The sequence below is a fragment of the Paraburkholderia ferrariae NBRC 106233 genome, assembly GCF_000685035.1.
GTDB classification, from domain to species: Bacteria; Pseudomonadota; Gammaproteobacteria; order Burkholderiales; family Burkholderiaceae; genus Paraburkholderia; species Paraburkholderia ferrariae.
Window position 1 is genome coordinate 165,492 of sequence record NZ_BAYB01000015.1, and the last position, 55,278, is coordinate 220,769.

53 protein-coding genes and 2 tRNA genes (2 of these 55 running past the window's edge) are annotated in these 55,278 nt (G+C 67.8%); 26 read left to right on the plus strand and 29 right to left on the minus strand.

Annotation, left to right across the window (positions count from 1 at the left end; translation table 11 throughout):
* The 6 genes from BFE01S_RS18880 to BFE01S_RS42350 all read right to left on the minus strand — a co-directional run.
* Positions 1-457 carry the 5' portion of a hypothetical protein gene (locus BFE01S_RS18880; protein ID WP_028226838.1) on the minus strand. 374 nt of this gene lie to the left of the window's left edge, so 457 of the gene's 831 nt are visible here — the first part of the coding sequence; the start codon lies at positions 455-457; its stop codon lies off the left edge, out of view.
* Positions 458-472: 15 nt separating this feature from the next.
* On the minus strand, positions 473-1,189 hold the full coding sequence (locus BFE01S_RS18885; RefSeq protein WP_028226839.1) for a C39 family peptidase: 717 nt from the start codon (positions 1,187-1,189) through the stop codon (positions 473-475).
* A 73-nt stretch (positions 1,190-1,262) separates the two neighbouring features.
* Complete coding sequence (locus BFE01S_RS18890; RefSeq protein ID WP_028226840.1) at positions 1,263-2,681, minus strand: hypothetical protein; 1,419 nt, start codon at positions 2,679-2,681, stop codon at positions 1,263-1,265.
* 27 nt (positions 2,682-2,708) lie between these two features.
* The gene (locus BFE01S_RS18895; RefSeq protein WP_028226841.1) at positions 2,709-3,326 is read right to left on the minus strand and encodes a hypothetical protein; all 618 of its coding nucleotides are present in this window, start codon (positions 3,324-3,326) and stop codon (positions 2,709-2,711) included.
* Positions 3,323-3,811: a hypothetical protein gene (locus BFE01S_RS18900; protein ID WP_028226842.1), complete on the minus strand. Its 489-nt coding sequence runs from the start codon at positions 3,809-3,811 to the stop codon at positions 3,323-3,325. Before BFE01S_RS18900 ends, BFE01S_RS18895 begins: the two co-directional genes overlap by 4 nt.
* Positions 3,812-3,899: 88 nt before the next feature.
* Positions 3,900-4,415: a hypothetical protein gene (locus BFE01S_RS42350; protein WP_042337934.1), complete on the minus strand. Its 516-nt coding sequence runs from the start codon at positions 4,413-4,415 to the stop codon at positions 3,900-3,902.
* 567 nt (positions 4,416-4,982) lie between these two features.
* On the opposite strand from BFE01S_RS42350, the gene BFE01S_RS18910 reads away from it, so the two are divergent.
* The gene (locus tag BFE01S_RS18910; protein WP_028226844.1) at positions 4,983-6,374 is read left to right on the plus strand and encodes a sigma-54 dependent transcriptional regulator; all 1,392 of its coding nucleotides are present in this window, start codon (positions 4,983-4,985) and stop codon (positions 6,372-6,374) included.
* 222 nt (positions 6,375-6,596) lie between these two features.
* Positions 6,597-7,568, plus strand: a complete 972-nt coding sequence (locus tag BFE01S_RS18915) for a thymidylate synthase (protein ID WP_028226845.1) — start codon at positions 6,597-6,599, stop codon at positions 7,566-7,568.
* 137 nt (positions 7,569-7,705) lie between these two features.
* On the opposite strand, the gene BFE01S_RS18920 is transcribed toward BFE01S_RS18915, so the two are convergent.
* Positions 7,706-10,048 (minus strand): DUF6600 domain-containing protein, encoded by a 2,343-nt coding sequence (locus BFE01S_RS18920; protein ID WP_028226846.1) that lies wholly within the window; start codon positions 10,046-10,048, stop codon positions 7,706-7,708.
* A 255-nt stretch (positions 10,049-10,303) separates the two neighbouring features.
* Positions 10,304-11,017 carry an ArsR/SmtB family transcription factor gene (locus tag BFE01S_RS18925; protein WP_028226847.1) on the minus strand — a complete coding sequence of 238 codons (714 nt, stop codon included), beginning with the start codon at positions 11,015-11,017 and terminating at the stop codon, positions 10,304-10,306.
* Positions 11,018-11,215: 198 nt separating this feature from the next.
* On the opposite strand from BFE01S_RS18925, the gene BFE01S_RS45080 reads away from it, so the two are divergent.
* The 3 genes from BFE01S_RS45080 (at position 11,216) to BFE01S_RS18940 (ending at position 13,186) form a co-directional block, all read left to right on the plus strand.
* Positions 11,216-11,362: a hypothetical protein gene (locus tag BFE01S_RS45080; protein ID WP_169742647.1), complete on the plus strand. Its 147-nt coding sequence runs from the start codon at positions 11,216-11,218 to the stop codon at positions 11,360-11,362.
* Positions 11,363-11,491: 129 nt separating this feature from the next.
* Entirely contained in the window at positions 11,492-12,532 is a 1,041-nt protein-coding gene (locus BFE01S_RS18935) for a GlxA family transcriptional regulator (protein WP_028226848.1), read from the plus strand.
* A gap of 150 nt (positions 12,533-12,682) precedes the next feature.
* Positions 12,683-13,186, plus strand: coding sequence for an acyl-CoA thioesterase (locus BFE01S_RS18940; protein ID WP_042337936.1), 504 nt, complete (start codon positions 12,683-12,685; stop codon positions 13,184-13,186).
* Between the two features lie 97 nt (positions 13,187-13,283).
* Here the strand turns inward: BFE01S_RS18940 and fumC are convergent, their stop codons facing one another.
* From fumC to BFE01S_RS18970, 5 genes are all read right to left on the minus strand, one after another.
* Entirely contained in the window at positions 13,284-14,684 is a 1,401-nt protein-coding gene (gene fumC, locus BFE01S_RS18945) for a class II fumarate hydratase (RefSeq protein WP_028226850.1), read from the minus strand.
* A gap of 195 nt (positions 14,685-14,879) precedes the next feature.
* Positions 14,880-16,490 (minus strand): phospholipase D family protein, encoded by a 1,611-nt coding sequence (locus BFE01S_RS18955; protein WP_028226851.1) that lies wholly within the window; start codon positions 16,488-16,490, stop codon positions 14,880-14,882.
* A 281-nt stretch (positions 16,491-16,771) separates the two neighbouring features.
* A complete protein-coding gene (gene panS, locus BFE01S_RS18960; protein ID WP_028226852.1) occupies positions 16,772-17,740 on the minus strand; it encodes a ketopantoate/pantoate/pantothenate transporter PanS in 969 nt (322 codons plus the stop codon).
* A 347-nt stretch (positions 17,741-18,087) separates the two neighbouring features.
* Entirely contained in the window at positions 18,088-19,494 is a 1,407-nt protein-coding gene (locus BFE01S_RS18965; RefSeq protein WP_028226853.1) for an MATE family efflux transporter, read from the minus strand.
* Positions 19,495-19,651: 157 nt separating this feature from the next.
* Positions 19,652-19,873 carry an RNA-binding S4 domain-containing protein gene (locus tag BFE01S_RS18970; RefSeq protein ID WP_028226854.1) on the minus strand — a complete coding sequence of 74 codons (222 nt, stop codon included), beginning with the start codon at positions 19,871-19,873 and terminating at the stop codon, positions 19,652-19,654.
* Positions 19,874-20,181: 308 nt separating this feature from the next.
* On the opposite strand from BFE01S_RS18970, the gene BFE01S_RS18975 reads away from it, so the two are divergent.
* Positions 20,182-20,571 carry a hypothetical protein gene (locus tag BFE01S_RS18975; protein WP_028226855.1) on the plus strand — a complete coding sequence of 130 codons (390 nt, stop codon included), beginning with the start codon at positions 20,182-20,184 and terminating at the stop codon, positions 20,569-20,571.
* A gap of 169 nt (positions 20,572-20,740) precedes the next feature.
* Positions 20,741-22,915 (plus strand): ATP-dependent helicase, encoded by a 2,175-nt coding sequence (locus tag BFE01S_RS18980; protein ID WP_084170042.1) that lies wholly within the window; start codon positions 20,741-20,743, stop codon positions 22,913-22,915.
* 73 nt (positions 22,916-22,988) lie between these two features.
* Here BFE01S_RS18980 and BFE01S_RS18985 read toward each other — a convergent pair whose 3' ends face one another.
* The 8 genes from BFE01S_RS18985 to fdxA all read right to left on the minus strand — a co-directional run bounded on the left by BFE01S_RS18985 (position 22,989) and on the right by fdxA (position 27,497).
* Positions 22,989-23,750 carry a DUF4088 family protein gene (locus BFE01S_RS18985; RefSeq protein WP_028226857.1) on the minus strand — a complete coding sequence of 254 codons (762 nt, stop codon included), beginning with the start codon at positions 23,748-23,750 and terminating at the stop codon, positions 22,989-22,991.
* Positions 23,751-24,007: 257 nt separating this feature from the next.
* Positions 24,008-24,331, minus strand: coding sequence for an AzlD domain-containing protein (locus BFE01S_RS18990; protein ID WP_028226858.1), 324 nt, complete (start codon positions 24,329-24,331; stop codon positions 24,008-24,010).
* Complete coding sequence (locus BFE01S_RS39295) at positions 24,328-25,089, minus strand: AzlC family ABC transporter permease (RefSeq protein ID WP_084170048.1); 762 nt, start codon at positions 25,087-25,089, stop codon at positions 24,328-24,330. The genes BFE01S_RS18990 and BFE01S_RS39295 overlap by 4 nt, the downstream gene beginning before the upstream one ends.
* Positions 25,090-25,231: 142 nt before the next feature.
* The gene (locus BFE01S_RS19000; RefSeq protein WP_028226859.1) at positions 25,232-26,143 is read right to left on the minus strand and encodes an AraC family transcriptional regulator; all 912 of its coding nucleotides are present in this window, start codon (positions 26,141-26,143) and stop codon (positions 25,232-25,234) included.
* A gap of 90 nt (positions 26,144-26,233) precedes the next feature.
* Entirely contained in the window at positions 26,234-26,707 is a 474-nt protein-coding gene (locus BFE01S_RS19005) for a CreA family protein (RefSeq protein ID WP_028226860.1), read from the minus strand.
* Positions 26,708-26,845: 138 nt separating this feature from the next.
* Positions 26,846-26,921: transfer RNA gene (locus BFE01S_RS19010), tRNA-Asn, on the minus strand.
* 67 nt (positions 26,922-26,988) lie between these two features.
* A tRNA-Asn gene (locus tag BFE01S_RS19015) sits at positions 26,989-27,064 on the minus strand.
* A 109-nt stretch (positions 27,065-27,173) separates the two neighbouring features.
* Entirely contained in the window at positions 27,174-27,497 is a 324-nt protein-coding gene (gene fdxA / locus BFE01S_RS19020) for a ferredoxin FdxA (RefSeq protein ID WP_028226861.1), read from the minus strand.
* A gap of 332 nt (positions 27,498-27,829) precedes the next feature.
* Between fdxA and pncB the strand changes: the two genes are divergently transcribed.
* The 5 genes from pncB to BFE01S_RS19045 all read left to right on the plus strand — a co-directional run bounded on the left by pncB (position 27,830) and on the right by BFE01S_RS19045 (position 33,870).
* Positions 27,830-29,032, plus strand: a complete 1,203-nt coding sequence (pncB, locus tag BFE01S_RS19025) for a nicotinate phosphoribosyltransferase (RefSeq protein WP_028226862.1) — start codon at positions 27,830-27,832, stop codon at positions 29,030-29,032.
* Positions 29,033-29,204: 172 nt separating this feature from the next.
* A complete protein-coding gene (locus tag BFE01S_RS19030; RefSeq protein ID WP_028226863.1) occupies positions 29,205-29,867 on the plus strand; it encodes a LutC/YkgG family protein in 663 nt (220 codons plus the stop codon).
* A gap of 34 nt (positions 29,868-29,901) precedes the next feature.
* Positions 29,902-31,338 (plus strand): sodium:proton antiporter, encoded by a 1,437-nt coding sequence (locus BFE01S_RS19035; RefSeq protein WP_042337939.1) that lies wholly within the window; start codon positions 29,902-29,904, stop codon positions 31,336-31,338.
* A gap of 34 nt (positions 31,339-31,372) precedes the next feature.
* Positions 31,373-32,362 carry a 2-hydroxyacid dehydrogenase gene (locus BFE01S_RS19040; protein ID WP_028226865.1) on the plus strand — a complete coding sequence of 330 codons (990 nt, stop codon included), beginning with the start codon at positions 31,373-31,375 and terminating at the stop codon, positions 32,360-32,362.
* Complete coding sequence (locus BFE01S_RS19045; protein ID WP_028226866.1) at positions 32,359-33,870, plus strand: DNA recombination protein RmuC; 1,512 nt, start codon at positions 32,359-32,361, stop codon at positions 33,868-33,870. The genes BFE01S_RS19040 and BFE01S_RS19045 overlap by 4 nt, the downstream gene beginning before the upstream one ends.
* Before the next feature lie 144 nt (positions 33,871-34,014).
* Here BFE01S_RS19045 and BFE01S_RS19050 read toward each other — a convergent pair whose 3' ends face one another.
* From BFE01S_RS19050 to BFE01S_RS19075, 6 genes are all read right to left on the minus strand, one after another.
* On the minus strand, positions 34,015-34,509 hold the full coding sequence (locus BFE01S_RS19050; protein ID WP_028226867.1) for a GNAT family N-acetyltransferase: 495 nt from the start codon (positions 34,507-34,509) through the stop codon (positions 34,015-34,017).
* A complete protein-coding gene (locus BFE01S_RS19055) occupies positions 34,509-34,784 on the minus strand; it encodes a hypothetical protein (RefSeq protein ID WP_028212919.1) in 276 nt (91 codons plus the stop codon). The genes BFE01S_RS19050 and BFE01S_RS19055 overlap by 1 nt, the downstream gene beginning before the upstream one ends.
* 67 nt (positions 34,785-34,851) lie before the next feature.
* Positions 34,852-36,207 carry a molybdopterin molybdotransferase MoeA gene (gene moeA, locus BFE01S_RS19060; RefSeq protein ID WP_028226868.1) on the minus strand — a complete coding sequence of 452 codons (1,356 nt, stop codon included), beginning with the start codon at positions 36,205-36,207 and terminating at the stop codon, positions 34,852-34,854.
* 102 nt (positions 36,208-36,309) lie between these two features.
* On the minus strand, positions 36,310-36,930 hold the full coding sequence (gene mobA, locus BFE01S_RS19065; protein WP_028226869.1) for a molybdenum cofactor guanylyltransferase MobA: 621 nt from the start codon (positions 36,928-36,930) through the stop codon (positions 36,310-36,312).
* A gap of 41 nt (positions 36,931-36,971) precedes the next feature.
* Positions 36,972-38,093, minus strand: a complete 1,122-nt coding sequence (gene moaA / locus BFE01S_RS19070) for a GTP 3',8-cyclase MoaA (RefSeq protein WP_028226870.1) — start codon at positions 38,091-38,093, stop codon at positions 36,972-36,974.
* 179 nt (positions 38,094-38,272) lie between these two features.
* The gene (locus BFE01S_RS19075) at positions 38,273-41,455 is read right to left on the minus strand and encodes an Rne/Rng family ribonuclease (protein WP_028226871.1); all 3,183 of its coding nucleotides are present in this window, start codon (positions 41,453-41,455) and stop codon (positions 38,273-38,275) included.
* Between the two features lie 855 nt (positions 41,456-42,310).
* Here BFE01S_RS19075 and BFE01S_RS39300 point away from each other — a divergent pair.
* The 4 genes from BFE01S_RS39300 to BFE01S_RS19095 are packed head-to-tail and all read left to right on the plus strand — an operon-like array spanning position 42,311 to position 45,483.
* Complete coding sequence (locus BFE01S_RS39300; protein ID WP_084170044.1) at positions 42,311-43,381, plus strand: RluA family pseudouridine synthase; 1,071 nt, start codon at positions 42,311-42,313, stop codon at positions 43,379-43,381.
* 39 nt (positions 43,382-43,420) lie between these two features.
* Positions 43,421-44,080 (plus strand): HAD-IIIA family hydrolase, encoded by a 660-nt coding sequence (locus tag BFE01S_RS19085; RefSeq protein ID WP_028226872.1) that lies wholly within the window; start codon positions 43,421-43,423, stop codon positions 44,078-44,080.
* The gene (locus BFE01S_RS19090) at positions 44,077-44,469 is read left to right on the plus strand and encodes a Rieske (2Fe-2S) protein (protein WP_028226873.1); all 393 of its coding nucleotides are present in this window, start codon (positions 44,077-44,079) and stop codon (positions 44,467-44,469) included. The genes BFE01S_RS19085 and BFE01S_RS19090 overlap by 4 nt, the downstream gene beginning before the upstream one ends.
* A 15-nt stretch (positions 44,470-44,484) precedes the next feature.
* Positions 44,485-45,483 carry a S49 family peptidase gene (locus tag BFE01S_RS19095; protein ID WP_028226874.1) on the plus strand — a complete coding sequence of 333 codons (999 nt, stop codon included), beginning with the start codon at positions 44,485-44,487 and terminating at the stop codon, positions 45,481-45,483.
* A 106-nt stretch (positions 45,484-45,589) separates the two neighbouring features.
* Here the strand turns inward: BFE01S_RS19095 and BFE01S_RS19100 are convergent, their stop codons facing one another.
* Positions 45,590-46,309: an SAM-dependent methyltransferase gene (locus tag BFE01S_RS19100; protein ID WP_028226875.1), complete on the minus strand. Its 720-nt coding sequence runs from the start codon at positions 46,307-46,309 to the stop codon at positions 45,590-45,592.
* Positions 46,306-46,941 (minus strand): Maf-like protein, encoded by a 636-nt coding sequence (locus BFE01S_RS19105; protein ID WP_028226876.1) that lies wholly within the window; start codon positions 46,939-46,941, stop codon positions 46,306-46,308. Before BFE01S_RS19105 ends, BFE01S_RS19100 begins: the two co-directional genes overlap by 4 nt.
* 430 nt (positions 46,942-47,371) lie before the next feature.
* Between BFE01S_RS19105 and BFE01S_RS19110 the strand changes: the two genes are divergently transcribed.
* From BFE01S_RS19110 to rpoE, 10 genes are all read left to right on the plus strand, one after another.
* Positions 47,372-48,019, plus strand: coding sequence for a DUF177 domain-containing protein (locus BFE01S_RS19110; protein ID WP_028226877.1), 648 nt, complete (start codon positions 47,372-47,374; stop codon positions 48,017-48,019).
* Between the two features lie 124 nt (positions 48,020-48,143).
* A complete protein-coding gene (gene rpmF / locus BFE01S_RS19115; protein ID WP_018441573.1) occupies positions 48,144-48,323 on the plus strand; it encodes a 50S ribosomal protein L32 in 180 nt (59 codons plus the stop codon).
* Positions 48,324-48,462: 139 nt separating this feature from the next.
* On the plus strand, positions 48,463-49,575 hold the full coding sequence (plsX, locus tag BFE01S_RS19120; protein ID WP_028226878.1) for a phosphate acyltransferase PlsX: 1,113 nt from the start codon (positions 48,463-48,465) through the stop codon (positions 49,573-49,575).
* Positions 49,575-50,564 (plus strand): beta-ketoacyl-ACP synthase III, encoded by a 990-nt coding sequence (locus BFE01S_RS19125; protein ID WP_028226879.1) that lies wholly within the window; start codon positions 49,575-49,577, stop codon positions 50,562-50,564. Before plsX ends, BFE01S_RS19125 begins: the two co-directional genes overlap by 1 nt.
* A 123-nt stretch (positions 50,565-50,687) precedes the next feature.
* Positions 50,688-51,629 carry an ACP S-malonyltransferase gene (fabD, locus tag BFE01S_RS19130; RefSeq protein ID WP_028226880.1) on the plus strand — a complete coding sequence of 314 codons (942 nt, stop codon included), beginning with the start codon at positions 50,688-50,690 and terminating at the stop codon, positions 51,627-51,629.
* Between the two features lie 60 nt (positions 51,630-51,689).
* Entirely contained in the window at positions 51,690-52,439 is a 750-nt protein-coding gene (gene fabG, locus BFE01S_RS19135; protein ID WP_028226881.1) for a 3-oxoacyl-ACP reductase FabG, read from the plus strand.
* A 157-nt stretch (positions 52,440-52,596) separates the two neighbouring features.
* Positions 52,597-52,836, plus strand: coding sequence for an acyl carrier protein (gene acpP, locus BFE01S_RS19140; protein WP_004197638.1), 240 nt, complete (start codon positions 52,597-52,599; stop codon positions 52,834-52,836).
* 183 nt (positions 52,837-53,019) lie between these two features.
* Positions 53,020-54,261, plus strand: a complete 1,242-nt coding sequence (gene fabF / locus BFE01S_RS19145; RefSeq protein WP_028226882.1) for a beta-ketoacyl-ACP synthase II — start codon at positions 53,020-53,022, stop codon at positions 54,259-54,261.
* Positions 54,258-54,752 carry a protein YgfX gene (locus BFE01S_RS19150; protein WP_052420931.1) on the plus strand — a complete coding sequence of 165 codons (495 nt, stop codon included), beginning with the start codon at positions 54,258-54,260 and terminating at the stop codon, positions 54,750-54,752. The genes fabF and BFE01S_RS19150 overlap by 4 nt, the downstream gene beginning before the upstream one ends.
* Before the next feature lie 156 nt (positions 54,753-54,908).
* Positions 54,909-55,278, plus strand: the 5' portion of a protein-coding gene (gene rpoE / locus BFE01S_RS19155; protein WP_028226884.1) for an RNA polymerase sigma factor RpoE. 230 nt of this gene lie beyond the right edge of the window; only the first 370 of its 600 coding nucleotides appear in the window; the start codon lies at positions 54,909-54,911; the stop codon falls past the right edge of the window.

Sequence of the window (55,278 nt, forward strand, 5' to 3'; positions counted from 1 at the left end):
CGACCTGCGTGATTTGCGAAATGCCGTTGACGGCCACGTTCTGGCCGCCCGTTGCGCTCGCGTTGGGATTGGCGCCGCTGTTATGCGGGTTGTTGCCGCCCACCACGTTGGCGTAGGTCTGGACCTGGGCGCTCAGCTGGTTGCTGGTGTTTTGTGCGACGCTGAGAGCGCCTTGCGCGACAGCCGTCGCGCCGTTGGGCAATTGCCACTCGGAAAGCAGGCTCAGGACGAACCCGGAAATCATGTTGCTGCCGGCGTACTTGCCGGTCTGGTGAGAGAGCACGTCGTCATCGACGGGCTGGCACTGAATGCCCTGTTGCGCGGCGACGCCGGCCGACAGGAAGGGCGGCAACGTCTGGGCTTCGATGCTTCCGGCGACAGGCGCACCGCTCGCATGGCTGCAGGCGAGCGCAAGGAGCGCTGCCGTGACGCCATACTTTGAGAGGTTGCGGTTCATGGCTGGACTGTGACATCAGAACCATACGGCTTTTTCAAGGCCGTAATCGACAAAGGGGGTCGCCGCGGTGCCGTTTGTCAATGCACTGGCACGCAGCTTGAGCGCGAGCGACTCGTTGTTCTGCAGCAAAGGCGAATCCTCCCTGAAGGGCTTGCCGAGCACGGCGAAGACGAGACCATTCCAGGTCTTTGCGAAGTCGTCCTCGGTCACGATGCGATTGCCCAGTGCGGGGTCGGCGAGGAACACGCGCCCGTTCTCGGCATGCTTCACGATCACGAAATGCTCGTAGCCGTCGATGTTCATGAGGACGAGCACGGGAATCTGCAGGTGGTAGAGCGCGTCGGTGTTGACGCGAAAGCCGCGTCCGCGCAGGCCGATCGTTTCGACGAACTTCTTCATGTCGAGCATCGAGAAGCCATTCTTCACCACAACCTCCGGCGTCGAGTACACCATCATGCGGCGGATCAGCTCCACCTCGGGGATGTCGATGCCGTAGCCGTCCTTGAGGAGCGTCGCGAGTGCCGCCGCACCGCAGCTATAGTCGAACTGCTGGGTGACTATGCCGGCGTAGCGGATCTCCTTCATCGAGCGTATCGGCAGCTTCACCGGCACGCCAATGAGGTTAGTCGCATCGAGCACGGATTGTGCGTGGGCTGGCGCACACAATACGCAAGCTGTTGCGAACGCAATGACACACGCTTTCGACGCCGGGAAGCGGTCGAGCCCGGGCATGATGGTCTCCTGCTTGAGGTTGCGCCGGCCGCTGCAGTGGCGGCCGGCGCGGGTGGTGCCTTTCAAACGTTGCTTACTTGCCGACCGTCAGAGCTGCGATGGCGAGGCCGTTGTGCTGCACGTTGCCAGCGCCGCCGGCGATATTCACGCCGATGTTGCCGCTGGCCCCGGCAAGCGCGCTGCCGGCCATCGAAGCGGTACCGCCGAACGAACCGTTGAAGTTCAGGCTGGCTTGCTGGCTGTTCTGGTCGGTGGCGACCATCGCAGCGCCGGACGGAGCCGTCTTGTCGGTGCTGCTGGCGGCGGCGAGGCTGTTGTTCTGCACGTTGCCCACGCCCGCTGCGACGTTCACCCCGATGTTGCCGCTTGCGCCGGCGAGCACGTTGCTGCCGATCGAAGCATTGACGTTGAAGTTCTTGATCGACGCGTTGCCCGAGGACGACTGGCTGTTGAAGATCTGGGCGTTGCCGAACACATTGCCCGCATCGATCATGGCCAGCGAAGCGTCGTTGCTCTGCGCGTTGTCGACACCTTGCGTGATGTTGATGCCGACGTTGCCCGAGACGGCCGACGCACCCGACGAGGCGCCGCCGATGTTCGCGTCGAGCGAACCGGTCGGGATGCCGTTGTAGTGCGTCGTGACCGAGCCGGTCGTCGTTTCGTTGACCGTGTTGTCATGCGCGTTGAGGTTCCACTTGGCGTTGACCGAGGCCGAGTTGACGGCGCCGTACATCTTATAGCCGCTCGACTGTTCGCCGAAGGCTTGATAGCCCGAGCCTTCGTCGGCCTTGTAGCCCCACACCGAGCCCTGGCCCGAACCTTCCGTGGCTTCGAAGTAGCCGCCAACACCCGAACCCTTGGAATAGCTGGACTCGTTGTAGCCGGCGGAGAGGCCGCCCTGGATGTAGCCGCCGCCGCCGCTGGCGCTGTTCTTGCCCTTGCCATAGCCGTAGCTATAGGTGCCATACGAGCCGCCGGCATGGCCGCCTGCGGAGATATGGCCGCCCTGGCTCTGGTTCTGGTCGTAGAAGTAGCCGCCGATGCCCGCGCTTTGCTGGCTATGTTCGTAGCCGCCGCCGGCGACGGACGCCGACTGGTTGCCATAGCTATAGCCCGACGATTCCTGGAAGCCCTGTGCGCCGGCCGAAGCGCTGAACACCTTCGTCGTGATCGAGCCGGAGGCGCTGCCGCCCGCGTTGATCGACTGCTTCGTGTTGTCGTACCTGGTCGTCACGGCCCCGGTGGTGTAGGTGCCGGTCGGCAGGTTCGGCGTGAGCGTCACGCCGTCCAGGTTGGCGCTTTGCGTGTTGTTGACGACGGCGCCGGTGGTGCTCGACACGCCGACACAACCATACAGCAGGACACCGCCCCACACGTCGACGCCTTCGTTGACGATCGTCGAGTTGAAGATGAACGGATCCTTCCAGCCGTGGGCGAAGACGCTGCCCGACGAGACCGCAAGAACTGCCGCAGCAATGAGAGTGCGCTTCATGATGTCGCTCCGATACTGATTGGTCAGTTAGAAAAGAGTGCCCGCCGGGGGACGGAGCACAAAACTGTTCGCCGTAGCATTACCGGCTCCGACGGTCTGGTTCACCTGCACGAGACCAGTCGCATTCCTGAACGCGGTACTGCCGATACTCGCTTCACGAATGCCACTGGCCTGGGCCGATCGACCCGGACCCCCGTTCGTTGCCGCCGCCGCAGACAGATCCCCGTCTGAGACAGTTTCAACACCGATCACACCAGCGCCGATCCTGGCGCTGTTGCTCTGGGTATTTCCCACGCCGGCAGTCTGGTTGACCATGACTGCGCCGGACGCGTTGGCGAAGGCGCCTGCACCGATGCTCGCGCTCGCATAGGGGAGGCGGGCTTTGGCGCCGGCGGCCTGTGCGCTGCTGGTGCCGTTGACCATCAGCGGCGCGCCGCTCGTGATCGTCAACTGATTGGCCTGGGCGTTGTTCAGACCGGCCGCCTCGTTGACGGTGACCGCCCCGACCGTGCTGTTCGCCGCGCCCGCGCCGATATCCGCCACGGCGCCCACTACGGCCTGGGCGTGGGCCGTGCCCGCGGCGAATGCGGCGAACACGACGGCGGCGGCCAGCGGCCAGCGCGAGAGAAGAGGGCGCGCGCTCATTTCACGGCTCCGAGTGCTGCCGAAATCGGCGAGAGTGCGCCTGTCACGGCGCCGGCGATCGAGCCGCCCATGCTGCCGGCCTGGACGCCCGAGCCCATGCCCATGGCGTTGCCGTTCTCGCGGCCGGCCAGCAGGCCCGTGAGCATCTGCATGCTGGCGGCCGTGGCGCCGGCGGTGGTGCTCGGCGAGACGCCCGAATTGCCGTGCGCGCTCGTGAGCTCGGCGTCGGAGACGACGGCGGCCATGGTCGGGTTGAAGCTGTTGGCCGGGAAGGTGGTGGCGCGCACGAGCACCGGGTCCTGGCTCTTCGGCACGCTGTCGAAGGCGCTGCGCGGCGTGATATTGCGCTCGACGATGATGTCGCCGGGATTCACGGCTTGCGCCCTCGCCCCTGCTGCTGCCCCCGCCGCAAGGAGCGCGCAGACGGCTGCGGCGAGCCTTGCTGAACGCCGGCCAGAGGCTGGCGTCGTAGTACGTCCTGTCATGTCGGTCTCCTGCCGGTTCGGCGCGTCTTGCGTTGCGCGCCGTGCCGGACGCCGTGCCGCGCGAGCGGCCCGGCCTGATTGCTCTGGCTTATCTTCTCGTGTAGCTGGCAACGTTTCCTTGCGCGGCCTGCGAACTGTCGACCGGGATCGGCAGCGGGGCGGGCGGTGCGATTTCATCCCACAGGGTGACGCTGTTGGCGCCGTGCATGAGCTGCGGCGTGGCGGCCACCATCAACATGCCGACGGCGCCGCCGCGCTGGTGCGAAAGCGTCTGGTCGTCCAGCGCGCCGATGCCTGCCACCACGCTGTCGTCGGCGGCCGGAGACGGATCGGCAGCGACGGGGCCGCTGTCGGCACCCAGGTTGTCGGCGGGCGCCGCGCCCCGTTCGAACGTCGCGGAGATGGGCTTCGCGTCGCCGAACGTGCTGCTGCGCGTTGCAGGAATGACATCGGCCATCACATTCGCCGCGGCCGAGGCGACCTGCGCGCCGGCGTCGAACGACTGCGCCTGTGCCGGCGCCGCGAGTGCAAGAAGCGCGGCGGCCGCGAGGGCGGCGGCGCTGCCGGCAAACTGGCGTTTGACATTTCGGTGATCGAGTCGCATGGCGTATCTCCTGATGCGGGAGATTTAGCGAAACGTGTGCCATGCGCCGCAATCCGTTGATGCGCTTCGGTGTAGGGTATTTTCTGCGGAATTTGAACGGCTGATTTTCACCAAAACGTTTCAGTGCTGAAACGCTGAAACGTCAAATCGCGGTTGGGCGCGGTTGCGCATTGCGCGCAAGTAACATCCGGTAAGGCGGTTTTTAATCCGGGAAGCAATAGTCGAAAGAAAACATCGGGATTAATTTGTTCCGACTATTCGAGGGGTTTGCGCGGGATTGCGCGTATGGAAGCCTTTCCATCCGGCCCGTTTTGATCCGCCGGGCATATTTCCTATCCATCCGGCCTGAGCATATAGTAAGCTTCAGAAAACGCTGTAAAGCTCAAAACAAAAAGCCCACAGAGGCCACTGACACACGCCGCAGATCGGGGTTATGCCCTCAGCAAAAAGCATGTCCGTTCGCCACCATTCGAGGGGGCGGTGAAATGGCGCTTGATTGCTGCGTATCTGCCATTCAGGTGCGTGCCGTCATTCTCCAACACTGTGTTTGGCGAGAGGATCTGAATAATGGAACCCGCAACGCGGCAATTGATATACGTGACGCGAGATCCCAATGCGGCGCTGCACGAGCGTTTCCACGAGCGGGGCTGGCACGTGGAAATCGTCGGCAACGCACGGGATGCACGCCGGGCGCTGCGCGCCGGCAACCCCGCGGGTGGTCTGCTCGACCTGTCCAGTCATTTTCATCTGCACGAAATCGGTTCGTTCGAGCCGTGTCTCACGTTGCCTCACGTCGGCTGGGTGGCGGCCACCACCACGGGCCAGTTGAAGGACGCCGCACTGCGCCGTCTCGTGCGCGACTACTGTTTCGATTACGTAACGGTGCCCTGGAACGGCGAGCGCATTGTCGATTCCGTCGGTCATGCTTATGGCATGGTTTCGCTCGGCGAATCGGCTTCGAACGACACCTCGGGCGGCGCCGAGGGCGAAATGGTCGGCTCGTGCGAGGCGATGCTTGCGCTCTTTCGCTCGATCCGCAAGGTGGCGATGACCGACGCGCCGGTGTTCATCTCGGGCGAGTCGGGCACGGGCAAGGAGCTGACCGCCGTCGCCATTCACGAGCGTTCGGCGCGCCGCAATGCGCCGTTCGTGCCGATCAACTGCGGCGCGATCCCGCCGCACCTGTTGCAGTCGGAACTCTTCGGCTACGAGCGCGGCGCCTTCACGGGCGCGAACCAGCGCAAGATGGGGCGTGTGGAAGCGGCCAACGGCGGCACGCTCTTTCTCGACGAGATCGGCGACCTGCCGATGGAGAGCCAGGCGAGCCTCTTGCGCTTCCTGCAGGAAGGCAAGATCGAGCGGCTGGGCGGCCATCAGTCGATGCCGGTGGACGTGCGCATCATCTCGGCCACCCACGTCGATATGCGCGCGGCCATGCACGAAGGACGCTTCCGCCAGGATCTGTATCACCGCCTGTGCGTGCTGCAGATCGACGAGCCGCCGCTGCGCGCGCGCGGCAAGGACATCGAGCTGCTCGCGCGCCACATGCTCGAGCGTTTTCGCAAGGACGGCAGCCGTCGGCTGCGCGGCTTCTCGCCCGACGCGATCGCCGCGCTTCACAACTACAGTTGGCCGGGCAACGTGCGCGAGCTCATCAACCGCGTGCGGCGGGCGATCGTGATGTCGGAGGGGCGGGCCATCACGGCGCGCGACCTCGAACTCGGCGACTATGTCGAGGTGGTGCCGGTGTCGCTCGCGCAGGCGCGCGAAGCTGCCGAGCGCCAGGCGATCGAGCTTGCGCTGCTGCGCCATCGCGGGCGCCTTGGCGACGCGGCCCAGGAACTGGGCATCTCGCGCGTGACGCTCTACCGGCTCCTGTGCGCGCACGGCATGCGCCACATGGAAAGCGAACCGCTCGCGCCGCATCCGGGCGGGCTGGCTTCGGGCGGCGGGGCATAAGGCGGGCAAAGGCGGCGGGTACACGCGACTGGTACAAGCGGCGGCTACAAGCGACTGGCTCAAGCGCGCCCCACGGCCGGCGCCGCGCTTTGTGCATGCCGCCGGCCTCGCCTTCTGCGCCCTCTGGGTTTTCCCGCGACTTGCTAGAATCGGGGTTTGGCCATCCTGACCGGGCCAGCCAGGCCAATCGCGCACTGGGCCCGGCCGCCGAGGGAACCCCGCATGAAACAGTATCTCGAGCTCGTCCGCTCGATTCTCGACACCGGTACGTGGCAGGAAAACCGCACGGGCATCCGCACGATCAGCCAGCCCGGCGCGATGCTGCGCTTCGACCTCCAGCAGGGCTTCCCCGCCGTCACGACCAGGAAGCTGGCGTTCAAGTCCGCCGTGGGCGAGCTGATAGGCTTCATGCGCGCCTCGCGCAGCGCGGCCGACTTCCGCGCGCTCGGCTGCAAGGTCTGGGACGCCAACGCGAACGACAACGCGCAGTGGCTCGCCAACCCCTACCGCGAAGGCCTGGACGACCTCGGCGACGTCTATGGCGTGCAATGGCGCCAGTGGCCCGCCTACAAGGTGCTCGATGCCGACGCCACGGCTCGCCTCGCCGATGCCGAATCGCGGGGCTACGCGCGCGTGACGCAGTTCACCGAGGACGGCCGCCCGAAAGTGCTGCTCTACAAGGCGATCGACCAGCTGCGCCAGTGCCTCGACACGATCATGAACAATCCCACCGACCGGCGCATTTTGTTTCATGCCTGGAATCCGGCGGTGCTGGAAGAGATCGCGCTGCCCGCGTGCCATCTGCTGTACCAGTTCCTGCCGAATCCCGCGAAGCGCGAGATTTCGCTGTGTCTCTACATCCGCAGCAACGACGTCGGCCTCGGCACGCCGTTCAATCTGACGGAGGGCGCGGTGCTGCTGCACCTGGTCGGACGGCTGACGGGCTATACGCCGCGCTGGTTCAGCTATTTCATTGGCGACGCGCACATCTACGAGAACCAGCTCGACATGCTCAACGAGCAGTTGCGCCGCGAGCCGTTCGACAGCCCGCAACTGGCGATTTCGGAGCGGGTGCCCGAATACGCGAAAACAGGCGTGTACGAGCCGGAATGGCTGGAAAAGGTGGAGCCGGCTGATTTTTCGCTGGTGGGCTACCGGCATCACGAGCCGCTCACGGCGCCGATGGCGGTCTGAAGCCCCGCGCGCGTCCGTGTCCCGATAGGGCCGGGCGCGCAGAAGAGAAAAAAGGCCCGCGAACTTCGAAGTTCGCGGGCCTTTTCGTTTCATGCCTTTCATGCCTTCAGGGGATGGCCCCCGAAAGACGGTCGGCATCAGCCGCGCTTGTGGTCCTCGTGGCCGCCGCTCGCGTGCTCATCCGGATGTTGTGCCGGGTGTGGCTCGGGATGCGGCTGAGGCTGCGGGCGCGGTTCGGCGTGCGCCTGGGGCTGCGGGCGGGGCTCGGCGTGCGCTTGAGGCTGCGGACGCGGCTCCGCATGCTGCTCGGGATGCGGCTGCGGATGGTATTCCGCGCGCGGCTGGGCTTCCTCGTGGCGCTGCTCGGCCTGGGGCTGCGGGTGAGATTCCTCGCGTGCCGGCTCAGGCGAGCGCTGCGGGGCCTGCTGCGCCGGCGGACGTGCCTCGGCCTGCGGCTCGGCGTTGCGCTGCGGCTGGGCCTGTGGCTCATGCTGTGCCGCAGACTCGCCCGGTCGCGCTTCGTTGCCGGGTTCCCCGTGCGAGCCCATCGGCGCATGCGGTTGCGTCCAGGACGGCTGATGCGCTTCGGCCTCGCGAGGCGTATTCGGCGCGCCGCCTTCCGGACGACCTGCCGCCTCGGGCCGGCCTGCGTCGGCTTGCGGCGGATGCGGTACGCCGCGCTCCTGCTGCGCCGGTTCGTGCGCGCTCGCCATCGCGGGCGGCGTACCCGGCTGGCCGTGTCCGGGCGCCGGCACGCCGCCCGGACGGGCCGCCGGCTGCGGCGCCGCGCCCGCGGGCCGAGCGGCTTCGCGGATCACAGGCGAATGCGGCGGCACCACGCGCACATTCTGCGGCGCCCAGCCGCCATGCGCCGCCTGGAGCGGCGCATGTTCCGGCGCGGACACGCGGACCACGGGCGCCCCGGCACCCGGCACGGCGCCGCCCTCGTGGGCAAAGCGCTGGGCGAGCGTGTCGTGGAAGGCGGGCGGCGTGACGGCGGCGCGCGTCGCCACGACCTGGCGCTGCGCGAGTGCTGCGGGCGGCCGGTAGTTGGCCGGCCGCAGGCTGCCGCCAAAGCTGCCCTGTACCGGCGCGATGCCCGGCGTGCCCGGCTCGATGCGCGCATTGCGCCACTGCTGCGGATTGACATGCTGCGCGAAGCGCGCCACCGGCTGGCCGTGGACGAATGCCGTCGCGGGCACCGCCGTCACGGCGCCAGGCACGCGATAGTTGACGTAGGTGTTGTGCACGTTGATGTTCGTGATGTTGGTCACGTGCACGTTGTTGACCACGACCGTCTGGTTCACGCGCTGGTAGTAGTGCGGGCTCCAGCCACCCCAGCCCGGATGCCAGGCTTCGCCCGGCCCGAGCGCGAACCAGGCCACGCCCGCCGCGGCCACGCCGCCCACGGTCAGGCCCACGCTCCAGTCCACGCCTCCGCCCCCGCCGCCCACGAAGGCGACGAGCGCAGGCGCATAGACGGGCGGCGCGCTCACGACGAGCGGACCGGGCACCCACGCCCAGCTGCTGCCCACGTAGGCCCAGCGGCCGTAGTGGTAGGGCGCGAAGCCCCACGCTGCGTCGTCCACCCAGGTCCAGCCCCACGGGGCCTGCCAGACCCAGTGGCCGTCGTGGTAGGGCGCCCAGCCGGCGGGCTGGGCGGTCGGCACCCAGACTTCGCCGTACTGCGGGTCTTCGCGCCAGGTGCCGTTGGCGTCGAGGTCTTCGTAGCCGGGCATGTCGCGCGAAACGTAGCGCGCCGACACCGAGCGGTCTTCGGCTTCGTCGCGCGAGAGCGCCCATTGGTCGAAGGCGTCGAGCTGCGGCAAGCCGTTGCTGGCCGTTTCCTGCAGGTTGGTGCCGGAGAACACGATCTGCTGGCCTGCCGAAATCGGGATCTGGCCGTTCTCGCCGTACACCGTGGCGCTGCCGCTGCGCACCGTCACCGTGGTCGAGCTGCCGTCCGGCGCGACGTCCACGCGGTAGTCGCCGGGGCCGTTCAGGCCGAGTGCGAGGTTCGGCGTATCGATTTCGTACGAGCTGCCGGGCGCCAGTTCGCGCACGCGGGTGGACAGCGTGCCTTGCGTGACCTTCAACTGGGCGTTCGTATCGTCGAGATTGAGGATGTCGAGGCTCGTCTGCGCGCTCATGCGAACGGCCGTCGAGCCGATGTGCAGCTCCGAGCGTGCGTTCGCGTCGTTCCACAACTGGTCGCCGGTCGTGAGCGGGCGGTTGATCTGGGCGTAGGACCAGTCGGTCGCGCCGGCCGGTTCGGTCGTGACGGCGCCTGCCATGTAGTCGAGCCGCGCGATACGTCCCGGCGGATCGACGTTCGTCCCCTGCTGTGCTCCGGGAGGAGGCGCCGATTGGGCATAGGCCGGGGCCGCGGCAAGGTTCAGGGCTGCCATTGCGGCGCAGGCTATCAGCGTGTGGCCGGCGAGCCGGCGGAATGTGATGAGGTTTGGTGTGCGCTCTGTCATGTTTTTTCTCCGTGGCGCGCCGTTTTTCGGAGCGTCCTGTGAGGCACTGTAACGGGCGTGCCTGTTTCCATGCGCGCAGAATTGTAAAACCTTATGCGCCAGGTGTAACAGAACGTGTTGATTGCGTAAGGATTGCAAGGTTGGCGGATGCGCCGAATTCGCGGCGGGGGATGGGACGAGACGGCGCGCGCCGCAGCGGCGGCGCGCCCGGTACGAAAGGGGAAGGAAGGTATTCGATCAGCGCGTAAAGCGGCGCTAAACCGCCGTGAGCGCATCGAATTCGCGCTGCCCGGTGGGCGTGATGCGCAGTACCCGCGGGCGGCTGGCGCGCTCGACCCAGCCGCCCGCGATCCACGAATCCAGCAGCGCGGCGCCCAGCGCGCCGCCGAGATGCGGCCGGCGCTCGCTCCAGTCGAGGCAGGTGCAGGCAAAACGCCGCCGGCGCGCGCGCAGCGCGCCGAGATCGACGCCCCAGTCGCGCAGACGCGCGGCGCCATCGGGCGTCGCGTCGAGGCTGTCGCCTTCGATCACGAGCAGGCCGTCGTCCACGAAGCGCTCGAACACGCGCACCGCCACTTCGCCCGCCATGTGGTCGTAGCAGGTGCGGGCGTGGCGCATCTCCAGCGGCACGGTGCGGGCCGGCTTTGTCACCGGGCGCTGCGGTGCGGCCGCCTCGGCGATGTTCATGAGCGCCTCGATGGCCGCCGCGATGTCGGGCGTCGCGATCCGGTAGTAGCGGTGGCGCCCCTGCACGGTGAGCGCAAGCAGGCCGCCATCGGTCAGACGGGCGAGGTGCGCGCTCGCCGCCGACGGCGAAAGCCCGGCGACCAGCGTGAGTTCGCCGGCAGGGCGGGCGCTGCCGTCCATCAGGGCGAACAGCATCGCGGCGCGGCCGGGGTCGGCGAGCAGCGCGCCGATGCGCGAAAGGCCGGGGAAATGGCTAGCTTCGTCGGTGAACGGGGCGGGCATGGCGGCTCCTGAAGTGCTCTGGGCGATTCCTTGGGGGCGGCACCTGCGTGCCATGTCCTGACTCTACCCGCGTGCGGCATTCGACGTTTCACGATGGACTGAAATGTCGGATGCCGACGGATGCCTGCCCGCTCCCTTTTCTGCGGGCTCAGAGTGCGCTGCGCTAGAATCGGAACCTCTTTCCCCCGGCATGCAGAGATGAAACGCCTTCTGGCCCTCGCGGCCGTCTGCTCCCTCGCGCTCTTATGCGCGGCCTGCGCCCAGAGCGGCCACGTGCCGTCCAGCGACGCGAACGGCATCGAGATGTACGGCACTATCGACGAAGGCATTGCCATTCGCCATTGAGCACGGCTTGTCCCTGGCCTGCGCCCGGTTTGCGCCTGAACCTGGCAGAAATTGATGTCGTATTGACGTGACTGCCACTCGGCGCGGTGCGATGATGGCGGCATCGTGTCCTTGCCCGCCCGCTGCGTCATGTCTGCCCAGCCCGCCCCGCGCCATATCGTTTTCGCCGTTGCCCCGGACCTCGTCCTGCTCGACGCCTGCGGGCCGATCGAGGCTTTCTGGCGCGCCGAGCTTGCCGCCCGCGCCGCCGCACAGGTACAGCAAGCCGCCCAGGCAACGAGCACGACTGCCGGCGAGCCCTGCGCCTACCGCATCACGGTGGCGTCGCTGGAAGGCGGCGTGCTGCCCACTTTCGTCGGCCTGCCCATCGTCACCGAGCGGCTCGATACGCTCGCTGCCGACGCCATCGATACCCTGATCGTCCCCGGCACCCCGATCGACGACACCACGCCCCTGCAAGCCGGACTCGTGGACTGGATCGCGGCGAACGCGCCGCGCGCGCGCCGCGTCGCCTCGGTGTGCACGGGCGCGTTCTATCTCGCCGCCGCCGGGCTGCTGGACGGGCGCCGCGCCACGACGCACTGGCGTAACGCGGCGGCGCTCGGGCGGCGCTTTCCGAAGGTCGATATCGATCCCGATCCGATCTTCATTCGCGATGAACGCGCGGGCCGCGTGGTCTGGACGTCGGCGGGCGTGACGGCGGGCATCGACCTCTCGCTCGCGCTGATCGAGGAGGATTGCGGCCACGACGTGGCCATGCATGCGGCGCGGCGGCTCGTGGTGTTCATGAAGCGGCCCGGCGGCCAGGCGCAGTTCAGCGAGGCGCTGGCGGCGCAGACTTCGGCGGGGGGCACCTTCGACGCCCTGCACGGCTGGATGGCCGCGAACCTGCACACGGAGCTGAGCGTGGAGCGGCTCGCCGAGGCGGCCAACATGAGCCCGCGCACCTTCGCACGCCGCTACGCCGACGAGGTGGGGCGCACGCCGGCGCGCACGGTGTCGGCCATGCGCGTGGAAGCGGCGGCGCATGCGCTCGTGCAGTCGCGCCAGCCGCTCAAGCGGATTGCGGCCGACTGCGGTTTCGGCAGCGAGCAGAATCTGCGGCGCGCCTTCGAGCGCCGCTATGGGGTGCTGCCGCTGGAGTACCGCACGCGCTTCGCGGCGGCTTAGTCGGCGGGGGGCTGGCGCGGCCGCGGCCCATCGCCGCCGGGACGAGCGCCTGCCCGGCCCCCCGCTGCGCCTGCCTTATTGCGACCGTATAATCGACGCCTTCCCACAAATATGCCGCGCAAGCGGCAGCGCCCACGAGCGGAGCCCATCATGAGTACGCCTTCCCAGCCGCTGGACCGTTCGGAGACGACGTTTCGCTTCCTCGCCGAGCCGACCTCGGTGAATTTCGGCGGCAAAGTGCACGGCGGTGCGCTGATGAAATGGATCGACGAAACGGCCTACGCGTGCGCGGCCGTCTGGTCGGGCCGCTACTGCGTGACGGTGAGCGTGGGCAACATCCGCTTTCGCCGGCCGATTCTCGTGGGCAACATGGTCGAGCTGCGCGCGCGCGTGGTGGCCACGGGCCGCACCTCCATGCACATCCACATCACGGTGCATGCGGGCGACCCGAAGAGCGGCCAGCTGCGTCTCACGACCGATTGCCTGATCGTGTTCGTGGCCGTGGACGAGAACGGCAATCCGATTCCGGTGCCGCCGTTCGAGCCGCAGACGGAGGAGCAAAAGCGTCTGGCCAAATACGCGCTCGACGTGAGGGACGCGCTCGATGCGATCATTGAACTGAAGCCCGAAGAGGTGGCGAAGGGCGTGGTGTGAGCGAGGTTCGGCGCGCCTTCATGTGCGCGCCCCGAACACAAAACGGGCGGTGGGATTTAGTCCCCCCGCCCGTTCTCTTTGTGCAGCGCCGCTGCCGTTAGGGCTTGAGGTTGCCGACCATCCCGGCGGGCTTCACCCACTCGTCGAACTGGGCCTCGGTCACGTGGCCGAGCGCGAGCGCGGCGGCCTTCAGCGTGGTGCCTTCCTTGTGTGCCTTCTTGGCGATCTGCGCGGCCTTGTCGTAGCCGATGTGCGGATTGAGCGCCGTCACGAGCATGAGCGACTCGTTGAGCAGCGTGTCGATACGCGTGCGGTTCGGCTCGATACCCACCGCGCAGTGATCGTTGAACGAGAGCGCACCGTCGGCGAGCAGGCGGACCGACTGCAGCACGTTATGCGCGATCATCGGGCGGAATACGTTCAGTTCGAAGTTGCCGCTCGCGCCGCCGAAGTTCACCGCCACGTCGTTGCCGAACACCTGGCAGCAGAGCATCGTGACTGCTTCGGACTGCGTAGGATTCACCTTCCCGGGCATGATCGAGCTGCCCGGTTCGTTCTCGGGAATCGAAAGTTCGCCGAGGCCGCAGCGCGGGCCGCTGGCGAGCCAGCGGATGTCGTTGGCGATTTTCATGAGGCTCGCCGCCACGGTCTTGAGCGCCCCATGCGCGAATACGAGCGCGTCGGCGGCGGCCATCACCTCGAACTTGTTGGATGCGGTGACGAAGGGCACGCCGGTGAGCCTGGCGATGGTTTCGGCCACCTTCTGCGCGAACTGCGGATGCGCGTTCAGGCCCGTGCCCACGGCCGTGCCGCCCTGCGCGAGTTCGTAGAGATGCGGCAGCGACGATTCGACGTGCTTGATGCCCTGATCCAGTTGCGCCACGTAGCCCGAGAACTCCTGGCCGAGCGTGAGGGGCGTGGCGTCCTGCAGGTGCGTGCGGCCGATCTTGACGATGCCGGCGAATGCCCTGGCCTTGGCGTCGAGCGTGTCGCGCAGCGTCTTCAGCGCGGGCAGCAGATGCTTGACGATGGCGTAGGCGGCGGCGACGTGCATGGCCGTGGGGAACACGTCGTTGGACGACTGGCCGCGGTTCACGTCGTCGTTCGGATGCACGAGGCGCGACTCGCCGCGCTCGCCGCCCAGAATCTCGCTCGCGCGATTGGCGATCACCTCGTTGAGGTTCATGTTGGTCTGCGTGCCGGAGCCCGTTTGCCACACGGCGAGCGGGAATTCGCCGGGATGCTTGCCTTCGATGATCTCGTCGGCGGCGGCGATGATCGCGCGGGCCTTCTTTTCGTCGAGCACGCCGAGGCCCTGGTTCACCTCGGCCGCCGCGCGCTTGATCGTGGCGAGCGCGGTGATGAGTTCGGGCGACTGCTTCTCGGTCGAGATGCGGAAATTCTGCAGGGAACGCTGCGTTTGCGCGCCCCAGAGGCGCGCGGCAGGAACGGCGATTTCGCCGAACGTGTCGCGTTCGAGTCGTACGTCTTCGGTCATGGTGCACTCCGGTGGAGGGGGCGGCGCCGGCCGGGCGGGAGCGCCGTCTTCGGGGCCGCTTCGGGTTCGATTGTGGCCGAAAACGGGCGCCGGCATCGCCGAAGCGGGCAGGGCGGATGCCATCGCCGCAGGCGTCGTCCCGCGGCTCGCCGGCCGGCTGGCGGTGGGGGGCCGGCAGGCTGGCGGTGGGCGCCGCTAAAGCTGGTCGTTGACCGGCAGCAGCAAGAATAGCCCGGTCAGGAGATTTCGGTAGAAACCCGCGTTCGGGTCGACGTTGTAGGTGCGGGTCCTGCCGTTCTCGTCGACGTCGGTCCAGACGAGCGGCGAAGTGGCGGCCGTGCCGGCGAGCGCGGCGCGCTGGGCCGGTGTGGCGAGCGTCACGCGGTAGCTCACCTTGGGCGAGGTCGCGAGCGCGAAATAGCCGGCCACCTCGTGCGCGAGCGCGGGGCTGTCGATGGTGAGCGCGAGTTCGGTGTTGAGGTTGGCCGAACGCGGGTCGAGGTTGAGCGAGCCGATCACGAGCGTGGCGTCGTCGATCACGTAGGCCTTGGCGTGCAGGCTCGCGCGCGAGCGCGAGCCGACGAGCCCCAGCGGCTGGCGTTCGTTGCGCCCGGGCTGACGCGGCTTGAACTCGTAGAGCTCGGCGCCCGCGCGCAGGAGCGGCACGCGGTACGGGCTGTAGCCGGCCTGCACGGCAACGGCGTCGGTGGCGGCGAGCGAGTTGGTCAGGAACGCCACGCGCACGCCCTGCGCGGTGAGCTTGCGGACTTCCGCCACGCCCGCGTCGTGCGGCACGAAATACGGCGTGAAGGCCAGCACGCTGCTGCGCGCGGCATGGATCCGGTCGAGCAGCGAGCGCATGGCGGCGCCCATCCCGGCGTTTTGCGTGGCTTGCGCGTCGGCGATCTTCTCGGGCGAATCGGCCACGAACGCGCAATTCGCCCACACGAGGCCCAACTGGCGCTGGGTGATCTGCGCGTCGAGCGGGGTGGCGTTCAGTGGCCGGGCGTTGTAGGGATCGGCGTTCTCGTGCCAGTGCTTGCGCAACTCGTCGCGTGCGGTGTCGAGGTCGTGCGGGTCGAAGTGCTGGCGGTTCAGCACGCTCAGCGGGTAGGCGACGCTGCTGTTCCAGTAGGCGTCGAAGCTCGCCGAAATCTGCGCGGTCACCGGGCCGGCGGCCAGCACGTCGAGATCGCTGAACTGCAGCGTCGGGCTGGCGCTGAAGTACTCGTCGCCGAGGTTGCGCCCGCCCACGATGGCCAGCTGGTTATCGACGATCATCGCCTTGTTGTGCATGCGGCGCGTGAACTGGTCGATGTTCGTGAAGAGGTTCGTCGTGCGCTCGAGCATGCCCGCGTTGGCGCTGCCGTACGGATTGAACACGCGGATCTGGATTTGCGGATGCGTGTTGAGCGCCGCCATCAGGCGGCCGATGTCGCGGAAGTTCAGGTCGTCCACGAGCATGCGCACGCGCACGCCGCGATCGGCCGCGTAGAGGGCCGCGCCCAGGAGCAGCTTGCCGGTCGTGTCCTCGTTCGCGATGTAGTACTGCATGTCGAGCGTCTTCGTCGCCGCGCGGGCGAGCGCGATGCGCATCTGCAGCGCGTCGGTGCCCGTGGCGAGCAGGCGGAAGCCGGACTGGCCCGGGTGCGCGGCCTCGGGGGCGGCAAGCGCGGCGGCGAGCGGCGTGGCCTCGGTGGGCGGCAGCGCGTGCGTGACGTCGCGCGGGTAGGCCGTGGCGGGCGGGCGCGTGGCGCATGCCGCGAGAAGTGCGAGGAGCGCGAGCAGCGCCGTGGAGATGAGCACGCGTGCCGCGTAGCGGCACGACGAGAATGCGGTCGAGGCGGGTGGCGCGGTCAAGCAGGGTCTCCCGTGCGGTTCCGGCGCGTGCTGCGCGCGGCCAGGCGATGTCGTGCGGTCTTCGGGGATGGCGCGAAGCCTTGCGGCCGGCTTCCGGCATGTGTCCGGCTTATACCCGGCTTGCACCCTATGTGTACCCGATATGTGCCCGATATGTGCCCGATTTTACGAGAGCGGCGCGCCCCGTGCTTTCACCCCGTACAGGGCAGGGGCGCGCCGGCTGGCTCTCAGCGTCGTGCGGCCGGCGTGCCCGCCTGCGGCGCCTCTTCCGCGTCGCGCGTGCTGCCGCGCGCCGGCCTGCCGGCCCAGTAGCCCGCAAGCAGCGATCCCGAAAGGTTGTGCCAGACCGAGAACAGGGCGCCGGGCAACGCGGCGAGCGGCGAGAAGTAGAGCTTGCCGAGCGTGGCGGCCAGGCCCGAGTTCTGCATGCCGACCTCGATGGCGAGCGTGCGGCACACGGACTCGTCGAAGCCGAGCAGGCGGCCGCCCCAGTAGCCGCCGAGCAGGCCGATGCCGTTGTGCAGTACCACGCCGAGCGCGACCACGGGCCCGACCGTCGCGATGCTCGCGTGCGTGCCGCCCACCACCGCGGCGATGATCGCGAGGATGGCGACCATCGAGACGAGCGGCAGCACCGGCTCCACGCGGCGCACGAGCTGTCCGGCGAAGCGGTTGACGACGAGGCCGATCACGATGGGCAGGCCCACGATCTGCAGGATGCTCAGGAGCATGCCGCGCACATCGACCACGATCGAGGCATCGACATAGAGGCGCGTGAGGAGCGGCGTCGCGAACACGCCGACGAGCGTGGAAAGCGCGCTGATCGTCACCGAAAGCGCGACGTCGCCGCGCGCGAGATAGATCATCACGTTCGATGCGGTGCCGCTCGCCACGCTGCCGACGAGCACCATGCCCGCGGTGAGGTCGGGCGGCATGTGCAGCGCCTTCGCGATGGCCCAGGCCGCGAGCGGCATCACGAGATAGTGCAGGAAGATGCCGGCCAGCACGGGCGCGGGGCGCGTGAAGACGCGCTGGAAGTCGGCGAAGGACAGCGTGACGCCCATCGCGAGCATGATGATCATGAGCAGCGTGGTGACGTGCGGCGCGATCGGCGCGACCGAGCCCGGCGCGAAGTAGGCGAGGAGCGAGACGAGCACGGCCCAGAGCGGAAACAGGCGGGTAATCGGGGCAAGCATGGAAGGGTGGTCCGGTTTTATGGTCGTGAGTGCTGCGCGAGCGGCGCAGCGGCGGCGCTCGCCCGGGCAGGCCTGCGGTGTTGCCTGAGCAGCGCGGGGCCCCTTGAAGGCGCGCGCGAACGGCTGGACGGTGCAGGCGCCGCTGCGGTGGCGGCTGTGCGCCTGCGGTTCGGAAGTCTCCTCGTGTCCGCTGCGCGCGCGTGCCTCTTGGGCGGCGAGCGCAGCCGGGCTATTTTAACCGCACGCTTAATCGTTCACGCCCAGCCCCGGGTTTGTCCCGGGATGGCCCGGTGTTCGCCCCGTGTTCGCCCCGTATTCGTTCCGTGTTAGTCCGGTGAGGCTTGTTTTCAGGCCGGCGTGGTTTGCGAAGCCGCCATGGCAATGCGGCGCCGGCTCATGCGGTGAAAGCGCAGCGTCATCAGCAGCGCGACCGTGGAGAGGCCTGCGGCGAGCCCCCACCAGAGCCCGCGGGCGCCCAGCCCGAAATGGAAGGCGAGCGCGTAGCCGATGGGAAAGCCGATGCCCCAGTAGCCGAGCGTCGCCGCCATCATCGGGATGCGCGTGTCCTTGAGGCCGCGCAGGCAGCCCGAGCCGACCGTCTGCACGCCGTCGGCGATCTGGAACAGCGCCGCGACGCCGAGCAGCGAAGCCGCGAGCGAGACGGTGGCCGCGTTGGCGGGGTCGTCGAGATGCAGGTAGAGCCCGACGATCCAGTGCGGCGCGAACACCATCACGAGCGCCGAGAGCGACATGAAGCCTCCGCCGAGCGCGAGGGCGACGAAGCCCGCATGGCGCGCCGCGCCGGGTTGGCCGGCGCCGGTCCAGTAGCCCACGCGCACGTTGGCCGCCTGGCCGATCGCGAGCGGCACCATGAACGACACCGAGGCGACGTTCAGCGCGATCTGGTGCGCCGCCAGCGGCGTTTCGCCGAGCAGGCCCATGAGGAGCCCGGTGGCGAGGAACAGCATGGCCTCGACGGCGTAGGTGATCGCCACGGGCCAGCCGATCGAGACGAGCTCGCCCATCATGGGCGCCGTGGGCCGGCGCGCGGCGACGAAATGCTGGTGCGAGGGCCGCAGGTGCAGGAGCGCCATCAGCATGATGGCGGTGAGCCAGATCGTGACGAGCGTGGCCGTGGGCGAGCCGAGGAAGCCGAGGCGCGGCAGCCCCCACACGCCGTGGATCAGCCCGTAGTTGAGGAAGCCGTTCACGAACACGCCGGCGAGCGAGACCCACAGCAGGCGTTTGGCCGCGCCGATGGCGGGCAGGAAGGAGCGCAGCAGCCCCACGCCGATCAGACTCGCGGGCGAGGCCCAGCGCAGCACGGCCGCGTATTCGCCCACGCGCTGCGCGAGCGGCGCGGGTTCGCCGAGCGCGAGCAGGATCGGACCCGCGAACGAGAGCAGCGCGAACGCGGGCAGCGAGAGCACGAGCGCGAGCGCGAGGCCGGTCCAGTAGATGTGCGGCACGTCGTCTTCGTTCTGCGCGCCGCGCGCGTGCGCGACGCTCACGCTCACCGAACTCAGCACGCCCTGCAGCACCGTCACCACGACGAAGAACAGGTTCGCGCCGAGGCCGCCCGCCGCGAGCGCGTCGGCGCCGAGCGAGCCGAGCAGCACCGTGTCGGTCACGCTCATGGCCATCTGCGAAAGCTGGGCGATGGCGAGCGGCGCGGCAAGGCGCGCGGTGTCGGCGGCGTGGCGGGAGAGCGTGGGCGGCGCGATGGCGCGCGTGGCGAGGGTCGGTCGGGTCATGAAAGACAAGCGGCGCGAAATATCGCGCCGCGCGGAACTGGGCGTTTTTATGGGCTTTCTGCGAAAGCAGACAGCTTATTGCGGGATAGCCCTATTGTCGATCAATAAGCCCATTTCTGGTGCAGTTTCTTTCAGTCCGCTTTTTCGCCCCGCATTTTCATTCCGGTTCGCGTATCGCAATGCGCGTGTCGCCGAGCAGCACGACCTGGCCCGCGCGGATCTTGCAGGTCTTGCGCAATTCCACTTCGCCATCCACCTTCACGGCGCCGGAGGCGACGATCTGCTTGGCCGATCCGCCGCTATCCGCGAGCCCTGTGATCTTCAGGAGGTTGTGCAATTCGACGAAGTCGCCGGTCAGCGTGAAATCGAGGTTGGGCATGGCGTGTGCAATCCGGGGGCGGGACAAAGTGCCGCGAAGGGAGGAATCGAAGGGTTCGCATCATACGGCATGCGGCGCCCGGGGCGGGCCGGAGGCCCCGTAGTCGAACCGTCAGAAAGTGAAACGTTCGGTAACGGCGGCCCTCTTCGGTGAACTTCATCCAAAAACGGCGTGTCCCTAAAAAGAGCCTGTCACGCGGGATTGTTCTGCCTGCGGTTCTTCACGGCGGGCTCCATCGAGCGGGGCGCGCCCGGCAGCCAGCTATACGGGCCGCAGCACCCGGAACATAACTTCAGAGAGGATACGCCATGACCCAGATTCGCAAACTGCTGACCGGAGCCGCCCTGACGGTCTTCGCTGCCGCTTTCGCCCACGGCGCGCTCGCGCAGGGCGCTGATCCAGGTGCCCAGATGCCGTCGCAGGCTCCCGCCGCCGCGGGGGTGGCGCAGCCGGCGCCGGCTCCGCAGAACCTGACCGCGCCGGGCCCCACCGATCCGCTTGTCCAGAAGCGCAACGCCGATGCGCAGGCGAACACCGAGTACCGTCAGGCGAAGAAGGAGGCGAAGTCGCAATACAAGGCGCAGGTGAAGGACGCGAAGATCAACCGCAAGGCCGACCGCCAGGCGGCCGACTACGAAATGAAGAGCCAGATGCAGGGGCAGTCCGCACAGCAGCCGGGCGGCAGCACGGAGCACTGACGCGGCATTCGGGCGGCACGGAGTCGGCACGCCTTTGCCGCGCAGTTGCCGCGCGGTTGCCATCAGTTGCCCTCAGTTGCCTCTGCCCGCGCCTGTTGTTTTCGGCATAAATGCCGCCAGATCGCGTCGGGATCGGCGCTTGCCGGGGCGAGGTGTATGGATATACAGTATGCGTCGCCCCCCGATCCTTGACGCCTGCTGCCCCGTGTCCACCGTAGTCGATACCCCCGCCGCCGCTGCCTGTCCCGATGCGGCCGCTTACCTCTCGAAGCTCAACGAGGCGCAGCGCACCGCCGTCGAGCATGGCGGCACGGCTTCGTTCGCGCCGGGCACCGCGCTGCCGGCGCCGCTGCTCGTGATCGCCGGCGCGGGGTCGGGCAAGACCAATACGCTTGCGCACCGCGTCGCGCATTTGGTGGTGAATGGCGCCGATCCCCACCGCATCCTGCTGCTCACGTTCTCGCGCCGCGCCGCGCAGGAGATGACGCGCCGGGTCGGCCGCATCGCCGCGGGCGTGCCGGGCGCGGCCGCCGTGCTGGCGCAGGGGCTGACGTGGGCCGGCACGTTTCACGGCATCGGCGCGCGCCTGTTGCGCGAGTACGCCGGGCAGATCGGCCTGGCGCCCGCGTTCACGATCAACGACCGCGAGGATTCCGCCGACCTCATGAACCTCGTGCGCCACGAACTGGGGCTTTCGGCGAAAGAGAAGCGCTTTCCTGCGAAGAACACCTGCCTCGCGATCTATTCGCGCGTGGTCAACACCGCGGATTCGCTCGCCAACGTCCTGACCCGTTCGTTCTCGTGGTGCGTCGAATGGGAGCCGCAGTTGAAGACGCTCTTTGCCGGCTACGTCGATGCAAAGCAGAAGCAGAACGTGCTCGACTACGACGACCTGCTGCTCTACTGGGCGCACATGGCGGCCGAGCCCGCCATTGCGGCCGATCTCGCGAGCCGCTTCGATCATGTGCTCGTGGACGAGTACCAGGACACCAACCGCCTGCAGGCAGCCATCCTGCTCGCGCTCAAGCCCGATGGGCGCGGCCTCGCGGTAGTCGGCGACGACGCCCAGGCGATCTACTCGTTTCGCGGTGCGACGGTGCGCAACATCCTCGACTTTCCCGCGCAGTTCGATCCGCCCGCGCGCCAGGTCACGCTGGAGCGCAACTACCGGTCCACGCAGCCCATCCTCGCGGCCTCGAATGCGGTGATCGACGCTGCCCGCGAGCGCTTCACCAAGAACCTCTGGAGCGAGCGGCCCTCGGCGCAGCGCCCGCGCCTCGTGACCGTGGCCGACGAAGCCACCCAGGCGCGCTATGTCGTCGAGCAGATCCTGGCCGCGCGCGAGGAGGGCATGAAGCTCAAGCAGCAGGCCGTGCTGTTTCGCGCGGCGCACCACAGCGCGGCGCTCGAAATCGAACTCGCGCGGCGCAACATCCCGTTCGTGAAGTTCGGCGGCCTGCGGTTTCTCGACGCCGCGCACGTCAAGGACGTGCTCGCCGTGCTGCGCTGGGCAGAGAATCCGCTCGACCGGGTGGCGGGCTTTCGCGTCGCGCAACTGCTGCCGGGCGTGGGGCCCGCAACGGCCGCGCGGCTGCTCGATCAGGTTGCCGCGTGCACGGGCGCTTATCGGGCGGCCGAAGCGCTCGCCGCCTTCGCGCCGCCGCCGCGCGCCGCCGAGGACTGGGCCGCGTTCGCCGCGCTCATCGGGAACATCGGTGCGCGCGCAACGCCGTGGCCCGCCGAGTTCGAGCGCGTGCGCCGCTGGTACGAGCCGCATCTGGAGCGCAACCACGAGGATGCGGCCGTGCGTCTCGCGGATCTGCTGCAGATGGAGAGCATCGCGAGCACCTACGCCTCGCGCGAGCGCTTTCTCACCGAGCTCACGCTCGATCCGCCCGACGCGACGAGCGCCGAATCGGCCGATCCGCTGCTCGACGAGGACTACCTGATTCTTTCGACGATCCACTCGGCGAAGGGGCAGGAGTGGCGCAACGTGTTCGTGCTCAACGGGGTGGACGGCTGCATTCCGTCCGATCTGGGCGCGGGCAGCGACGAAGAACTCGAAGAGGAGCGGCGCCTGCTCTACGTGGCGATGACGCGTGCGAAGGAGGATCTGCATATCGTCGTGCCGCAGCGCTTTTACGTGCACAACCAGACGGCGCAGGGCGACCGCCATGTGTGGGCGTCGCGTACGCGCTTTATCGCCGCGGCGGCGCTGCCGCTCTACGAGTCGCGTCCCTGGCCGCCGGCGCCTGTCGTCGCGGCGCCGGGCGCGGCGGGCCTTGCGGCCGCCGCGCAGGCAAAAATCGAGATCGGCGCGAAGCTCAGGAAGATGTGGGACTAGCGGTGGGATTGGCGCCCGCGCCCGGCAAGGTTCGCCGGGCCCACAGCGCGCAACGGGCCTGAGGCGGCCCGTCTCAGTTCGACTGGCGGCGCGGCTGGCTGCGCTGCGGCGGCACGAAGAAGTTGCGCAGCCAGGCGGCGAGGCGCGTGAACACGTCGTCGGGTTCCTCGACGAAGATTTCGGGCTTGAGCAGGCGCAGGTATTCCATGATCTGCTGCGCTTCCTGCTTCTGGAACACGCCGTGCGTGATCGCGAGCCGCAGCAGGCCGCGCAGTTCGCCCAGACGCTCGCGCGCCGTGCTGCCGGTGCTCGTCTCGCAGCCGATCTTCGCTTCGTAGATGCGCTGGCGCAGCGATTCGGAGAGGCGCCACGCGGGCGTCTGCATCTTCTCTTCGAGCGTCTGCATGTCCTCGACCGACGACTTGATCTGCGCCGCGAGCGGATCGATCAGCACCTGCTCGCCCTGCGCTTCGTTCACGATTGCCGCCGCCCATTCGCGGCACTGCTTGGCGAGTTCCTCGGGCGTCCACTCGGGGCGCGAGGCGAAGCCGAAGCCGAACTCGCCGGCCTGACGCAGCAGGATCGAGACGACTTCCGGGAACTCCTTGTCGAGCGTGCGTTTTGCCCAGGCGTACTGGCCGCCCGTCAGCATGCGCTGCACCGCGTGCTCGGTGAGCGGCGTCATGTTGTCGAGCAGCTTTGCGCGCAGAAAGTCCTCGAACGAAGGCGTAGCGAACTGCGGGTCGAGCTTGAGCGACACGCGCAGAAAGGCGTCGAAGTCCTTGCGCAGCGACGCCACCGTTTCGTCCTTCAGGTTGAGGGTGATGTGCCCCATGTAGTTGCCCCGTGTGATCCTTGCCGCACTGCGCCGTGCCGGCGGTCTCCCGGTAGCGGGGACGCCGTGCGGCGCAGTGCGCCGCGTGCACGCGCCGCCGGCCGCGAACACACGCGGGCGGCGGCGCCAAAGCAGGCCATGACGGGATTAACGGCGTTCGAAGGAGAAACTTGAGATGCGCCGCAGGATCGTGCCCTTTCTCGCGGCTTTTGGCCCTTTGACGTTGTTCCGGCGCACGCCCGGGGGCAGTGCGCACCTCAGTGCAATACCACGCCCTGCCAGAGAAAGAACACTGCCAGGCCGACCGCAATCGTCACGAGCGGGCGGCGCGTGACGAGGCACACCGCAATGGCCGCGAGCGCGCCCACCAGCTGCGGATTGCGCCAGGTGAGTTCGGCGCCCTGGCCGTGCGGCGAAACCGCCATCGGCACGATGATCGCCGTGAGCACGGTCACGGGCACGAAGCCGAGCGCGGTGCGCACGAGCGGCGGGAAGACGAGCCGCTCGCCGAGCACGAAGACGACCGTGCGGATGAGCCAGGTGATGAGCGCCATGCCGAGGATGAGGACGACATAGTTCATTGGCGGGCTCCTGCGGTCCTGTGCGGACCGGCGTGATTGCCGCCGTCGCGCGCCGGCGCGGGTGTGCCGCCGGGCGTGTCCGTGCCGGTGCCCGCGCGGGTGTCCATGCTGGACTCGCGGCGCGGCAGCGAGAGCGCCACGCCCACCGCGACACCCGCGAACACGGCGGCGAGCAGGCCGAGCTTGTACGGCCAACCCTGCCAGAAGAAGGCGAGCGCACCGGCGGTGACGGCGGCGGCCACGTAGCGCACGGCCACGAGCTGCGGCACGACGATGGCGATGAAGGTCGCGACCATCGCGAAATCGAGCCCGAGCGATTGCAGGCCCGGGAACGCGGCGCCGAACAGCAGGCCGACGGCAGTCCAGATCTGCCAGTTCACGTACATCGCGACGCCCGAGCCGAGGAAGTGCCAGGGCGAGACGTCGTCGCCGGGCGGGTGGCGGCGGAAGTGCGCCCACGCGACGGCGAAGACCTCGTCGGTGAGCAGGCCGCCCAGCACGAGGCGCCAGCGCAGCGGCAGGTGCGAGACGTAGGGCGCGAGAGTCGCGCTATAGAGCACGTGGCGCAGGTTCACGACGAGCGTGGTGGCCCAGATCACGATGAAGCTCGCGTGCGAGGCGATCAGGCCTAGCGCGATGAACTGTGCGGAGCCCGCGAAAACGGCGAGCGACATGAACTGGCCGTGCCAGAGCGCGAGCGGGCCCGACGTGACGAGCGTGCCGAAAATGACGCCGAACGGCGCCGCGCCGATCATCATGGGGATCGTGTCGCGTGCGCCGGCGACGAACTCCCGGGAGCGGTTGGGATGGGTGGTCAAGCTGTCCTCCTGATTCTGGGGGCAGCTTAGCGGGCTCTTGCTCGCGTGGCTTGTACGTTCTTGCGGCGCGGGGTGCAGAGACCTATGACGCCTGCCAGCGCCCCGGCGGCACGCCGAACATGCGCCGGAAATGGCGCGTGAAGTGGCTCTGGTCGGTGAAGCCGCTGGCGGCCGCGACGTCGGCAACCGAGGCGCCCGCGCGCAGCGGCGCGAGCGCGCGCTGCAAACGCAGTTGCGTGCGCCAGGCGTGCGGGGGCAGGCCGGTCGCCTGCGTGAAGAGCCGGGTGGCGTGAAACGGCGAGAGGCCCACGGCCTCGGCCAGATCGCCCACCCGCAGCGGCGTGGCGAGATCGGCGGCGAGCAGGGCCTTCATCGTCTCCACGCGCGGATCGTTCGGCGACGGCCGCAGGGGCGCTTCGTGCGTGCGCGCATGGCGGGTGAGGAGGGCCGAGAGCGCGTCGAGCAGGGCGCTTTCCACGAGCAGCAGGTCGCTGCCGGGGTTGTCGGGGCGGGCCGCCACCGAACCGGGCGCGCGCGGGGCGGCCGGGGTGTCGGACGCCGCGCGCCGGCGGTCGGAATCGGCTTCGAGCAGCCGGTGCGCGCGCGAGAGGCGGCGAGCGAGGTCGGGATCGCGGATCACATCGGCGCCGAACCAGGGCAGCGGTTGCGTGCGCCCGGCGATTTCGTCGGCGAGGCCGTGCAGATAGTCGATCGGCACGTACATCACGCGATAGCGCCAGCCTTCGTCCACGGCGCGCGAACCGGTGTGCAGCTCGCCCGGGTTGATGACCGGCACCGTCCCCGCTTCGGCGACATAGTGCGCGCCGCGGTAGCGATAGCACTCCGCGCCGTCCTCGATCACCGGAATCGCGTAGGCCTCGTGCCAGTGCGGCGCGAAGGCGTGCTCGTGATATTCGGCGGTGAGCAGATCCGCGCCGGGCAAGAGTGGCGTGCGCCAGTAGCGGGCGGAATCGCGGAAACGGCGGGCGGTCATGGCGGCAATGCGGTGGCCAATGCGTTAGGCGATGCGGTAGGTAGGCAATGCGATGGGCAATCGGGGCAGACGCCCAGTGTAGCGCCGCGTCTAGCGCAGCGGGATGGCCGTGCCGGCCGGCACCGGCACGGCGGTGACGCTGTTCTTCGCGCTGCCGCTCACCACCCGGTCGCTGTAGGTCAGATAGACGAGGGCGTTGCGCTTCGCGTCCACCACGCGCACGACGTGCAGCGTCTTGAAGAGGAACGACATGCGCTCGTTGAAGACGTCGTCCTGCTGCTTGAGCGGCCCGGTAAAGGAGATCGCGCCGACCTGCCGGCAGGCAATGGACGCCTCGGTAGGATCTTCGGCAATGCCGAGCGTGCCTTTCACGCCGCCCGTGCGGGCGCGCGAGACGTAGCAGGTGACGCCTTTGACCTGCGGATCGTCATAGGCTTCGACGACCACGCGGTCGGAACCGGTGAGGCGGAAGTTGGTGTTCACGCTGCCGATCTGTTCGGCGTGGGCGGTGGCGAGGGTGCCGGCGCAGGCGAGGAGGGCGGCGAGTTTGAGCGAGGATTTCATGCGGATTCCGGAAGAGAAGGTACCCGATTATCGCCACATAACCGCAATTTAAGTGCGACGTAGCTGAATGCGCCCCGGAATTCCACGATGAACCAAAGAAAAAGGCGTTGCGCGATTACGCGCAACGCCTTCGATTTTTGGCTCCCCGACCTGGGCTCGAACCAGGGACCTACGGATTAACAGTCCGGCGCTCTACCGACTGAGCTATCGGGGAACAGCAATACAGCAACTCTTCACTACATAAAAAAGCCCGTTGTGGTTAACGGGCTTTTGCGATTCTTTGGCTCCCCGACCTGGGCTCGAACCAGGGACCTACGGATTAACAGTCCGGCGCTCTACCGACTGAGCTATCGGGGATCAACAAAAGCAGAGAACGAGATTCTATGGGGCGCGGCAGGATCTGTCAACACCCCGGCGGCATCCCAAAAACAAATCCGCTTCGGGGGCGCGGCAGCGGGCGGAGGCCTTAGCGCGCGAGCAGGGCGAGCTTGTCCTTCACGTCCTTGAATTCGTCGGCTTCGGGCAGCGGCGCCTTGGTCTTGGTGATGCTCGGCCAGCCCTTCGCCAGTTCGGCGTTCAGGGCGGTGAAATGCTGCTGGTCGCCAGGCACGTCCTCTTCGGCGTAGATGGCGTTCACCGGGCACTCGGCCACGCACACGGCGCAGTCGATGCACTCGTCCGGGTCGATCGCGAGGAAGTTGGGACCTTCGCGAAAGCAGTCCACCGGGCACACATCGACGCAGTCGGTATAGCGGCACTTGATGCAGCTTTCGGTCACAACGTGGGTCATTCAGGCGGCTCCTGCAAGCTTTTGTATAGTGGGACGGCGTCTGGGCCAAAAACGTTATTGTAACTTAACGAGAATTTCCCCAGCGAGAGGCCCGCACGCGCGCTTATATCGTTTCGTGATTAGTTTATGGCGCCGCGCGGGGGCGTTCCCGATCGCTCCTGCAAGCCGCGCGGGCGTGCCCGGCGGGGCAGTGGCCGCGCGTGCATTCGGGTAACATGGGCGCACCGCCGACGCACGCCGTCCGGGGAGCCCCGCGCGCCGCAGCCAGACCGCCCGCGAGCCGGGCGCCGCCGCCGGCCCGCGTCCTCAGAATGCAGTCCGGCCGCCTCATCATGATCATTACTTCGCTGCTCGATACCGATCTGTACAAATTCACGATGATGCAGGTGGTGCTGCATCATTTCCCCGCCGCGAGCGTGGAATACCGCTTCCGCTGCCGCACGTCGGACGTCGATCTGGTGCCCTACGTCGACGAGATCAGGAGCGAGATCCAGAAGCTCTGCCGGCTGCGCTTCTCCGAAGTCGAGCTCGATTACCTGCGCCGCCTGCGCTTCGTCAAAGGCGATTTCGTCGACTTTCTCGCGCTCTTCCACCTGAACGAGAAGTACATCACCGTCGAGCCCTCGCCGAAGAACAACGGCGAGATCGACATCGAGATCAAGGGTCCGTGGCTGCACACGATCCTTTTCGAGATCCCGGTGCTCGCGATCGTCAACGAAGTCTATTTCCGCAACACGCAGCATCACCCGCAGTACGACGAGGGCCGCGAGCGCCTGCGCCGCAAGATCGAGCTGCTCGGCGCGAAGCCCGAATTCGCCGACTGCAAGATCGCCGACTACGGCACGCGCCGCCGCTTCTCGAAGCGCTGGCACGAGGAGGTGATCCTCACGCTCAAGGAGGATCTGGGCGAGCAGTTCACGGGCACGAGCAACGTGTACTACGCGATGAAGCACAATCTCACGCCGCTCGGCACCATGGCGCACGAGTACCTGCAGGCATGCCAGGCACTCGGCCCGCGCCTGCGCGACTCGCAGATCTACGGCTTCGAGATGTGGGCGAAGGAGTATCGCGGCGACCTCGGCATCGCGCTGTCGGACGTGTACGGCATGCAGGCCTTCCTGCGCGACTTCGACATGTACTTCTGCAAGCTCTTCGACGGTGCGCGCCACGATTCCGGCGATCCGTTCGAGTGGGGCGAGCGGCTCCTGAAGCACTACGAGGACAACCGCTGCGACCCGCGCACGAAGACCATGATTTTCTCGGACGCGCTCGACATCCCGAAGGTCCTGCGGCTCTACGAGCGCTTCGGCAAGCGCTGCCGGCTCGCGTTCGGCGTGGGCACCAATCTCACCAACGACCTCGGTTATCAGCCGCTGCAGATCGTGATCAAGATGGTCCGCTGCAATGACCAGCCCGTCGCCAAGCTCTCCGATTCGCCGGGCAAGAACATGTGCGACGACAAGGCCTACCTGGCCTATCTGCGCCAGGTGTTCGGCATCGAGCAGCCCACGGAAGTGGAAAGCGCGGGCAAGTAGCGCGTATTGTTCGCGAATCGCCTGCACATCGCCTGCATATCGTCCGCGAAATGCGCGGGCGATCGTGGGTGCAGCGTGGAGTGCCCCGGTATAATCGGCGCGATACCCCGCGCCCGTGCACGACCTCGTCTCGTGCACTTCGGGCTTTTCTGCCACGCAACGAGGACCGCTCATGGACACCACGGCCGCCCGCCGCAGCATACTCGCGCGCATCCGCGCGGCCCAGGGGCGCGAGGCGACGCCTGCCGCCTCCGAGCGCGAAGCGGTGGCCGACTATCTCGCGCGCCATCCGGAAGGCCCGCGGCCGCCGCTCGAAGGCGACCTCGTCGCGCGCTTCGTGCGCGAAGCGCAGAAGATGTCCACCAGCGTCGATGAAGTCGAAGGCATGGCCGCCGTGCCCGCCGCCGCGCAGCGCTATCTGGCCGAACGCGGCTTGTCGATGCAGGCCGTTGCCTGGACCACGCTCGCCTCGCTCGACTGGGCCGCGGCGGGGCTGACCGTGGCGTTTCGCAAGCCCGAAGACCGCGATCTCGTCGGCCTCACCGGCTGCTTCTGCGCGACCGCAGAAACCGGCACGCTCGTGTTGCTTTCGAGCCCGCAGACCTGGGCGTCGGGCGCGCTCCTGCCGGAAACGCACATCGCCGTCGTGCCGGCTTCGCGCATCGTCGCGGGCCACGAAGAAGCCTTCGCGCTCATTCGCGCCGAGCGCGGCGAACTGCCCCGTGCGGTCAATTTCGTTTCGGGGCCGTCGCGCACCGGCGACATCGAGCAGACCATCATTCTCGGCGCGCACGGGCCGTATCGCGTGCACGTCGTCGTCGTGCATGGCGCGTGAGCGTCCCGCTGCGCACAGCAGCAGGCAGGCGGCGATGACGGCACCCCGCGGCGTGCAGAGGCTGCGCCGCCTCGGCATCGCGGCGGCGCTCGCGCTCCTGCCCTCGTGTGCGTGGGCCGAGGGCGTGGACGGCGCTACGCTTGCCGTCACCTGGGGGCTGCCGTTCGCGGGCATGCTGCTCTCCATCGCGCTCTATCCCATGTTCGCGCCCGCGTTCTGGCACAGGCATTTCGGCAAGATCGCCGCGGCCTGGGCGCTCGCGTTCCTGCTGCCGTTCGCCGCCACCCACGGCGTGGCCGCCACCTGGCCGATGTTTCTGCACGCGCTGATCGACGAGTATGTGCCGTTCATCGTCCTGCTCGGTTCGCTCTATACGATTGCGGGCGGCATCTGCGTGTACGGCAACCTGCGCGGCTCGCCGCGCACGAATACCGCGATCCTCGCGCTCGGCACGCTGCTCGCGAGTTTCATGGGCACGACCGGCGCGGCCATGCTGCTGATCCGCCCGCTTTTGCGCGCGAACGACAACCGGCGCCACAACGTCCATGTCGTCGTGTTCTTCATCTTTCTCGTGGCGAACGCGGGCGGCATGCTCACGCCGCTCGGCGATCCGCCGCTCTTCCTCGGCTTTCTGAACGGCGTGAGTTTCTTCTGGACTACGCAGCATCTCGTGCTGCCCATGCTGTTCGTCTGCGGGGTGCTGCTCGCGATCTTCCATGCGCTCGACACGTGGTTCTTTCGCCGCGCGGACGAAACGCGCGGCGCGTTTCTCGACCCCACGCCCGATACGGGGCGCCTCGGCGTGGGCGGCAAGCTCAACTTTCTGCTGCTGGCCGGCGTGACGGGTTTCGTGCTGCTGAGCGGCATGTGGAAGCCCGGCATTGCCTTCATGATTTCGGGCGCGCGCGTCGAACTGCAGAACCTCGTGCGCGATGCGGGCCTCGTGGCGCTCGCGCTCGTCTCGCTTGCGCTCACGCCGCGCGCGGTGCGGGCCGCCAACGACTTCAACTGGGCGCCGATTGCCGAAGTCGCGAAGCTCTTCGCGGGCATCTTCGTGACGATCACGCCGGTCATCGCCATCCTGAAAGCGGGCGACGCGGGCGCGTTCGCAGGGCTCATCCGTCTCGTGAACGAGTCGCCGGGCCGGCCCGACGACGTCATGTACTTCTGGGCGACGGGACTCCTTTCGTCGTTCCTCGACAATGCGCCCACCTGGCTCGTGTTTTTCAACCTCGCGGGCGGCGACGCCCCGACGCTGATGACGACCGGCGCGAAGACGCTCGCCGCGATCTCGGCGGGCGCGGTGCTGATGGGCGCGAACACCTATATCGGCAATGCGCCGAATTTCATGGTCAAGGCGATAGCGGAGTCGCGCGGCGTGCGCATGCCGGGTTTCTTCGGCTATCTTGGCTGGTCGTGCGCGATACTCGTGCCGGTGTTTCTCGTGGCGACCTGGCTCTTTTTCGCCTGAGCCTGCGCAACCGAACCTGAAGTGGAGAGCAACGATGCAGAAGATTCTCGTGGCGCGGCCGATCTTTCCCGATGTGATCGACCGGCTCAAGCAGTATTTCGACGTGGACTGGCACACCGGCGACGCGCTCCCCGCCGATGAACTCGCGCGGCGCCTCGCCGACAAGGACGGCGCGCTCACGGCCGGCGACCCGATCACGGCGGCCACGCTCGCGGCCGCGCCGCGGCTGCGCGCCGTGGCCAACATGGCGGTGGGCTACAACAACTTCGACATGGCCGCGTTCAACGCGGCAAACGTGCTCGGCACCAATACCCCCGACGTGCTCAACGAAACCACGGCCGACTTCGGCTGGGCGCTGATGATGGCGGCCGCGCGCCGCATCGCCGAAGCGGAGCACTTCCTGCGCGCGGGCAAGTGGGGGAAGTGGTCCTACGACATGTTTCTGGGCCCGGACGTTTACGGTTCGACGCTCGGCATCGTCGGCATGGGCCGCATTGGCCAGGCCATCGCGCGGCGTGCGCAGGGTTTCAACATGCGCGTGATCTATCACAACCGCTCGCGCGTGGCGCCCGCCATCGAGGCCGAACTGAACGCCGAATACCGCACGAAGGAGGCGCTCCTGCGCGAAGCCGACCACGTGGTGCTGGTGCTGCCCTATACGGCCGAGAACCATCACACGATCGGCGCCGCCGAGCTCGCGCTGATGAAGCGAAGCGCCACGCTCACCAACATCGCGCGCGGCGGCATCGTCGACGATGCGGCGCTTGCCGGGGCGCTGCGCGAACGCCGCATTGCGGCGGCCGGCCTCGACGTGTTCGAGGGCGAGCCGAAGGTGCATCCGGCGCTGTTGACGGTGCCCAACGTCGTGCTCACGCCGCACATCGCGAGCGCGAGCGAAGCGACCCGCCGCGCCATGGCGAACCTCGCCGCCGACAATCTCATCGCCGCGCTCGGCGAGGGGCCGCGCGCGGGCCGGCCGCCCAATCCGATCAATCCTGACGTCATGGGGAAAGCCCGTTCATGAGTCCGCTGCTGTTGATGTCGATCGCCACGCTGCTGGTCGCGATCGCTCTCGTCGTCGCTCTGGTGGCGCTCATGCGCGCGCGCCGCGGCGACGAAGCCGAGGCGGTGCACGCGCTGCACGAAGCACTCGATGGCCTGAGCGACCGCGTGGCCGCTGCGAACGATACCCAGGCGCGCGCGGCCGAGCGTATCGAGCGCGAACTGCGCAACGAGATCGCGCGCACGGCGCAGGCCTCGCGCAGCGAGTTCGGCGGCGGCTTTGCCCAGGTGCAGCAGGCGCTGGCTTCGCACCTCACGAGCATCGCGACGGTGCAGAACAACCAGATCGACGGCTTCGCGCAGCAACTCGTCAAGTTGACGGAGACCAACGCGCAGCAGCTCGAAGCGGTGCGCCAGAGCCTGCAGCAGCAGGCCCAGCAGGCGCGCGACGAGCAGGGCGCCGCGCTGCGCCACTTCGGCAGCCTGCTCGCGCAGCAGCTCGCCCAGCTCACCGAGGCGAACGACCGGCGCTTCGCCGAAGTCCGCGCGACGCTGGAGCAGCGCCTGAAGGACATCGAGGCGAACAATGCGGCCAAGCTCGAAGAGATGCGCCGCACCGTCGACGAGAAGCTCCACGCCACGCTCGAACAGCGTCTCGGCGAATCGTTCAAGCTCGTGTCGGACCGGCTCGAACAGGTGCACCGGGGACTGGGCGAGATGCAGACGCTGGCCGCGGGCGTCGGCGACCTGAAGAAAGTGCTCACGAACGTGAAGACGCGCGGCACGTGGGGCGAGGTTCAGCTCGAAGCGCTGCTCGAACAGATACTCACGCCCGACCAGTACGCGAAGAACGTGGCGACCGTGCCGAAGAGCAACGAGCGCGTCGAGTTCGCCATCCGCCTGCCGGGACGCGGCGTGGGCGAGGGGTCGGACGGCATGGCCGCGCCGGTGTGGCTGCCCGTCGATGCGAAATTCCCGCGCGAGGACTACGAGCGCCTGATCGATGCGCAGGAGCGCGCCGACGTGGCGGCGATCGAAGAAGCGGGCCGCGCGCTGGAAGCGCGCGTGCGGGCCGAGGCGCGCACGATTGCGGAGAAGTACGTCGCGCCGCCGCACACCACCGATTTCGCGCTGCTGTTCCTGCCGACCGAGGGGCTTTACGCCGAGATTCTGCGCCGCCCGGGCCTGACTGACCTGCTCCAGCGCGACTTCCGCGTGACGGTGGCGGGGCCGACGACGCTGACGGCACTCCTCAACAGCCTGCAGATGGGCTTCCGGACGCTGGCCATCGAGCGCCGTTCGAGCGAGGTGTGGCAGGTGCTGGGCGCGGTGAAGACGGAGTTCGGCAAGTTCGGCGACGTGCTCGCGAAGACGAAGTCGCAGCTCGAAACGGTGACGCGCTCGATCGAAGCCGCCGAGGTGCGCACGCGCGCGATGAACCGCAAGCTGCGCGACGTGGAGGCGCTGCCGGGCGAGCAGGCGACGGATCTGCTCGGCGACGCGCTGCACAACGGCACGGGGGACGAATAGGGAAGCGCAGGAAGCATCTTCGCGACATCCGCTGAATCCGCTACGCTAAATCCATCCCAAAACGCAACGGGCCGCCTGCATCGCCATGCAGGCGGCCCGTTTCACATGAGTGCGTCGGTGACCGCGAGCGCCGTGCCGGTGCGCTCAGGCCGGCTGCCCGGCCGGCGCGGCAAGGCGCTCCAGTGCGTCGCCTGTCATGCGCACCACGCGCCATTCGGGCAGCACGGCCGCGCCCAGCTTCTCGTAGAAGCGGATGGCCGGCGCGTTCCAGTCGAGCACCGTCCATTCGAAGCGCGCGCACTGGCGCTCGACGGCGATCGCAGCCAGCGCCTGCAGCATCGCCGTGCCGAGGCCCGTGCCGCGCTGCGAGGGCTGCACGTAGAGGTCTTCGAGATAAAGCCCGCGGCGCGCGAGGAAGGTCGAATAGTTGTGGAAGAAGAGCGCATAGCCGACGATCCGGCCCGCTTCTTCCGCCACCAGCGCTTCCGCTGCCGCGCGCGCGCCGAAGAGCGCGTCGGCGAGGCCCTCGGGCGTGCCCGTGAACAGATGCGTGAGCTTTTCGAACTCGGCCAGTTCGTACATCAGCGCGTGCACGGCGCCGACGTCGGCGGGCGTGGCCGCGCGGATCGTCGCCGCCATCACGCCTCCTCGGGCACGTCCGACAAATGGATCTCGATGCCGCCGAAACGCGACGCGACCCAGTTGTAGGCGTGGCAGGCGATCCACAGCAGGATGAAGCCGACGATCGCGTTGAGCAGCAGCGCGCTGAAGATCGTCGAAAGCTCGACCGAACCGTAGCGCACGAACGCGACGAGCACGCCGAGCAGCACGATCGGCACGCTGAACGTCAGATACACGAGGATGAGCGCCTTGGCGGTCTGCCCCGCGGCAATGAACGAGATCTGTTTTTTCATGTGAGTCGGTCCGGATGACGTGATGGACGTGGCGAATGTGGCAATGGCGGAAAGGCGCGGGCCCGTGCTAGACGAGTCCGTCGAAAAGCATGATGTCGACGGCGTCGCCGGCGTCGAGACCGGCAGCCTCATGGGCGAGCACGATAAAGCAATTTGCTTCGCTCATGGTGCTGAGCGCACCGGAACTTTGGGAATCGGTCGGCGCGACGCGCCACTGGCCGTCTTCGCCCCGGTGCGCACGGCCGCGCTGGAATTCGGTGCGGCCCGGGCGCTTCTTCACGGCGGCTTCGCAGCGCGCGGGGATCAGCGGCACCGGCTGCGGCGCGGCGCCGGCCATGGCGAGCAGGGCCGGGCGCACGATCTGGTAGAACGTCACCATGGTCGCGACCGGATTGCCGGGCAGGCCGAAGAGCAGCGCCGCGTGCCCCGCGCCCGGCGTGCCGCCCGACCAGATGCGGCCGAACGCGAGCGGCCGGCCGGGACGCATGGCGAGGCCCCAGAACGCCACGTCGCCGAGCTTCTGCAACTGCGCGCGCGTGAAGTCCGCTTCGCCGACCGAGACCCCGCCCGAGGTCAGCACGACATCCGCGCGCTCGGCCGCGAGCTTCAGCGTGGCGGCGAGCGCAGCGGGCTCGTCGCGCACCATGCCGAGATCGATGGCCTCGACGTCGAGCCGCTTGAGCATCGCGCCGAGCGTGTAGCGATTGCTGTCGTAGATGCAGCCGGCATCGAGCGGTTCGCCCGGCGAGCGCAATTCGTCGCCGGTCGAAAAGTAGGCCACGCGCAGGCGCTGCTTCACTTCGACATCGGTGAGCCCGAGCGAGGCGAAGAGGCCAATGTCGGAGGCACGCAGCACGCGCCCGGCGCGCAGCGCCACGCCGCCCTTCGCGAGATCTTCGCCGCGGCGCCGGCGGTTCGCGCCGCGCGTGACGGCGTGCGCGGCGAACGCGATGCGCCCGTTGTCCGGGCCGCTGCACTTCACCTGCTCCTGCGGCACGACGGTGTCGCACCCCGCGGGCATCGGCGCGCCGGTCATGATGCGCACGCAGGCGTCCGGGGCGATTGCGCCTGTGTACGGATGCCCCGCGAAGGCCTTGCCCGCGACGTTCAGTGTGAGGGTTCCCGCAGCGGCTTCGCGTGCGCTTGCTTCGCGTGCGCTTTCGACCTCGGCTTCAAGCGTGGTTTCAAGCGCCGCGCCATCGAACGCATAGCCGTCCATTGCCGAATTGTCGTGCGCGGGAACGTCGATCGGCGAGATCACGTCCGCCGCGAGCACGCGCGCGAGCGCATCGGCCAGCGGCACGCGCTCGCTTGCCGCAAGCGGCGTCACCCACTGGAGCACGATGGCCTGGGCGGCGCTGACGGGCAAGGCTTGAGGATCGTAGCGGGTGACGCAACCGGACAAAGTGTTAAGCGTGGTCATCGGGTGGAGAAGCGTCGCATCCGCACGCACGGGTGCGGCGGTCGTCCTGGTGGACATGCCTTGAGACGATGGGCGGACAGTGGCCGGTGGACTGCTCGCGCGCTACGCGCGGTCGAAGTCGGCGAGTTCCTGCAAGGAATTGATATTGTAAAACGCACGCTCGTCGGCAAAGGCCACTTCGGCCGCCCTGTGGCGCGCGTACCACGCGCGCACCTTGCGCTCGCCGGCCTCCAGAAAGGCGGCGAGGTCGTCGGCGAGCGAGGTGCGCAGCAGCACGAAGACGGGGTGCAGCGAGACTTCGCCTGCGGCATTCGCGGTGGTGACGGTGGCGATGTCGGCGTGGTCGGCGAGCGCCGTGCTGGCGAGGCGCGCGGCGAGATCGGCGGGCAGCCACGGCGAATCGCAGGGGGCGGCGAGCAGCCAGTCGGTGCGGGCGCTCGTGAGGCCCGCGAGCAGGCCGGCGAGCGGGCCCGGAAAACCGGGGAGCGTGTCGGCGAGCACCTGGGCGTGCCACGGCGCACCTAGCGCGGCATAGGTTTCCGGATGGCGGTTCGCGCTGATCGCGAGTGCGCCGACCTGGGGCGCGAGGCGCTCGAGCACGTGGGCCGCGAGCGGCCGGCCTTGCAGATGCTGCAAGCCCTTGTCGGCGCCGCCCATGCGCTGGCCGCGTCCGCCTGCGAGCACGAGACCCGTGATGGCGGCGGCGGGCAGGGTGGCGGACATGGTTTCCGGGCAGGCGGGGCAGCGGGGGTATCGGAGGCTTATCAGCCGCCGATATAGGACATTTCGATGCGGCGCGCTTCGGGCGCCGCCGGCGCAGCCGAAGCGGCGGCGCTGCCGCGCAGTTGCGAGTAGCGGTCGGCGCGGCCTTCCCAGATTCGCGCGATGGCCGTCGAGATGGCGTCGTCGTTGGCGCCGTTGCGCACGAGCGCGCGCAGGTCGTAGCCCATCGACGCGAACAGGCACAGGTACAGCTTGCCCTCCGTTGAAAGGCGCGCGCGCGTGCAGTTGCCGCAGAACGCGCGCGTCACGCTGGAGATCACGCCGACTTCGCCGGCGCCGTCGGCGTAGCCCCAGCGCTGCGCGGTCTCGGCGGCGCTATGGGCTTCGAGCGGTACGAGCGGAAAGTGTTCGGCGATGCGCGCGACGACCTCCGCCGAAGGCAGCACCTCGGTCATGTTCCAGCCGTTCGAGGTGCCCACGTCCATGTATTCGATGAAGCGCAGCGTCACGTCCGAACCGCGGAAGTGCCGTGCCATCGGCACGATCTCGGCGTCGTTGGTGCCGCGCTTGACCACCATGTTGACCTTGAGCGGCGCAAGGCCCACGGCCTGCGCGGCTTCGATGCCCTCGAGCACGTCGGCGACCGCGAAATCGGCATCGTTCATGCGGCGAAAGAGGGTGTCGTCGAGCGCGTCGAGGCTCACCGTCACGCGCGTGAGGCCCGCGTCGCGCAAAGAGCGCGCCTTGCGGGCAAGCAGCGACCCGTTGGTGGTGAGCGTGAGGTCGAGCGGCTCGCCCTCGGCCGTACGCAGCGCCGCGAGACGCTCGATCAGGAATTCGATGTTCTTGCGCAGCAGCGGCTCGCCGCCGGTCAGGCGGATTTTCGTGACGCCCTGTGCGACGAAAAGCCGCGCGAGACGCTCGATTTCCTCCAGCGAAAGCAGCGCCGCGTGGGGCAGGAACGGGTAGTTTTTGTCGAAGACTTCGCGCGGCATGCAATAGACGCAGCGGAAGTTGCAGCGGTCCGTGACCGAGATGCGCAGGTCGCGCAGCGGCCGTGCGAGCGCGTCCACCACCTCGCCGGACGGTGCACGCACGGGGACGCCGGCTACCTCGGGAGGCAGCGCGCGGGCATCGGCAACGGGAATGACGCGTTGGGACATAGTGGCAATGTAGGCGTATGGAATCGATTTTAGCTGAACCCCGGCCCCGCCACAGGCCTGGGTGAACGCTGATATATCAAAAAAAAGCCCGCCGATATGGCGGGCTTCGGATTGCTGACCCTCGGACCGGGAGACGGCGCGGGCTTTTCGTGCCCACGCCGCTCCGGGCGGGCCTGGCCTTACTGCGCCGGGCGCTGGGTTTCGACCTGCTGCATCGGCGTCGGATCGACCGGCGGCAGCGGCTTGCGCTCGCGCGGCACGCGGGCCGGCTTCGCGATCAGCGCGGCAGCGTCCTGGGCGGCGCGCAGCTTGTCGCCGTCGGTGTTGACCCAGACGAGGCCGGCTGCGGCCAGCATCGGTGCCAGCGTATCCGACGTAAGCGCGGCCGGGCTCGCAGCAGCCTGCGTGGCAGGCTGCGTCACGGGCATTGCGGGTTCGACCGAGGCCGGTGCGGCGGCAGGTTGCACCACCGGCTCGGCCGCGTGCACCCCGGCAACGGCTTCCGCCGCTGCCGGCGCTTCCACGCGGTCTTCGCGGGCTGCGGGCGCTTCGACATGGACCGGTGCGGGCTCTGCGGCGGGCGCCGTCTCTACAACCGGGGCCGGTTCCGCTGCAACCGGGGCTGCCGGAGCAGCCGCGGCGGGCTCGACGACTGCCGGTGCCGGCGACGGCTCGACAGCTTCGACCACGGGTGCCGCTTCAACCGGGGCAATCGCCTCGATATGCGACTCGACGTGGGTTGCCGCGACCTGCGCGGTTTCCGGCAGCGCCGTCACGACCACGGTCTCGGTAGCCACGGCATGCACGATCGCCTGCGTCGATTGCGCTTCGGCGTGAGCTTCCACGGGCTGCGGGGCGACCGGGGCGACAATCGGAGCCGCGCTTTCCACTGCGGCCTCTTCGCCTTCCTCGGCGTCCGTGCCGTCTTCCAGCGTGCCTTCGGCGCTTGCGCCGGCCACGCCTTCTGCTTCACGCTCGCGACGACCGCCACGGCGGCCGCGACGGCGGCGGCGGCGTTCCTCGCCCTCGCGCGGTGTGCCGGCGTCTTCATCGCCCACACCGGCTGCAACGCCTTCGGCCGTTACCGCCCCAGCGTTTTCGACGCTGGCGGCATCGAGGCGCGCTTCTTGTGCCTCGGCGGCTTCTGCCTGCTGCGGACGACGGCGCTCGCCCCGTTCAGCGCGCTCGCCCCGTTCGCGGCGCTCACCGCGTTCCTGGCGCTCGCCGCGCGTCGCGCCGGCTTCCGCCTGCTCGCTGCGCGGCTCACCCCGCTCCACACGCTCGATGCGCTGGTCGCGCGGCTCGCGTTCGGCACGGCTCTCGCGACCCTCACGGCCTTCGCGTCCTTCACGACCCTCACGGGCTTCGCGCGGTGCGCGTCCCTCGCGGGTATCGCGCGGTTCGCGTTCCTCGCGGCGTGCCGACGGCTGGCCGGTGCGTGCGCCGCCCGCGGCTTCGCCACGGCCGGCGGCTGCCTCGCGCCCGCCGGCGCGGCGGTTGCGGTTGCGATCGCCGCCGCTTCCTGCCGCGGCCTTTTCGCCGCGCTCCGCGCGCTCGCCGCGCGCTTCGCGGGCCGGACGGCCTGCCTTGTCCTGGGCGGTCGGCGCGGGTGCGGCGACCGGTGCCGGCGCGCCGCCGAAGAGGCGCTTGATCCAGCCGAAGAAACCGCCGCCGGCTACTGCTGCCGTGGCGACAGGCACCGGCGCGACTTCGACGGGCCGTGCCGCCGCCGTCGGGGCCGGACGCTCGGGCGTGATGCCCTTCACCGCGGCTTCCTGCTTGGGCTTGGCTTCGGCCGTGCGCTTGCTGTAGCCGGTTTCCGATTCGAGCTCGCGAGCCGCTTCCTCGGCCATCTTCCACGAGGCGCGCGGATCGTCGAGGCGCGCGTCGTCGTGGCGCAGGCGCTCGAGCTTGTAGTGCGGCGTTTCGAGGTGCTTGTTCGGGATCAGCACGACGCCGACCTTGAAGCGCGACTCGATCTTGTTGATTTCCGAACGTTTTTCGTTGAGCAGGAAGGCGGTCACTTCGACCGGCACCTGGCAGTGGATCGCCGCGGTGTTTTCCTTCATCGCCTCTTCCTGGATGATGCGCAGGACCTGAAGCGCCGACGATTCGGTGTCGCGGATGTGGCCCGTGCCGTTACAGCGCGGGCAGGTGACGTGGCTGCCTTCCGAGAGGGCCGGGCGCAGGCGCTGGCGCGAGAGCTCCATCAGGCCGAAGCGCGAGATCTTGCCCATCTGCACGCGGGCGCGGTCGTGGCGCAGCGCGTCTTTGAGGCGCTGTTCGACTTCGCGCTGGCTCTTGGCCGACTCCATGTCGATGAAGTCGATCACGATCAGGCCGCCCAGGTCGCGCAGACGCAACTGGCGCGCCACTTCGTCGGCGGCTTCGAGGTTGGTGCGCGCGGCGGTTTCCTCGATGTCGGCGCCCTTGGTCGCGCGCGCCGAGTTCACGTCGATGGCGACGAGCGCCTCGGTGTGGTCGATCACGATCGCGCCGCCCGAGGGCAGCGGCACCGTGCGCGAGTACGCCGTCTCGATCTGGTGCTCGATCTGGAAGCGCGAGAAGAGCGGCACGTCGTCGTGGTACCGCTTCACCTTGTTGACATTGTCCGGCATCACGATGTCCATGAAGGCGCGCGCCTGGTCATGAATCTCGGTGGTGTCGATGAGGATTTCGCCGATGTCGGGCTGGAAGTAGTCGCGGATCGCGCGGATCACGAGGCTCGATTCCAGATAGATCAGCATCGGCTGGCCGGTCGTGCCGGCTTGCGACGCGGATTCGATCGCGCGCCACAGTTGCAGCAGATAGTTCAGGTCCCACTGGAGCTCTTCGGCGGAGCGGCCGATACCGGCCGTGCGCGCGATGATGCTCATGCCGTCCGGCAGTTGCAGCTGCGCCATGGTTTCGCGCAGTTCCTGACGGTCGTCGCCCTCGATGCGGCGCGACACGCCGCCGCCGCGCGGGTTGTTCGGCATGAGCACGAGGTAGCGGCCGGCGAGCGAGATGAAGGTGGTGAGCGCCGCGCCCTTGTTGCCGCGCTCTTCCTTCTCGACCTGAACGATCAGTTCCTGGCCTTCCTTGAGGGCGTCCTGGATGCGCGCGCTGCGCATGTCCACGCCTTCGCGGAAGTACTGGCGGGCGACTTCCTTGAACGGCAGGAAGCCGTGGCGGTCTTCGCCATAGTTGACGAAGCACGCTTCGAGCGAGGGCTCGATGCGGGTGATGATCCCCTTGTAGATATTGCCTTTGCGCTGTTCGCGCCCGGCGGTTTCGATGTCGATGTCGATCAGCTTCTGTCCATCGACGATGGCGACGCGCAGCTCTTCCTGCTGCGTCGCGTTGAACAGCATTCGTTTCATTGAACGGCTCCAGAGCAGCTTCGCGCGCGGCCCGTTGCGGCGCCGGGCATGGAGCCGGGCGGCACGGGGCGGGCAGCGGCATGCCGCACCTTATCGTGTTGTCACAAGCACGCGGGAGCAGGAACGATGGCGGGGAGAATTGCCTGGATTGCGCCCAGCCGGGTCGCGCGCAGTAAAAAAAACTGCGGCGCCCGGGCGGGCTGCGGGGCTCATGCGAATACGGCTTCAACAAGCGGCACGACTCGCCGCGGGAGTGCGACGGCGCGTGTTTCCTGTGCTTCCAATCCGTCTGCCGGGCGCTGGGTGTGCGATGCGGGGCATCGCTGTGCCGAAAACGCACTACCGCAGCAGGCATCGACCGCAGCGGCGAACCGCGCGCGCTGCTGGCCGGATCAGGTTCGCGGCCGCCGGTATTCGGCCGGCCGCGTACGGGAAGCTTTCAGGTTACGCCCGTCTTCCCCCTCGGGGTGTCTCGCCACTTTTGACGTCGCCATGTCCTGCACGTTGCACAGGACGCTTCGGGCGCTCGCCGTATTTCGCCACCGGCGCGTCCTCTCGCGGGTCGCCTCGACCGCGCGGCGGGATTCGCCGGATGAATTCTTTATACCAACCTTCCGTTACCGTCGGAGTCCGTTTCTGACCGAACGTGCCTGTGGGCGCCATCCCTGCCGATGCGGATTTCCGTGCGTGCAACTCGTTGCTTCTCTACTTTCAGGGCAAGCAACACGCCCCGGGCGCAAGTAAAATAACGGTTTATCGCTTGCTGCCTGCGCGCGCAGCGCGGTCTTCGGACCTCCCGGAGCTTTTGGCCGTTTGGTCAACCGTCGCGCGAGCGTTGGGCAAATTATATTCAGAATGAAAGGGTTAGGCAAAATATCCCAGAATCAGGTCGCAAGCGACCAGGTTTCTTTCGTCGAAATCGATGAGAGTTCGGCCGGTCAGCGCATCGACAATTTCCTCCTGCGCGTCTGCAAAGGCGTGCCCAAAAGCCATATCTACCGGATTCTGCGCAGCGGCGAAGTGCGCGTGAACAAGGGCCGGATCGACGCGCAATACCGGCTCGCCGAAGGCGACGTGGTGCGCGTGCCGCCCATTCGTACGGCGCAGGCGAGCGCGCCCGCGCAGGCGGCTCATGTGCCGGCCGGGCAATTTCCGGTGCTCTACGAGGACGAGGCCCTCCTCGTGATCGACAAGCCGGCCGGCGTGGCCGTCCACGGCGGCAGCGGCGTGGCGTTCGGGGTGATCGAGCAGTTGCGCGAAGCGCGGCCGCACGGCAAATTCCTCGAACTGGTGCATCGGCTCGACCGCGAGACGTCCGGCATTCTCATGCTGGCCAAAAAACGCGCCGCGCTGGTGGGCCTGCACGAGCAGATCCGCGAGAATCGCATGGACAAGCGCTACTACGCGTGCGTCCACGGCGACTGGGCGGCCGACTGGGGCCGCCGCCGGGCGGTCAAGGAGCCGCTTCACAAGTTCCTGACCCCGGAAGGGGAGCGCCGCGTGCGCGTGCAGCCGGACGGCCTGCCTTCGCACACGGTCTTCAACCTCGTCGAGCGCTGGCCCGAGTACGCCTGGCTCGAAGCCGAACTGAAGACCGGGCGCACGCACCAGATCCGCGTGCACCTCGCGCATCTCGGGCTGCCCATCGTCGGCGACGCCAAGTACGGCGATTTCGCGCTGAACAAGGCGCTCGCGCGGCAAGGGGCGGACCCCGGCATCAAGCGCATGTTCCTGCATGCGTACCGGCTCAAGCTCGCGCACCCCATTACGGGCGAGACGCTGCAGTTCGAGGCGCCGCTGCCCGCCGAATGCCGGCGCTTCGTGGAATCCCTGCGCGCGCAGCGCGAAGGGGGCCAGGGGAGCGAGGGAAGCGGGCGCGGCGAACAGGACGATGGCGCGGGCCGATCCGCTGCACAATCCGACTAGCCGCACCGACTGGAACGACACTGTTTGGAGAAGGACCGCATGGCCCGAGAGCAATTTGACCTGATTGTGTTCGACTGGGACGGTACGCTGATGGACTCGACCGCCCACATTACCCGCAGCATCCAGGCATCGTGCCGCGACTTGGGCCTGCCCGTGCCCGGCGACGAAGCGGCGAGCTACGTGATCGGGCTGGGGTTGCGCGAGGCGCTGTCGATTGCCGCGCCCACGCTCGATCCTGCCGATTACCCGCGGCTTGTCGAGCGCTACCGCGTGCACTACCTGCTCAACGAGCAGAAGACCGAGCTTTTCGTGGGCGTGCGCGAGATGCTGGCGGAGTTGCGCGAGGTGGGCTACCTGCTGGCCGTGGCGACGGGCAAGAGCCGCGTCGGCCTGAACCGCGCGCTCGACGAGGCGCGCCTGACGAGCCTCTTCGACGGCACGCGCTGCGCCGACGAAACCTTCTCGAAGCCGCATCCGGCCATGCTCCACGAACTCACGCGCGAACTGGGGCAGGATCCGGCGCGCACGCTCATGATCGGCGACACCACGCACGACCTGCAGATGGCGATCAACGCCGGCATGGCGGGCGTGGGCGTGGCCTACGGCGCGCATGCGTCGGGCTCGCTCGAGGCGCTTTCGCCGCGCTACGTTGCTCCCGACGTGGCCGCGCTGGCCGCCTGGCTGCGGGAGCACGCATGACGCAGACGCTGCTCGATCCGGTGCGCGTCTGTGCCGCCGAAGAACTGGCCGACGGCGGCGCGGGCCGGCGGATGAACGCCACCTACGCCGGCGGCGACGCCGTGGTGTTCTTCGTGCGCTATGGCGGGGAGGTGTACGGCTACCTGAACCGCTGCGCCCACGTGCCGATGGAGCTCGACTGGGTAGAGGGCCAGTTCTTCGAATCGTCGGGCCTATACTTGATGTGCGCGACGCACGGGGCGATCTACCAGCCCGACACCGGCAAATGCGTCGGCGGGCCGTGCCGCGGCGCCCGCTTGCGGGCGGTGCGCGTCGAAGAACGGGACACGCCCGAGGGGCGTGCGGTATTCTGGCTTCCCGACGACGCCCTGCATCCGGCCCAACCCTGACCATCCACCGCACGCATGTCCGACAATCTGACCCCTGAACCGAACGAACCGGCGCGTCCGTCTTCGGCAGACCGCAACGCGCCCGGCTGGGAGCGCGAGGCGCTGGAGCGCATCGCGCTGGCCGCGATCCACGAGCAGCGCGCGGCGCGGCGCTGGCGGATCTTTTTCCGCTTCGCCTTTCTCGCCGTGCTGGTGGTGATCGCCTGGAGCGTGCTCGATTTTTCCGGCGCACGCGTGGAGAGCGAGGGGCGGCATACGGCGCTGGTGTCGCTCGACGGCGAAATCGCCTCGGATACGAGCGCGAACGCCGAAGATATCAACAGCGCGCTCGACAGCGCCTTCGACGACGACGGCACGGCCGGCGTGATCCTGCATATCGACAGCCCCGGCGGCAGCCCCGTGCAGGCGAGCATCATCAACGACGAAATCCAGCGCCTGCGCAAGAAGTATCCGGCGATCCCGCTCTACGTCGTGGTGGGCGACATGTGCGCTTCGGGCGGCTATTACGTCGCGGCGGCCGCCGACAAGATCTATGTCAACAAGGCGAGCATCGTCGGCTCGATCGGCGTGCTGATGGACGGTTTCGGCTTCACCGGGCTGATGGACAAGCTCGGCGTGCAGCGGCGCCTGCGCACCGCGGGCGCGAACAAGGGCTTCTTCGACCCGTTCTCGCCCGATACGCCGCAGATGGACGCCCATGCCCAGGACATGCTCGACCAGATCCACCAGCAGTTCATCGACGCCGTGAAGGCCGGCCGCGGCAAGCGCCTGCACGAGTCGCCGGACATCTTCTCCGGCCTGTTCTGGACCGGCGAGAAGAGCGTGGAACTGGGTCTGGCCGACGGCTACGGCGACACCGACTACGTGGCCCGCGAGGTCATCAAGGCCCCCGACATCGTCGATTACACGGTCAAGCAAAGCCTGACCGACCGCGTCGCGAAGCGCTTTGGCGCGGCGGTGGGATCGGCGGCGATGCATGCGCTGATCGCGGGCGGGCAGATGGTGGTTCGCTAAGGCTCGTGTTCGTGTACTAGCCGCGCTTTCCAGCGACAAACGGCCGCTCGCGCGTCACGCGCGAGCGGCCGTTTTGCCTTGATGGGGCAGTCTGGGGCAGTCCTGGTCAGACGGCGAGCAGCAGGAAGATCGCAGGCCGCTTGTGCAGCTCGGGGGCGGGCTTCTTCTTCCAGTCGGCCACCGTGCGGCTCACGATCGTCTCCGTGGGCAGCGTGAGGTCGGCGGCGACGCACACGAGCGTCGAGGGCGCGCAGCCGGCGAGCAGCGCGTCGAGCATCGTGCGGTTGCGGTAGGGCGTTTCGATGAAGATCTGCGTCTGCTTTGCCTTGCGCGAGTGCTGCTCCAGTTCGCGCAGCTTTTTCGCGCGTTCGTTGGCGTCGACCGGCAAATAGCCATGGAACGCGAAGCTCTGGCCGTTCAGGCCCGAAGCCATCAGCGCGAGCAGGATCGAACTGGGCCCGACGAGCGGCACGACCTTGATGCCGCGTTCGTGCGCGCGCCGCACCAGCAGCGCGCCCGGGTCGGCCACGGCGGGCACGCCCGCTTCCGAGACGAGCCCCGTATCGATGCCGGCGAGGAGCGGCGCGAGCAGCTTGTCGATCTCGCCCGCCGGCGTATTCACGTTGAGTTCGCGAATCTCGATTTCCTGGATCGGGCGCGTCGTGCCGACCCGCTTGAGAAACGCGCGCGTCGTCTTGGCGTTCTCGCCGATATAGCTCGCGAGCGTGCCCGCGCGCTCGCGCACCGGCGCGGGCAGGACGGCTGCGAGGGTGGCTTCGTCGCCGTCGCCGAGCGTGTTCGGGATCAGATAGAGCGTGCCGGTCATTGCGCCTCCAGCAGCGGGTAGCCCGCGGCGAGCAGCATGCGCGTGAGCGCGATCAGCGGCAGGCCGATCAGCGCCGTGGGGTCGTCGGATTCGATCGCCTCCAGCAGCGCGATGCCGAGGCCCTCGGATTTTGCGCTACCCGCGCAGTCGTAGGGCTGTTCGGCGTGCAGATAGGCGTCGAGCGCGGCATCGGAGAGGCTGCGAAAGCGCACCGTCGTCACGACATCGACGGTATCCGTTTGGCCAGTGGCGGTATCGAGCAGGCTGAGCGCACTATGGAACAGCACTTCGCGGCCGCGCATGGCCTGCAGTTGGGCGAGCGCGCGCTCGTGCGTGCCGGGCTTGCCGATCTGGAGGCCGTCGAAAGTCGCCACCTGATCCGACCCGATGACGAGCGTGCGGCCCGCCGTAGCGGGCAGGGCGTCTGCCACGGCCCGGGCTTTGGCTTGCGCGAGGCGCAGCGCCGTGGCTTCGGGGGTTTCGCCGGCGTGCGGCATTTCGTCGATGGCCGGCACGGCAGTGGTGAACGGAATGCGCAGCCGCTCCAGCAGCTCGCGGCGGTAGCGCGAACTGGAGCCGAGAATCAGCGCGGGCCGTTCAATGCCGGGGCGCGGGGAAGAGGAGTCCTGCATGGTCGATCGAATGAAAAAAGAGGGGCGGATAATAGGACGAGGAAGTGGAAAACCGAGGTGATACAGGTACTTGCGTGCTGGTCGTTAAGTGTTTGACTCGAAAAGATAAAGGCGTTATGATTTTGGGCTTTTCATCGGTGCGCTTGTTTCGCGCGTGCGCTTTAATAACGGTTTGTGGGTTTGTGCGGCTAGTGTCAACGTCGGTCGAGCCATAAAGCAAGACCCGCAAGCAAAACCCGCAGCAGCAAAGCCAGTAGCGGACGAGGCGCGGACTCCGGAGAAAATTCGCCCAGGCGGCGCCAGGGTGTGTCTGTTTATGCGACGATCCGGCAAAGGCGCTGTTTGTCACGCGATGCCACGCTGACCCCGTGTGCGAAGCGCGCAGCCCGCCAATTTGCAACCGACTGAATGCCTCGTGGCAGGAGCGCACATGACCGAATCTACTGGCAAGCCCGCGGGCGCCGGCGTTTCGCTGAACCCGCGCGATCTCGACATCTTCGAATTCGCGCGCAGTGCTCGCGAGGCCGCAGGCGCCGTGCGACTTTCGCAACTGCCGCGCATGTTAAACGAAGTCCCGGCCGACGCGCCAGATCGCGATACGGTGTTCACGTGGCAGGCGGCGGGCTTTACGCAGCAGGAATTGCAGGACGACGGCACCGAAGGGCCGCAGCCGTATCTGCGGCTCGCGATTCACGGCAGCGCCTGGCTTACGTGTCAGCGCTGCATCGGGCCCTACGAGCAGGCGTTCAATGCAGACCCGGTCTTCCGTATCGTCCAGACGGAAGAAGAGGCGGACGAGTTTCCGCTCGACGACGATGACGCCGATGTGATCGTGGGCTCGCGCCATTTCGATCTCGTCGACTTGATCGAAGAGGAGTTGTTGCTCTCGCTGCCGCTGGTGCCGAAGCACGAAGTCTGTCCGGCCATACACGAAAGCCTCGCCTCGGGTGCCGATGGCGCGGAAGGCGTGGATTCCGTGGACGACGTGCCGGAGCAGGAAGTCGAGACGGAAGAGCGCGTGAACCCGTTCGCGGCGCTCGAATCGCTCAAGAAGGACGGTCCTGGCAGCAAGCATTGACGCTGCTGCCGGTGGCGTGAAGTGTTTTGATTCGTGGGCCCAGTCCCGGAGTCCGGCCATCCCCCAAGGGTGGCGGCGGCCGGATCGGGCTGTGTTAGAATTCGGAAAATTTTCAGGAGTTATCATGGCAGTTCAACAAAACAAGAAGTCGCCGTCGAAGCGCGGCATGCACCGCTCGCACGATTTCCTCACGGGCGCTCCGCTGGCTGTCGAGCCGAGCACGGGTGAAGTGCACCTGCGCCACCACATCAGCCCGAACGGCTACTACCGCGGCAAGAAAGTCGTCAAGACCAAGAACGACTAATCGTTCCACTGCGCGGCACCTGCAGGACCCCTGCCGGCCGCTCGCGCATGGCGATTCCGTTCGCTTGACCATTCTTCGGCTCGGCAAAAAAGGCGGCATTCAACTGCCGCTTTTTTATGCCTGAAATCCGTCGCATTCCATGACTGTTACGCTCACGATAGATTGCATGGGAGGCGACCACGGACCGTCCGTGACGGTGCCTGCCGCAGTCAAATTCGTCCGCTCGCACCCCGACGCGCATCTTCTGCTCGTCGGCGTGGAGTCGGCGATCCGCGCCCAGTTGAAAAAACTGAAGGCGCTGGATCATCCTGCGCTCTCCATCGTTCCCGCCACCGAGGTCGTCGAAATGGACGACCCGGTCGAGGTCGCCCTGCGCAAGAAAAAAGATTCGTCGATGCGCGTCGCGCTCAATCGCGTGAAGGAAGGCGAGGCGCAGGCCTGCGTGTCGGCCGGCAACACCGGCGCGCTGATGGCCGTGTCGCGCTACGTGCTCAAGACGCTGCCCGGCATCGAACGGCCGGCCATTGCGTTCGCGATGCCGAATCCCACCGGCTACACGACGATGCTCGACCTCGGCGCCAACGTCGATTGCGAGCCGCAGCATCTGCTCCAGTTCGCCGAGATGGGCCACGCGCTCGTCGCCGCGCTCGAAGGCAAGGAGCGCCCGAGCATCGGGCTCCTGAATATCGGCGAAGAGGTCATCAAGGGCAACGAGACCATCAAGCGCGCGGGCGAACTCCTGCGCGCGAGCACGCTGAATTTCCGCGGCAATGTCGAAGGCAACGACATTTACAAGGGCACCGTCGACGTCATCGTCTGTGACGGTTTCGTTGGGAATGTCGCGCTCAAGACGTCGGAGGGCCTCGCGCAGATGCTCAACGACATGATCAAGGAAGAGTTCGGCCGCTCGTGGCTCACGAAGCTGATGGCGGTGGCGGCGATGCCGGTGCTGCTGCGCTTCAAGAAGCGCGTCGATCACCGCCAGTACAACGGCGCGGCGCTGCTCGGCCTGAAGGGCCTCGTCATCAAGAGCCACGGCTCCGCGGACGCCTACGCGTTTGAGTGGGCCGTCAAACGCGGGTATGATGCCGTCAAAAATGGCGTGCTCGAACGCCTCGCGCGCGCCATGGACGAGAACGCCGGTTCGCTCGAACAGGCGGCCGGCAGCAGGCCGTCCGGCGGCCCGCTCGCAGCCGGCGCCCCGGGCGCGGGCGAGACCCCGCCCGGCACCGCATCTTCCTCGAAGGCATAATGGCTCAATCGACTCTCTATTCCCGCGTGCTCGGCACAGGCAGCTATCTTCCGCCCGAGCGCGTCACCAATCAGGATCTGGCCGAGCGGCTTGCCGCGAAAGGCGTCGAGACGAGCGACGAGTGGATCGTGGCCCGCACGGGCATCCATGCTCGCCACTTCGCGGCGCCCGACGTCACGACGAGCGACCTCGCGCTGGCGGCCTCGCAGCGCGCCATCGCCGCGGCCGACGTCGATCCGCAGGCGATCGACCTGATCATCGTTGCAACGTCCACCCCCGATTTCGTGTTTCCGAGCACGGCCTGCCTGCTGCAGAACAAGCTCGGTATCCGCAATCACGGCGCGGCGTTCGACCTGCAGGCCGTGTGCGCGGGTTTCGCCTATGCCGTCTCGGTGGCCGACAGCCTGATTCGCAGCGGGCAGCATCGCACGGCGCTCATCGTCGGCGCGGAGACCTTCTCGCGCATTCTCGACTTCAACGACCGCACCACCTGCGTGCTGTTCGGCGACGGCGCGGGCGCGATCGTGCTGCAGGCGTCCGACCAGCCGGGCGTGCTGTCGAGCGCGCTCCATGCCGACGGCAGCTACGCGCACATTCTCTGCACGCCGGGCAACGTGAACGGCGGCGTGATCGCGGGTAACGCGTTCCTGCACATGGACGGCCAGGCGGTGTTCAAGCTCGCCGTGAACGTGCTGGAGAAGGTCGCGCACGAGGCGCTCGACAAGGCGCAGCTCACGCCCGGGCAGATCGACTGGCTGATTCCGCACCAGGCCAACATCCGCATCATGCAGGGCACCTGCCGCAAGCTCGGCCTCCCCGCCGAGCGTATGGTGGTCACGGTGGGCGAACACGGCAACACGTCGGCGGCGTCCATTCCGCTCGCGTTCGACGTCGCGGTGCGCGACGGGCGCATCCAGCGCGGCCAGAACGTGCTGATCGAAGGGGTGGGCGGCGGCTTCACGTGGGGCGCCTCCGTCATCCGCTTCTGACATTGACTGGGCGCGAACGCATGCGGTGCCGGGCCTGCCGGCCAGGATACGCATGCGGCGCGCACGATGCGTGTGCGCGCTTGCCGCGCGCGCTCATCTGAATTGACCGAATTTGGGGACGTTATGAAATTCGCTTTCGTTTTTCCGGGCCAGGGCTCGCAGGCCGTCGGCATGCTCGACGCTTTTGCCGATAGCGCCATCGTGCGCGAAACCCTGCAGGAAGCCTCCGACGCACTCAATCAGGACCTCGGCAAGCTGATCGCCGAAGGCCCGGCCGACGAACTGAACCTCACCACCAATACGCAGCCGGTCATGCTGAGCGCCGCCTACGCCGTGTACCGCGCGTGGCAGCAGGCAGGCGGCCCGGCGCCGGCCGTCGTCGCGGGCCATAGCCTCGGCGAATACACGGCGCTCGTCGCCGCCGGCGTGCTGGCGTTCCGCGACGCCGTGCCGCTCGTGCGCTTTCGCGCCCAGGCGATGCAAAGCGCGGTGCCGGTGGGCGAGGGCGGCATGGCCGCCGTGCTCGGCCTCGACGACGACACCGTGCGCGCCGTCTGCGCGGAAGCAGCGGCGGCCGGCGGCGTGGTGGAAGCGGTCAACTTCAACGCGCCCTCGCAGGTCGTGATCGCCGGTCACAAGGCCGCGGTCGAGAAGGCCTGCGAAGTCGCCAAGGCCCGCGGCGCGAAGCGCGCGCTGCCGCTGCCCGTTTCGGCGCCGTTCCATTCGTCGCTGCTCAAGCCGGCTTCGGACCAGCTTCGCGAGTACCTCGCGAACGTCAAGCTGAACGCGCCGTCGATCCCCGTGGTGAACAACGTCGATGTGGCTTTCGCGACCGATCCGGAAGCGATTCGCGACGCCCTCGTGCGCCAGGCCGCCGGCCCGGTGCGCTGGGTGGAGTGCGTGCAGGCAATCGCGGCGCAAGACGTCACGCACCTGATCGAGTGCGGCCCGGGCAAGGTGCTGGCCGGCCTCACGAAGCGCATCGACGGCAACCTCGTGGGCGCCTCGGTGGCCGATCCGAAGTCGCTCGACGAAGCGCTCGCGCTCGTCGCGGGCCAGGCTTGACCCGGGCGGCAGCCCGGCAACGCACCCCAGAGTCACCCTCGCAACGGATTCAATAGAAAGATGGACAAGATTCTCGACAACCAGACCGCCATCGTGACGGGCGCCTCGCGCGGCATCGGCCGGGCGATCGCCATCGAACTGGCGCGCCAGGGCGCCATGGTGATCGGCACGGCCACGAGCGAAGCGGGCGCGCAGGCCATCAGCGCCGCGTTCGAGTCCGCGGGCCTGAAGGGCCGCGGCGCCGTGCTCGACGTCAACGACGCCGCGGCGGCCGAAGCGCTCATCGACGCGACGGTGAAGGAATTCGGCGGTCTCGCGATCCTCGTCAACAACGCCGGCATCACGCAGGACAACCTCGCGATGCGCATGAAGGACGACGAGTGGGACGCCGTGATCGACACCAACCTGAAGTCGGTGTTCCGCCTCTCGCGCGCCGTGCTGCGCCCGATGATGAAGGCGCGCGCGGGCCGCATCATCAACATCACTTCGGTGGTGGGCTCGTCGGGCAACCCGGGCCAGGCCAACTACGCGGCCGCGAAGGCCGGCGTGGCCGGCATGACCCGCGCGCTCGCGCGCGAGATCGGCAGCCGCAACGTCACGGTGAACTGCGTCGCGCCTGGCTTCATCGACACCGACATGACCAAAGATCTGCCGGCCGGGCAGCAGGCCGCGCTCAAGGCGCAGATTCCGCTGGGCCGTCTCGGCAGCCCGGACGACATCGCGCACGCGGTGACGTTCCTCGCATCGCCGCACGCGGGGTACATCACCGGCACCACGCTGCATGTGAACGGTGGCATGTATATGTCTTAACCGGATTCGGGTACTATCCGCGCCTTGATACGCCCAACAGGTGCGGTCGCGGATATAGGCCATCCGGAACCTCGAGCGCCGCTTTTCTGCCAGGTCAAACCTGATAAAATGCGCGCACTCGCATTCATGAGCTAACTTTTTTTCCCTTGGAGGGGTAATGGACAACATCGAACAGCGTGTCAAGAAGATCGTCGCCGAACAACTGGGCGTCGCCGAAGCCGAAATCAAGAACGAGGCTTCGTTCGTGAACGATCTGGGCGCCGACTCGCTCGACACCGTCGAACTGGTGATGGCCCTCGAAGACGAATTCGGCATGGAAATCCCCGACGAGGAAGCCGAAAAGATCACGACGGTCCAGCAAGCCATCGACTACGCTCGCGCGAACGTCAAGGCTTAAGGACATCCAGGCGCCATTGATCTCTGCGGGCGGCGCAAGCGGCCCGAGAGGACTCTCGCCAGTGAACCCGCACGCGCCCGCACTCGCAGGGCTTTTGCCGGTCAACTAGCCACGGGGCTCACAGGAGCATTTCCTGTGGCCACTGTGGCTTTTGTTTTTGTCATCTATGGAAAAGGGGTTATCGTGAGCCGCCGTCGAGTTGTTGTTACAGGCCTGGGGCTGATTTCGCCTGTTGGCAATAATGTTGCCGACGGCTGGGCCAATCTGGTCGCCGGCAAGTCCGGTATCGCCAACATCACGAAGTTCGACGCGACGAACTTCTCGACCCGCTTCGCCGGCGAAGTGAAGGGCTTCAACGTCGAAGACTACATGCCGGCGAAAGAAGCGCGTCACATGGATACGTTCATCCATTACGGCATCGCTGCGGGCATGCAGGCGATGCAGGACAGCGGCTTCGAGATCACGGAAGAAAACGCCGAGCGCGTGGGCGTGGTGGTGGGTTCGGGCATTGGCGGCCTGCCGATGATCGAAGTCACGCAAACGGAACTGCTCAACCGCGGCCCGCGCCGTATTTCGCCGTTCTTCGTGCCGGCCTCGATCATCAACATGATCTCCGGCCATCTGTCGATCAAGTACGGCATCAAGGGCCCGAACCTCTCGATGGTCACGGCCTGCACGACCGGCCTGCACTGCATCGGCGAGGCCTCGCGCCTGATCGAGTACGGCGACGCCGACGTGATGATCGCCGGCGGTGCGGAATCCACGGTTTCGCCGCTCGGTATCGGCGGCTTCGCGGCCGCGCGCGCGCTTTCGCAGCGCAACGACGACCCGGCGACGGCGAGCCGTCCGTGGGACAAGGACCGCGACGGCTTCGTGCTGGGCGAGGGTGCGGGCGTGATGATCCTCGAAGAGTACGAGCACGCGAAGAAGCGCGGTGCGAAGATCTACGCGGAAGTGTCCGGCTACGGCATGAGCGGCGATGCCTATCACATGACCGCTCCGCTGGAAAATGGCGACGGCGCGCGCCGCTGCATGCAGGCGGCAATGCGCAACGCGGGCGTGAACGCGAACGAAGTTAACTGGCTGAGTGCGCACGGCACGTCCACGCCGCTCGGCGACCTCGCGGAAACGATCGCGATCAAGCGCGCTTTCGGCGACCACGCGAAAAACATCGTCGTGAACTCGACGAAGTCGATGACCGGGCATCTGCTCGGCGGCGCGGGTGGTCTGGAGTCGGTGTTCACGGTGCTCGCCGTGCACAACCAGGTCTCGCCGCCGACGATCAACATCTTCAACCAGGATCCGGAGTGCGACCTGGACTACTGCGCGAACACCGCGCGGGACATGAAGATCGACATCGCGCTGAAGAACTCGTTCGGGTTCGGCGGCACGAACGGCACGCTGGTTTTCAAGCGCCACGCTTGACCGGCATCGACCCGCATGCGGCCGCGCCGGCAAGTCCGGCCGGCCGCGATCCCCTCTTCGATACGCGGCGCCCCGGTGCGCCGCGAATTCCCCTGCGCCCTTCGCTGGCGCTTCATTTCGCCCTCGCCAGCGGCGCCGGCGTGGCCGCTGCTGCCGTCTGGACGGCGCTTGCCCCCTGGCTCGGTATCTGGCGCGCCTTGCCCCTCGTATTGGCATTCGTTGCAGCCTGCGGCCTGAGCGCCGCGGCGTGGCGTCGCACGCAACCCGCAGTCATCGAAATCGGGCCAGATTCATTCGCCGCGTATTCGCGCGAGGGCGTCCGCCTGCTGGAGGGACGCCTGACCGGTGCGGCGCAGTGGGGCGGCAGCCTGCTCGCGCTCGCGGTCAAGGCCGGCGCGCGGCGGGCCACGGTGCTCGTCGCGGCGGATGCGGTGGGGCGCGAAGCCTTTCGCGCCCTGGCGGTGCGTGCCCGCTGCGCGGCCGGCCGCTGAAGCGTCCGGTGCGCCGCGCGTCGGCACGGAGCGTGCCCGGCTGGCGTCGGGCGCCCGCTGTAACGACTGTAACGGCGGTTACTCCAGTAACGTGAGGGACGGAAGGGGGCGCTACAATGGTGCCCCGCGTCAACATGAGCTAAACGGATTTTTCAGGTGAGCGAAAAAGAAATCGACCAGGTGCTGGTCGAACGCGTGCAAAAAGGCGACAAGGCCGCGTTCGAGCTTCTGGTCTCCAAATACCACCGCAAGATCATCCGGCTGATCTCGCGCCTCGTGCGGGACCCCGCCGAGGTGGAGGACGTGGCCCAGGACGCCTTTATCAAGGCGTACCGGGCACTGCCGCAGTTTCGCGGCGAATCCGCTTTCTATACGTGGTTGTACCGGATTGCGGTCAATACGGCGAAGAACTACCTTGCGACCCAGGGAAGACGAGCCCCCACATCTACCGAAGCGGATGCAGAAGAGGCTGAAACTTTCTCGGATGCCGATCAACTAAGGGATATCAACACGCCTGAGTCGATGT

Coding starts and splice junctions, on each gene's coding strand:
- BFE01S_RS18885 (WP_028226839.1), bottom strand. CDS start 1,189: ATGCCCGGGCTCGACCGCTTCCCGGCGTCGAAAGCGTGTGTCATTGCG.
- BFE01S_RS18890 (WP_028226840.1), bottom strand. CDS start 2,681: ATGAAGCGCACTCTCATTGCTGCGGCAGTTCTTGCGGTCTCGTCGGGC.
- BFE01S_RS18895 (WP_028226841.1), bottom strand. CDS start 3,326: ATGAGCGCGCGCCCTCTTCTCTCGCGCTGGCCGCTGGCCGCCGCCGTC.
- BFE01S_RS18900 (WP_028226842.1), bottom strand. CDS start 3,811: ATGACAGGACGTACTACGACGCCAGCCTCTGGCCGGCGTTCAGCAAGG.
- BFE01S_RS42350 (WP_042337934.1), bottom strand. CDS start 4,415: ATGCGACTCGATCACCGAAATGTCAAACGCCAGTTTGCCGGCAGCGCC.
- BFE01S_RS18910 (WP_028226844.1), top strand. CDS start 4,983: ATGGAACCCGCAACGCGGCAATTGATATACGTGACGCGAGATCCCAAT.
- BFE01S_RS18915 (WP_028226845.1), top strand. CDS start 6,597: ATGAAACAGTATCTCGAGCTCGTCCGCTCGATTCTCGACACCGGTACG.
- BFE01S_RS18920 (WP_028226846.1), bottom strand. CDS start 10,048: ATGACAGAGCGCACACCAAACCTCATCACATTCCGCCGGCTCGCCGGC.
- BFE01S_RS18925 (WP_028226847.1), bottom strand. CDS start 11,017: ATGCCCGCCCCGTTCACCGACGAAGCTAGCCATTTCCCCGGCCTTTCG.
- BFE01S_RS45080 (WP_169742647.1), top strand. CDS start 11,216: ATGAAACGCCTTCTGGCCCTCGCGGCCGTCTGCTCCCTCGCGCTCTTA.
- BFE01S_RS18935 (WP_028226848.1), top strand. CDS start 11,492: ATGTCTGCCCAGCCCGCCCCGCGCCATATCGTTTTCGCCGTTGCCCCG.
- BFE01S_RS18940 (WP_042337936.1), top strand. CDS start 12,683: ATGAGTACGCCTTCCCAGCCGCTGGACCGTTCGGAGACGACGTTTCGC.
- fumC (WP_028226850.1), bottom strand. CDS start 14,684: ATGACCGAAGACGTACGACTCGAACGCGACACGTTCGGCGAAATCGCC.
- panS (WP_028226852.1), bottom strand. CDS start 17,740: ATGCTTGCCCCGATTACCCGCCTGTTTCCGCTCTGGGCCGTGCTCGTC.
- BFE01S_RS18965 (WP_028226853.1), bottom strand. CDS start 19,494: ATGACCCGACCGACCCTCGCCACGCGCGCCATCGCGCCGCCCACGCTC.
- BFE01S_RS18970 (WP_028226854.1), bottom strand. CDS start 19,873: ATGCCCAACCTCGATTTCACGCTGACCGGCGACTTCGTCGAATTGCAC.
- BFE01S_RS18975 (WP_028226855.1), top strand. CDS start 20,182: ATGACCCAGATTCGCAAACTGCTGACCGGAGCCGCCCTGACGGTCTTC.
- BFE01S_RS18980 (WP_084170042.1), top strand. CDS start 20,741: ATGCGTCGCCCCCCGATCCTTGACGCCTGCTGCCCCGTGTCCACCGTA.
- BFE01S_RS18985 (WP_028226857.1), bottom strand. CDS start 23,750: ATGGGGCACATCACCCTCAACCTGAAGGACGAAACGGTGGCGTCGCTG.
- BFE01S_RS18990 (WP_028226858.1), bottom strand. CDS start 24,331: ATGAACTATGTCGTCCTCATCCTCGGCATGGCGCTCATCACCTGGCTC.
- BFE01S_RS39295 (WP_084170048.1), bottom strand. CDS start 25,089: ATGATGATCGGCGCGGCGCCGTTCGGCGTCATTTTCGGCACGCTCGTC.
- BFE01S_RS19000 (WP_028226859.1), bottom strand. CDS start 26,143: ATGACCGCCCGCCGTTTCCGCGATTCCGCCCGCTACTGGCGCACGCCA.
- BFE01S_RS19005 (WP_028226860.1), bottom strand. CDS start 26,707: ATGAAATCCTCGCTCAAACTCGCCGCCCTCCTCGCCTGCGCCGGCACC.
- fdxA (WP_028226861.1), bottom strand. CDS start 27,497: ATGACCCACGTTGTGACCGAAAGCTGCATCAAGTGCCGCTATACCGAC.
- pncB (WP_028226862.1), top strand. CDS start 27,830: ATGATCATTACTTCGCTGCTCGATACCGATCTGTACAAATTCACGATG.
- BFE01S_RS19030 (WP_028226863.1), top strand. CDS start 29,205: ATGGACACCACGGCCGCCCGCCGCAGCATACTCGCGCGCATCCGCGCG.
- BFE01S_RS19035 (WP_042337939.1), top strand. CDS start 29,902: ATGACGGCACCCCGCGGCGTGCAGAGGCTGCGCCGCCTCGGCATCGCG.
- BFE01S_RS19040 (WP_028226865.1), top strand. CDS start 31,373: ATGCAGAAGATTCTCGTGGCGCGGCCGATCTTTCCCGATGTGATCGAC.
- BFE01S_RS19045 (WP_028226866.1), top strand. CDS start 32,359: ATGAGTCCGCTGCTGTTGATGTCGATCGCCACGCTGCTGGTCGCGATC.
- BFE01S_RS19050 (WP_028226867.1), bottom strand. CDS start 34,509: ATGGCGGCGACGATCCGCGCGGCCACGCCCGCCGACGTCGGCGCCGTG.
- BFE01S_RS19055 (WP_028212919.1), bottom strand. CDS start 34,784: ATGAAAAAACAGATCTCGTTCATTGCCGCGGGGCAGACCGCCAAGGCG.
- moeA (WP_028226868.1), bottom strand. CDS start 36,207: ATGACCACGCTTAACACTTTGTCCGGTTGCGTCACCCGCTACGATCCT.
- mobA (WP_028226869.1), bottom strand. CDS start 36,930: ATGTCCGCCACCCTGCCCGCCGCCGCCATCACGGGTCTCGTGCTCGCA.
- moaA (WP_028226870.1), bottom strand. CDS start 38,093: ATGTCCCAACGCGTCATTCCCGTTGCCGATGCCCGCGCGCTGCCTCCC.
- BFE01S_RS19075 (WP_028226871.1), bottom strand. CDS start 41,455: ATGAAACGAATGCTGTTCAACGCGACGCAGCAGGAAGAGCTGCGCGTC.
- BFE01S_RS39300 (WP_084170044.1), top strand. CDS start 42,311: ATGAAAGGGTTAGGCAAAATATCCCAGAATCAGGTCGCAAGCGACCAG.
- BFE01S_RS19085 (WP_028226872.1), top strand. CDS start 43,421: ATGGCCCGAGAGCAATTTGACCTGATTGTGTTCGACTGGGACGGTACG.
- BFE01S_RS19090 (WP_028226873.1), top strand. CDS start 44,077: ATGACGCAGACGCTGCTCGATCCGGTGCGCGTCTGTGCCGCCGAAGAA.
- BFE01S_RS19095 (WP_028226874.1), top strand. CDS start 44,485: ATGTCCGACAATCTGACCCCTGAACCGAACGAACCGGCGCGTCCGTCT.
- BFE01S_RS19100 (WP_028226875.1), bottom strand. CDS start 46,309: ATGACCGGCACGCTCTATCTGATCCCGAACACGCTCGGCGACGGCGAC.
- BFE01S_RS19105 (WP_028226876.1), bottom strand. CDS start 46,941: ATGCAGGACTCCTCTTCCCCGCGCCCCGGCATTGAACGGCCCGCGCTG.
- BFE01S_RS19110 (WP_028226877.1), top strand. CDS start 47,372: ATGACCGAATCTACTGGCAAGCCCGCGGGCGCCGGCGTTTCGCTGAAC.
- rpmF (WP_018441573.1), top strand. CDS start 48,144: ATGGCAGTTCAACAAAACAAGAAGTCGCCGTCGAAGCGCGGCATGCAC.
- plsX (WP_028226878.1), top strand. CDS start 48,463: ATGACTGTTACGCTCACGATAGATTGCATGGGAGGCGACCACGGACCG.
- BFE01S_RS19125 (WP_028226879.1), top strand. CDS start 49,575: ATGGCTCAATCGACTCTCTATTCCCGCGTGCTCGGCACAGGCAGCTAT.
- fabD (WP_028226880.1), top strand. CDS start 50,688: ATGAAATTCGCTTTCGTTTTTCCGGGCCAGGGCTCGCAGGCCGTCGGC.
- fabG (WP_028226881.1), top strand. CDS start 51,690: ATGGACAAGATTCTCGACAACCAGACCGCCATCGTGACGGGCGCCTCG.
- acpP (WP_004197638.1), top strand. CDS start 52,597: ATGGACAACATCGAACAGCGTGTCAAGAAGATCGTCGCCGAACAACTG.